Consider the following 45812-nt stretch of genomic DNA (forward strand, 5'->3'; position numbering starts at 1 on the left):
CCTCTTTATTTGTCATCAGGCCTTTAGAAGTGGAAACAACTGCCAGCCCTTTACCGCGAAGCACAAAAGGCATATCCTTACACCGGGAATAAACCCTTAATCCGGGCTTTGACCTGCGCTGTATCCCGGTCAAGACGGGCTTCTTGGGCGCGTAGTATTTAAGGTATACCCTCAGGCGCTTGCGGCTTCCCTCTTGTTCCAACGGCTTTATCTCTGCTATATAATGCTCCCTTTTCAATATCTCCAGGATCGACTGAGTCATCCTGGAAAAAGGCACATCAACGCTCTCTTTGAATACCATTGAGGCGTTCTTCAATTTAACTAACGTATCTGCTATCGGATCGGTTATTGACATTTTTAGGTTCCTCTTACCAGCTTGCCTTTTTCACGCCCGGTATCAAACCCCTCCAGGCCAATTCGCGGAAACAGATCCTGCAGAGCTGAAATCTCCTCAGGTAACCCCTTGACCTTCCGCAGATAGGGCAGCGATTATGTTGCCTTGTGCTGAATTTCGGCTTCCTCTTCCAACGTTCTATCTGTGATTCTTTCGCCATTTAGTTTTACTCCGATTTAAAAGGCATCCCGAAATGCTTTAATAATTCGCGCGACTCCTCTTTGGAGCCGCCTTCTATCACAAACGTTATATCCATACCCTGGACCCTGGAGATCTTATCGTAGTTGATCTCGGGAAATATCGCCTGTTCAGATAACCCCAAGGTAAAATTCCCGTCTTTATCAAAGGCGCCCGGGTTGACCCCTCTGAAATCCTTTATCCTCGGTATGGCGAAACTTATCAGGCGGTCCATGAATTCATACATGATCCTGCGCCTCAATGTAACCTTGCAGCCCACAGGCGCGTTCTTCTTGAGCTTGAAATTGGAGATGGCCGTCCTGGCGCGCCTTAAAAGGGGCTTTTGGCCGGTTATAAGCGCCAGCTCCTCCACCGCCTTATCCATTATCTTGATGTCGGTAAGCGCCTCTCCCACGCCCATATTCACCACTATCTTCTTAAGGCGCGGCACCTGCATAGGGTTCTTGTAGCCGAAGCGCTTCATCATCTGCGGGATGACCTCTTCCTTATATCTTACCTGCAGCCGTGCCGGCTGTGACTTCTGGTCCATTTTCTATAATGTCTCCTTGCAATTCTTGCAGACGCGCGCCTTTGTCCCGTCTTTAAGCACGGTAAAACCTACCCTCGTCGCCTTATGGCAGCGGCCGCATACCAGCATGATATTAGAGATGTTTATGGGAGAATCTACCGACACTATACCTGCCTGCTGGCCTTCTTTTACCCGGCGCATATGCTTTTTTACAACGTTGATACCTTCAACCAGCGCCTTGCCTTCCGCGAGGTATAACTGCAACACCTTGCCGGTCTTACCCCTGTCTCTGCCGGAAAGCACTTTTACTGTGTCGTTTTTCTTTATCTTCAACATATTAAATTACCTCCGGCGCCAGCGAGATGATCTTAGTAAAATTCTTGTCCCTTAATTCTCTCGCCACCGGGCCGAACACTCTGGTGCCCCTGGGATTAAGCTGATTATCTATGAATACCACCGCGTTCCTGTCAAACCTTAATATGGAGCCGTCCTCGCGCCTTATGGGCGCCCTGGTGCGCACGACGACCGCCCTTGCCTTTTCGCCCTTCTTGATTATCGCCTCGGGCTGCGACTCCTTTATATTGACCATTATGATATCGCCGACATTCGCGAAGGGCTTCCCCTTGCATCCGATAACGCCTATGCAGGAGGCCTTTCTGGCTCCGGTATTATCCGCCACATCTAATATTGACCTGAGTTGTATCATTATGCCGCCTTTTTCAATATTTTAACCAGCCGGAAATGTTTTTCCTTTGATATGGGCCTGACTGCTTCTATCTCCACCCAGTCGCCCGCGTTAGCGCTGTTCTTTTCAACGTGCACTTTGAATTTTATCGCCCTCTTCATGACCTTGCCGTATAGAGCGTGCCTCGTAAGCGTGACGCAGCGGACGATCGCGGTCTTATTCATCTTGCGCGAGAGCACCACGCCTCTCGTGCGCTTTCTTCCCTGTGCTTTTACCTTTGCGGCTATGTCTGTATTCTCTGTACTCATTTACGCCTTTCCCTTAGAATAGTTTCTATCCTGGCAATGTCTTTTTTATACAGTGAAAAATTATGCGGCTTATCCACCCTGCCTGAAAATTTCTCAAAATTAAGCTTAAACAGATCTCCCTGAAGAGAGATCTTCTTCTGCTCTAATTCCGCGTCGCTCAGGTTCTTCAACTCCGCTATCTTCATTTATGCTCCCTTGCCACGAATTTCGTCCTGAAAGGCAGCTTATATGCCGCCAACCGGCATGCCTCTATAGCCAACGGCGCGGGAATGCCTCCCAATTCAAAGATTATATTGCCACGCTTGACTATCGCCACCCATTTATCAAGTTCACCCTTGCCCTTGCCCATCCTGGTTTCCGCCGGCTTCTTGGTTGTGGACTTGTGAGGAAAAACGCGCAGCCACAGCCTTCCGCCGCGCCTCAACTGCCTGGTCAGAAGGACCCTTATGGCCTCTATCTGCGTATTGGTAAGCCAAGCGTTCCCCAACGCCTTAAGCCCGTATTCTCCAAAAGCCAGGTTTGCGCCTCTGGTGGCTACGCCCCTTCTTTTGCCGCGATGGAACTTCCTATACTTTACTCTCTTGGGCATTAGAGCCATCTTCAGAGCCCTCCCGTGCTGCTTTCGGTTTGCCGATAATGTCGCCCATATAGACCCATGCCTTCACACCGATAGCCCCGTAGGTGGTGCGCGCTTCGGCAAAACCATAATCTATATCCGCCCTCAATGTCTGCAAGGGTATCTTGCCCTGCCTGTAGGTCTCCCGCCGGGACATCTCTGCCCCGCCGAGCCGGCCTGACGTCGCTATCTTTATGCCTTTGGCGCCTGAATTCATTGCCTGCTCAATAGCGCGTTTCATCGCCCTTCTGAAGGCGATGCGCTTTTCAAGCTGAAGCGCCACATTCTCCGCTACTAACTGGGCATTGACAGCGGGGTTCTTTACCTCTTCTATGTCTATCAAAAGCTCCCTGCCTACCATACCCGACAGGTCCTGCCTCAGGCGCTCTATGTCCGCCCCATGCCTGCCTATGATGATCCCCGGCCTGGCGCTATGGATCCTGACGCGTATCTTTTCGGTAAGCCGCTCAATGATTATGTGCGATACGGCGGCCTGTTTGAATTTATCCTTTATGAACTTGCGTATTTTCTCGTCCTCGAGGATGAATTTGGCGAAATTCTGCCGCGGCGCGTACCACCTGCTGTGCCAATTCTTTATGATGCCTATTCTCAGTAAAAACGGATGAACCTTCTGTCCCATATTTGCGCTCTCAGGTTTTTAGATCCAACTCTATGGTTATATGAGATGTCCTCTTGCGTATCCTGGTCGCCCTGCCGAACGCCGCGGCCCTGAACCTTTTCCACATAGGGCCGTTTTCGCAGACCGCCTTGGAGACGTAAAGCTGCCTGGGCTCTATGCCTTTGGCCTTCGCCGAGGCAACGGCGGAATTAACAACCTTTGTTATCTGTGTCTTCGGCCTCTTATCCACGAAACTAAGGATAGTCAACGCCTCTGCCACATCCTTGCCCCTGATCAAGCCAAGCACCTGCCGCACTTTATTAGGGGTGAGTTTTATAAATTTCGCCTTCGCGTTTACTAACATATATTTAAATTAGGTTTTGTCCGCCGCCTTCTTCGCCTTTACTCCACCGTGCTTCTTAAATATCCTGGAGGGGGCGAATTCTCCCAACTTGTGCCCCACCATATTTTCGGTCACAAATACCGGTATATGCTTGCGGCCGTCATGGACCAGGAAAGTCAACCCCACAAATTCCGGTATGATCGTGGAACGCCTTGACCAGGTCTTGACCGGCTGCCTCTGGCCTGTCTTCTGCAGACGTTCTACTTTCCTCATAAGGCTCTCTTCTACATAAGCTCCCTTGCTGACTGAACGCGGCATAGTATTTATTATCTCCTTCTCTTAACTATGTACATATCCGAATACTTGCGCTTCTTGCGGGTCTTGTAACCCTTGGTCGGCATACCCCACGGGCTGACCGGATGAGGGTTGCCCTGGCCTGATTTACCCTCTCCTCCGCCGTGCGGATGGTCTACCGGATTCATAGCCAGCCCCCTTATATTAGGAAGCCTGCCCAGCCATCTGTTGCGCCCTGCCTTGCCTTTAACAATGCCCTCATGCTCAATGTTGCTCACCTGGCCTATGGTAGCGCAACAGTCAATGCCGATCAGGCGCACCTCGCCGGAAGCAAGCCGTATATGGGCGAAATCGCCTTCTTTTGCCGTGATCTGGGCGGATGATCCGGCGCTGCGGATTATCTGAGCGCCCGAACCCTTGACCAGCTCAACGTTATGGATCATTGTCCCCAAAGGTATGACCCTGATAGGCAGGGTGTTGCCTGGTTTTATCTCGGTATCAGGATTATTAGAGCTCACGATCACATCGCCGGGCTTAAGGCCGGCGGGAGCTATTATATACCTTTTATCTTTATCCTGATATTCAAGCAAGGCGATCCTCGCCGACCTGTTAGGGTCGTACTCTATCGCCAGCACCTTAGCGGGCATGTCTTTCTTATCCCTCTTAAAATCAATGATCCTTAAACGCCGCTTATGCCCGCCGCCCCTGAACCTGACCGTTATACGGCCGTAGCAATTTCTGCCGCCCTTCTTCTTCAAAGGCAGAAGCAGCGACTTCTCCGGCGTTTTCTTGGTTATCTCTTCAAAAGTATAACCGGTTATATATCTTCTGCTGGGTGTGGTCGGGTTATATTTTTTTATTCCCATAGCGTTCCTTTATTGAGAGAAATCTATCTTATCGCCTTTTTTAAGCGTGACTATCGCCTTTTTTATTTCGGGGGTCCGCCCTACCTGATAACGCACGGTCTTCGCCTTTCCGATAGACGTATAAGTATTGATCTTGTTTACCTTTACCTTATATATATCCTCTATGGCCTTCCTTATCGCGACCTTGCCGGCATTCTTATCCACGATAAAAAGATACTTGCCGGCCGGCTCCTCCAAAGTGGATTTCTCGGTACGTATTATAGTCCTTATGCAATTACGCTCCGGCTTCATCGCAACCTCTTTAGCAGTTCCTTGAACGAACCGCTGCTGGTAAGCACCTTTTTGCAATTCATTATATCGTAAGCGTTGACATCGCTGACCCTGCGTATATTTATCCCGCTTATGTTGGCGGCGGCGCGCGCGTTGTCCTTATCCGCGGCTGATATGATAAACAGCGCCTTGCCCTCAACCTTAAGTTTCTTTAAAAGTTTGAAGAAATCCCCGGTCTTCTGAGACGGCAGCTTTATCTCATCTACCAGCACCAGGCCGTTATCGTTTAATTTTCCGTTAAGAGAAGACCTGAGCGCCAGTAATTTTACCTGTTTTGGCGTGTCCAGCGCGAAATCCCTCGGGTGCGGGCCGAAGATGATCCCGCCGCCGCGCCATAAAGGCGAACGTATGGAGCCGACCCGCGCCCTGCCGGTCCCCTTCTGCCGCCACGGTTTCTTGCCGCCGCCGGAAACCTCGCCTCTTGTCCTGGTAGAGGCAAGTCCGCGCCTTTTGCCCGCCAGATACCCTACCGCGGCCCGATGCAGCGCGGAACTATTCACGCTGCCGTCAAAGATCTTAGCGTCAAGCTTGATCTTCTCTACTTCTTTGCCGTTTATGTCTAGAACCGGAACTGTAAACATGGAGCCCCTTAATTTAGCGATTATTTCTTAGCTGGTTTCTTCGGCCCTTTTTGCTCATCTTTCTTTGTCTGGATCGCGGCGGCTGCTACTGACAGCTTCTTACGTAACGAATTTTTTATCATCACATATCCGCCGTTTGAACCGGGGATAGCGCCTTTAACCATCAGGAGATTATTTTCAACGTCAACCCCTACTACTTTGAGATTCTGAACAGTAACGCGCGCGCAACCCATATGGCCGGGCATATGATGGCCTTTCCATACTCTGCCGGGGGTTGTACTTGAACCGATAGAGCCCACTCTTCTATGCGAGGTTGAACCGTGGGTCATAGGGGTTCCCGACCAATTCCATCTCTTCATACCGCCCTGAAACCCCTTGCCTTTGGAGATACCGATTACATCAACATAGTCGCCGTCTTTAAAAATATCCGTCTTGAGCTCCTCGCCGACCTTATATTCTGTCGCCGCGTCCTTCACTACTTCTCTTATAAACTTCCTCGGAGCGGTGTTGATTTTCTTAAACACGGCCAGCTGCGGCTTTTTGACATGCTTTTCTTTAACAACGTCAAAACCCAACTGGACCTTCTTATCTCCGACCTTCAGGACCACGCAGGGCCCTGCCTCAACCGCCGTAACAGAGACCATCTTTCCCTGCGTGTCGAAGATATGAGTGCAGCCGATTTTCTTTCCCAACAATCCGCTCATTATCTTATCTCAACGTATACGCCCGCGGCCAGGTTCAGCTTACGCAAAGCATCTATTGTCTTCGCGGTCGGCTCCAGAAGCTCAAGCAGGCGCTTATGGGTGCAAAGAGAGAACTGCTCGCGGGACTTCTTATCGATCGTCGGCGATCTCAGGACGGTATATACCTCTTTCCTGGTAGGAAGCGGTATAGGCCCTGACACCTGCGCGCCGGTCCTCTTTGCCGTCTCCACTATCTCCTTGACCGCCTGGTCAAGGAGACGGTGGTCGTATGCTTTCAATTTTATCCGTATTTTCTGCATGTATAATTTTAAGCGACAACCTCGCTTACCACACCCGCGCCTACGGTATGCCCGCCTTCGCGTATGGCAAAACGCGACTCTTTCTCCATGGCTACGGGAGAGATCAACTCAACTTCCAGGTTAACGTTATCTCCGGGCATGACCATTTCCACGCCCTGAGGCAGGGTAACATTACCGGTAACGTCCGTTGTCCTGAAGTAGAACTGCGGCCTGTAACCGGTAAAGAAAGGAGTGTGCCTTCCGCCTTCCTCTTTTGCCAGCACGTAAACCTGCGCTTTGAACTTTTTATGCGGCGTGATCGAACCGGGAGCCGCCAGAACCATGCCTCTCTGCATCTGCTTCTTGTCTACGCCTCTTAATAGAAGCCCGACGTTGTCTCCTGCCTGGCCTTCATCAAGAAGTTTACGGAACATTTCAATGCCTGTAACTACGGTCTTTGAAATTTCCTGATTGATACCCACGATATCAACGGTATCATTTAACTTGATCTTGCCTCTCTCGATCCTGCCTGTACCGACCGTGCCTCTGCCTTCTATTGAGAAGACATCTTCGATGGCCATAAGGAACGGCTTGTCCAGATCGCGTTTAGGGTCAGGGATAAAGTCATCTACCGCCTTCATCAACTCAAGTATTGCCTGGCCTCCCGGGCTGTTAGGATCGCCGGCCGCTTCCATTGCCTGAAGCGCGCTTCCCTTGATGATCGGAGTTTTGTCTCCGGGGAAGTTGTATTTGGTCAGCAGGTCCCTTACTTCCATCTCTACCAGCTCGATCAACTCTTTATCGGAAACCATGTCAACCTTGTTCAAGAAAACCACTATTGCCGGCACGTTCACCTGGCGCGCCAGAAGTATATGCTCTCTGGTCTGAGGCATCGGACCGTCAGCTGCCGAGACCACCAGTATGGCTCCGTCCATCTGCGCGGCGCCGGTGATCATGTTCTTTATATAGTCGGCATGGCCGGGGCAGTCAATATGGGCGTAATGCCTCTTGTCGGTCTGGTATTCCACGTGAGATATGTTGATGGTAACGCCTCTTTCCTTCTCTTCGGGCGCGTTATCAATAGAGTCAAAACTGCGCGCCTCGGCAAGCCCCTTCTTGTTCAAAACGAGGGTTATCGCCGACGTCAAAGTTGTCTTGCCATGGTCAACATGCCCTATTGTCCCTATGTTCACGTGCGGTTTAGTCCTTAAGAATTTCTCTTTAGCCATTTAACACCTCCTGATTTTCCCTCATTTCTTGGCTCTGTGAGCCGAATACGGTGAATTGGTCATTATATTCTGAGCTATATGTGAAGGCACCTCCGCGTAATAAGAGGGCTCCATTGTATAACTGGCACGCCCCTGAGTAAGAGAGCGTAATACCATAGCGTAATTGAACACCTCTGATAACGGAACATTCACGTGGATATGGCGAATGTTGCCTTTCTGCACAATGTTGATGATCTTGGCGCGCCGCGAATTCAGGTCCCCGATGACCATGCCCATATATTCTTCAGGGCATATGACATCCATATCCATTACCGGCTCAAGCAGCTTGCAGGCGGCCCGCCTTAAACCCTCAACCAGGGCGATAGAAGCAGCCATCTGAAAAGCGATCTCGGAAGAATCAACCTCATGGTATGAGCCGTCTGTCAGGGTCACGGCCACATCGGTCACCGGATATCCGGCCAATATGCCGTTCTTGGCGGCGATCTCAATGCCGTCCTCAACAGACGATATGAACTCCCTGGGTATCGCGCCGCCCTTGATCTTATCTTCAAAGGTAACGCCTGAACCCGGCGTTTCCTGAGGGGCGATATCTATGACCACATGCCCGTACTGGCCGCGGCCTCCGCTCTGTTGGATGAATTTGCCTACTACCCTGGTCACCGGTTTGCTCACGGTCTCTTTATAGGCCACCTGGGGATTGCCGACGCGGGTATCAACGGTAAATTCCCTCTTAAGCCGGTCCACGATAATATCAAGGTGAAGCTGGCCCATACCCGAGATGATCGTCTGGCCGGTCTCATTATTATAGGTAACCCTGAAAGAAGGGTCCTCATCCATAAGCTTTCTCAAAGACATGCCTAATTTATCCTGGTCGGCCTTTGAAGCCGGCTCTATTGCCTGCGAGATGACCGGCTCGGGGAATTTCATTGCTTCAAGTAATATGGGGGATTTCTCATCGCACAGGGTATCTCCGGTCTTCGTCTCTCTCAATCCGACTACCGCCACTATATCTCCGGCATACACCTTATCTATGATCTCCTGCCTGTTGGCGTGCATCCTCACGATCTTGGCGACCTTTTCCTTTTCACGAAGATTCATATTATATATATAGGTACCGCTCTCAAGCGAGCCGGAATAGATCCTCACATAATTAAGCTTGCCCACATACGGGTCGGTGGCGATCTTAAAGCACAGCGCGCAAAACGGCGCGTTATCATCCACGGCCCTCTCTTCGTATTCTCCGCTCTTCGGCTCCAGGCCTTTTATTGCCGGGATGTCTTTAGGCGAAGGCAGGTAATCGCATACGCCGTCAAGCAGCGGCTGGATGCCCCTGTTGCGAAGCGAAGTGCCGCAGAATACGGGGACAAATTTATTGGCGATAACGCCCCTTCTTATCCCCGCCCTGACCTCTTCCTTGCTGATCTCTTTGCCCTCGATGAATTTATGCATAAGCTCATCATCCGCCTCTGCCGTCTTCTCCACCAGCTTCTCATAATGTTTCTTACATTCGTCTGATTTCTCGGCAGGCACATCCACATACTCAAATTCGCTGCCCGTCTCATTCTTGTAAACAAGCATCTTATCTTTCAACAGATCAATGATGCCGGAAAATTCCTCGCCCTTAAAATAAGGGACCTGGACCGCCGCCGCGCTTGCTCCCAATCGGGTGTGCATCTGTTCTATGCAGCCGAAAAAATCCGCCCCCACCCTGTCCATCTTATTTATAAACGCGATCCTGGGCACATGATACCTGTCTGCCTGGCGCCAGACCGTCTCTGACTGCGGCTCAACCCCGCCCTGCGCGCAGAAAACCACGACCGCTCCGTCTAATACTTTAAGCGAACGCTCCACTTCAACGGTAAAATCCACGTGCCCGGGAGTATCGATTATATTGATCCTGCAATCGCGCCAGCTTACGGCGGTGCAGGCGGCGGTTATGGTAATGCCGCGTTCCTGCTCCTGGACCATCCAGTCCATAGTGGCGGTGCCGTCATCTACCTGGCCGATCTTATAAGTTATACCTGTAAAAAACAGCACGCGCTCCGTGGTAGTGGTCTTACCCGCGTCTATGTGGGCGACTATGCCTATATTCCTTATTTTTTCTAAAGCGACCTGTCTCATATATCTTCTCTCAAAACTACCATCTGAAATGCGCGAAGGCCTTATTCGCCTCAGCCATCTTATGTGTATCGTCCCGTTTCTTTATGGCGCCGCCCTCACCTTTATAAGCGGCGATGAGCTCATCCGCCAGCTTCTCCGTCATTGACTTGCCTTTGCGCTGCCTTGCCAGATTCCTTATCCAGCGCAGCGCCATGGTGATACCGCGCTCCTGTTTTACCTCGATGGGGATCTGATAGGTCGCGCCCCCTACGCGGCGCGGCTTGACCTCAAGGCGCGGCCTGACATTATCTATGATCTTATGGAAGAACTTCAGGGCATCGGGCTCGTTGACCTTCTCCCTGACCGTATCAAAGGCGCCGTAAACTATATCCTCGGCGACGCTCCTCTTGCCGTCAAGCATCACCATGTTTATAAAACGCGCTACTACCTTGCTCTTGTATTTGGCGTCCGCTAAAATATCTCTTTTTTCCGCTGCGTGTCTTCTCATATTTTATTTTCTCTCTACTCGCTACTTTATTTAGGCGCCTTCGCGCCGTATTTTGAGCGCGACTTCTTGCGATTGGCAACCCCTGCCGTGTCCAGCGTGCCTCTGACGATGTGGTACCTTACACCTGGCAGGTCCTTTACCCTGCCGCCCCTGACCAGGACTATTGAGTGCTCCTGAAGATTATGGCCTTCTCCGGGAATATAAGAGGTCACCTCTATCCCGGTGGTCAGGCGCACGCGCGCTATCTTTCTCAGGGCTGAGTTCGGCTTCTTAGGGGTCATTGTCCTCACCTGAATGCAGACGCCCCTGCGCTGCGGGCACTTCTTTAAAGCTGGTGATTTCGTCTTTTGCTTCTTGGCGGTCCTGCCCATCCTTATCAATTGCTCTATAGTCGGCATTATTCTTCCTTACCCTCTCCCTTATCCTCTTTTTTGCCCTTGATCTCCGCCTTTAATAATTCTATCTCCTGGTGCTCCTTGAAGCCGGTGCCTGCCGGTATAAGATGGCCCACGATAACGTTCTCTTTCAGGCCGAACAGTTCATCGCTCTTGCCGCTGGCAGCGGCATCGGTAAGCACGCGCGTGGTCTCCTGGAAACTGGCGGCGGAAATAAAACTTTCGGTAGTAAGAGACGCCTTCGTTATGCCTAATAATAACGGCGTGGCTGAAGCGGGCTTGCTCCCCTTCTTCACCAGTTTGATGTTCTCATCGCGGAAAACCCATTTGTCAACCTGCTGCCCGGGCAGAAAATCGCTGTCGCCGGAATCCTCTATCCTCACCTTCTTTAACATCTGCCTGATTATTATTTCTATGTGTTTGTCGTTTATGTGCACGCCCTGCAGCCGGTATACTTCCTGTATTTCATTGACCAGATATTCCTGCAGCACCTTATCCCCGCAGACGCGCAATATATCCTGAAGCACCACCGGCCCATCGGTAAGCTGCTGGCCGGCAGCCACCTTATCGCCCTTGTATACGTCGGGATGCTTGCCGTGCGGCAGTATATATTCCTTCTGCATTCCCGTGGGGCTCCTGACTATGATGACCCTCTGGCTCTTTTTGGTCTCGCCGAATTCAACAAAACCGTCGATTTCGGCGATTATAGCCGGGTCCTTGGGCCGCCTGGCCTCAAAAAGTTCGGCGACACGGGGAAGGCCTCCGGTAATATCCCTGGTCTTGCCTACGACACGGGGTATCTTAGCAAGCAATTCCCCCGCCTTCATCTTATCCCCATCCTTGACAAGTATATGCGCCTCGATCGGAAGAGGGTATATGCCCAACACTTCCTTCTTGCTGTCCATTATGATGATCTGTGGATTGTAATCCTGCTTGTGCTCTACGACGACCCTCTCCACGACCTTGGTCGCGGGATTAAGCTCGTCTATCACGGTAACGCCTTCTTTCAAGTCCTCAAATTTAACCGTGCCTTCAACCTCGCTCAAAATAGGATATGTATAAGGGTCCCATCTGAAAAACAGGTCGCCCTTGTTGATATTTTTTCCGTCGGCAAACTTAAGGAAGGCGCCCTGCGGCACCGGATACCTCTCCAGCTCCCTGCCCTGCGCGTCATTTATGCTCACCTGGCCGTTCCTGTTCAATACGACCTGTTCCTTGTCTTTCTCTACCGATTTTATGTTATGATAACGTACTATGCCGTCGTTCTTTGCCTTCATTGAGGACTGCTCCACGATACGGCTGGCAGTCCCTCCGATGTGGAAGGTCCTCATTGTAAGCTGGGTCCCCGGCTCGCCTATGCTCTGCGCGGCGACTATGCCTACCGCCTCTCCCGTATCAACCAGCCGGCCCGAAGCCAGGTTCCTGCCGTAGCACTTCTTGCACAAACCGCGGCCGGTCTCACAGGTCAAAACGCTCCTTATGCGTATCTTCTCTATGCCTAAACGCTCGATCATATCGGCCTTCTCTTCGGTGATCTCAGAGCCCGCTTCAACGATGACCTCGTCGGTAATAATATCCACTATATTGTCAAGCGCGACGCGGCCGATTATCCTGTCCTTCAAACTGACAACTATTTCATCGCCCTCTACTATCGCGGCAACCGTGATGCCGTTCAAGGTGCCGCAGTCATCCTCAATAACGATAACCTCCTGCGCCACATCCACCAGCCTTCTGGTAAGGTAGCCGGCGTCAGCGGTCTTAAGCGCGGTATCGGCCAAACCCTTTCGCGCGCCGTGCGTGGAAATAAAATATTCCAGCACGGTCAGCCCCTCTTTGAAATTAGCCGTAATAGGGCTCTCTATGATCTCTCCCGACGGCTTAGCCATTAATCCTCTCATGCCTGCCAACTGCCTCACCTGCAGGCGTGAGCCGCGCGCGCCGGAATCCGCCATAAGGAATATCGGGTTGAACGACTCCATACCCTTGAACAGAAAATCGGCGACCTTATCCGTGGCGTGCGTCCAGATATCTATTGCCTTGTTATACCTCTCCCTGTCGGTGATCACGCCCTTTCTGTACTGTTCCTCTACCTTGGTAACCTCTGCCTTTGAGTCCTTTAACACGGCTTCTTTCTCAGGCGGTATGCGCAGATCGTCTATGCCTATGGATATCCCTCCTAATGTCGCGTACTCAAAGCCGCATTCCTTCAAGTCATCAAGCAGTTTTACGGTCCTGCTGTGCCCGAACCTTTTATAGCAGGCGGCAACCACATCGCCGATATTGCGCTTATTCATTTCGTAATTGACGAAACCATATCCTTCGGGCAGGTATTCATTGAACAGCACTCTGCCTACGGTGGTATCTATTATCTTGACGCCTTCCTGCAAAGCGGATGTATCGAGGTCAAAGATGTTATTTACCCTTAGTTTTATTATGGCATGCAGCTCTATAACGTCGTCATTGTAGGCGACGATCGCCTCTTCGCCGCAGGAGAAGAGCATGCCTTCTCCCTTTGCTTTTGGTTTTGGTTTTGTAAGATAGCAGCTGCCTAAGACGATGTCCTGGGTCGGGCTTACTATCGGCCGGCCGTCCGCGGGAGAGAATACATTATTAGTGGAAAGCATAAGTATGTTGGCCTCAACCTGGGCCTCAAGAGACAACGGCACATGTACCGCCATCTGGTCTCCGTCAAAATCAGCGTTGAACGCCGTGCATACCAGAGGATGTATCTTTATTGACTTGCCTTCTATGAGCAGCGGCTGGAATGCCTGAATGCTCAACCGATGCAGGGTGGGAGCGCGGTTCAACATGACCGGATGGTCCCTGATGACTTCATCAAGTATGTCCCAGACCTCGATCTTGGCGCGTTCAACCATGCGCCTGGCGCCCCTTATAGTGTGGACAAAACCTTTTTCGCGCAGTTTCTTTATAATGAACGGCTCAAAAAGTTCCAGCGCCATTTGTTTCGGCAGGCCGCACTGGTTGAGCTTCAATTCAGGCCCTACGACTATAACGGAACGGCCGGAATAGTCAACGCGCTTTCCTAAAAGGTTCTGGCGGAAACGCCCCTGTTTGCCCTTAAGCATATCGGAGAGCGATTTCAACGGCCGGTTATTCGCCCCCAGCACCGGCCTGCCGTGCCTGCCGTTATCAAGCAGGGCATCCACCGCCTCCTGCAGCATACGTTTTTCATTCCTGATGATTATTTCCGGAGCGTTCAGTTCTTTAAGTTTCTTCAGGCGATTATTCCTGTTTATTACTCTCCTATACAGGTCATTGAGGTCGGAAGTGGCAAACCTGCCGCCGTCCAGGGGGACCAAAGGCCTGAGGTCCGGCGGTATGACCGGCAGTATCTCCAATACCATCCAATCCGGCTTGTTGCCTGAATTATTAAAGTCCTCGATGATCCTCAGCAGTTTAAGGTTCTTTCTGGAGCCGGTTGAGTCCTTGGACTTATCCATGTCCTTTCGCAGTTTCTTACAAAGGGCGCCCAGGTCCACATCTTTAAGCATGGCGGATATCGCCTCTGCCCCGATCTTCGCCTTGAAATTGGAGCCGTACTTCTCCACCGCCTCCTGATACTGCTCCTCTGAAAGCAGTTCATATTTCTTGAACGGCGTCTCAGCCGGGTCAAGCACAACGTACTCCTCGTAATATATGACCTTCTCCAGGTCCCTGAGGGATATGCCGAGGATCGCCGACATCCTGGAAGGCACCGCCTTAAAAAACCAGATATGCGTGACAGGGGCGGCCAATTCTATATGCCCCATTCTTTCCCGGCGCACAGATGACCTGTCTACGGTGACCGAACACCTGTCGCAGGTAATGCCCTTGAACTTGATGCCTTTATATTTTCCGCAGTTGCACTCCCAGTCCCTTACCGGCCCGAATATCTTCTCGCAGAAAAGCCCGTCTTTTTCCGGCTTGAGAGACCTGTAATTGATGGTCTCCGCCTTCTTTACTTCGCCCTTAGACCAGGACTTTATGGTCTGCGCGGAAGCCATCCTTATGGATATGGAGCCAAACGGCGGCGCGAATTCCTTCATCATTGTTTACCCTTCTCTGTCTTAACATCAAGGCAGAGCCCCTGTAGTTCTTTTAAGAGCACATTGAACGATTCAGGCGTGCCCGTATGGAAGGCCTGTTCGCCCTTGACGATCGCCTCATAGATCTTCGTCCTGCCGTTTACGTCGTCGCTTTTGACCGTAAGCATTTCCTGAAGCGTAAAGGCCGCGCCGTAGGCCTCAAGGGCCCAGACCTCCATCTCTCCGAACCTCTGGCCGCCGAACTGCGCCTTGCCTCCCAGCGGCTGTTGAGTGACCAGAGAATACGGCCCTATAGAACGCGCGTGCATCTTCTCGTCAACAAGGTGGATCAGTTTCATCATATAAATATATCCCACGGTCACCTTCTGGTTGAACGGCATGCCCGTGAAACCATCGTAGAGCGTGATCTTTCCTTCTTCGGGAAGCCCCGCTTTGGCAAGTAGTTCCTTTATCTGCCCTTCCTTTACCCCGTCGAATACCGGAGAGGCAGCTTCAAACCCCAGCATTCTCGCGGCCCATCCTAAATGCGTCTCTAATATCTGGCCGACGTTCATACGCGAGGGTACGCCCAGCGGGTTAAGCACTATCTCAACAGGCGTTCCGTCGGGCAGAAAGGGCATATCCGCTTCGGGCAATATGCGCGCCACAACGCCTTTATTTCCGTGGCGTCCGGCGAGCTTGTCCCCCTCGGCGACCTTCCTCTTATTGGCAACGTAAACAACGACCCTCTTTAATACGCCGGCGGGCAGTTCATCGCCGCGCCTGACGCGCTCTATTTCCTGCTCCTGCTCCACTAAAAGGTTCTTTATCTGTTCGTCATATGAAGAGGCGGCTACCTTGGCCTCTTCATTTTCATCAAGGTCATGCTTAAATACCTTTTTAACATCTACGCCCAGGATCCTGGCAAGGCGCTTTTCCTTTTCCGCCTCAAGCACCTCTATTTCCTGCTTGTAGTAATTTTTTATCTCCCGTATCTTCGCCAGTTCCGCGGACTTCTCCGCCTTTGACTTTCTGCCGCGGTCTTTCCTGCTGAAGACATGCACGCCGACCACAACGCCTTCAACTCCCGGCGGGGCCACCAAAGAAGTATCCCTGACGTCTCCGGCCTTCTCGCCGAATATGGCCCTTAAAAGCCGTTCTTCCGCGGAGAGCTCCGACTCTGTCTTGGGCGTGACCTTGCCTACAAGTATGCTGCCTGCCCCGACCTCCGCCCCTATGCGTATAATGCCGCCCTCATCAAGGTCTTTCAGCGCCTCTTCTCCCACGTTGGGGATATCGCGGGTAATGTCTTCATTTCCCAGCCTCGTTTCCGTCGCCTCGGTCTCAAACTCTTCTATATGAATACTGGTAAAGGCGTCTTCCTTCACCAGCTTCTCGCTGATAAGTATGGCGTCTTCAAAATTGTAGCCGCGCCATGGCATAAAGGCGACCAGCAGATTACGGCCCAGGGCCAGTTCGCCTTTCCTGGTGGCCATACCGTCGGCGATCACCTCTCCGGCCTCAACGCTCTGCCCCGGCTGCACAATAGGCCTTTGATTCAGGCAGGTATCGGCGTTAGACCTTGTAAATTTATTCAGCGCGTATTTCTTCTTACCTATAGTTATAGATGAAGAATCCACCTCCGTTACCTTGCCGGAGGCCTCCGCGATGACCAGGGCGCCTGAATCAGCCGCGACCTTGCCTTCCATTCCCGTGCCTACCAGCGGCGGCTCGGTTATCATAAGCGGCACTGCCTGCCTCTGCATGTTGGCGCCCATCAGCGCGCGGTTGGCGTCGTCGTGCTCAAGGAAAGGCACCAGGGAAGCGGCCACGGAAACAAGCTGTTTAGGAGAAACATCCATATATTGCACGTCCTTCGCGGGCACCTTGGGAAAATCCCCTCGGTGGCGGCAGGACACTTCCTTATCCACAAAATTACCGTCCGGATCAAGCGGGCAGTTTGCCTGCGCTATGACCATCTGTTCCTCTATATCCGCCGTCAAATAATCTATTTTTTTGGTTACCCTGCCCCCTTCAACCTTTCTATACGGGGTCTCTAATAATCCGTATTCATTAACCCTGGCGTAACAGCTCAAAGAGGCGATCAGGCCTATATTCGGGCCTTCAGGCGTCTCAATGGGGCATATCCTTCCGTAATGCGAAGAGTGGATATCCCTGACTTCAAAACCCGCGCGCTCTCTGGAAAGCCCGCCCGGGCCCAGGGCGCTCAAGCGTCTTTTATGGGTGATTTCCGCCAGAGGGTTTACCTGGTCCATAAACTGGGAAAGCTGGCTCCTGGCAAAGAAATCCTTGATCTGATTTGAAAATAATTTGGAATTTATAAGATGGTGGACGCTCAAGTTCTCCGTATCTCCCAATACGGTAAACCTCTCGCGTATGGAACGCTCGACCCGCGCCAGCCCTATCCTTATCTGGTTCTGGATAAGCTCGCCTACGGTCTTGATCCTGCGGTTGCCTAAATGGTCTATATCGTCTATGCGGCCCTGGCCCTTGTTGAGGTTGATAAGGTACTTGATCACGCTTATCACGGTATCCACATCAAGCACGCGCTTATCCAGGGGCAGGTCCATATTCAATTTTCTGTTAAGTATGAACCTTCCGACCTTCTTCAGGTCGTAGCGCTTCTGGTCAAAAAACAGCCGGAAGAACAGCGTCTCGGCTGCCTCAAGGGTAAGCGGCTCTGTAGGGCGCATCTTCCTGTAGAAATCCAGCACCGCCTCTTCCTTGGTCTTGGTGTAATCTTTAGCGAGGGTAGCGGTGATCTCCGCGTGCTCCTCTCCAAACGCCTTTATTATATCGTCGTTGCCAGACAGGCCCATGATCCTCAATATCTGGGTTACCGGGAAATTCCTTCTTCTGTCAACGTAGGCGAGTATTATGCCGGCGAGGTCGTATTTTATTTCAAGCCAGGCGCCCCTGTAGGGGATTATCCTGCCGTAATAAATGCTCTTGCCTGAAGGATGCGCCTCTTCTTCAAAAGAAATACCGGGAGAACGCTGCAGCTGGCTTACCACCACGCGCTCATCGCCGTTTATAATGAAGGTGCCGTACCTGGTCATAAGAGGTATCTCTCCGAAGTATGCCTCCTGCTCCTTGACCTCCGTAAGCATGATCAGGCGGAATTTCACTTTAAGAGGAGAGGCGTATGTCATGCTCCTGCGCTTGCACTCTGCCTCGTCGTATTTCGGCTTGCCCAGAGAATATCCGATGAACTCAAGGCGTATCTTCCTGTCAAAGCTCTCTATGGGAAAGACCTCTTTGAACGCCTCCTGGAGCCCGTCATCCTCTCTCGCGTCAGGGCCGACCCCCTCCTGCAGAAAACTCTTGTAGGCATCGGTCTGCAGCTGAAGAAGGTTCGGCAGCTCGTATATCTCTTTTAATCTGGCGAAATTTTTTCTTTTCATTCTACCCGCTTAACTGCTTACTTAAGTTCTACCGTTGCTCCTGCCGCGGTCAATTTCTTCTTTATCTCTTCCGCTTCCTGCTTAGGCACGCCGTCCTTAACCGGCTTCGGCGCTGAATCTACCAGGTCCTTTGCCTCTTTCAGGCCCAGGCTGGTGACCGCCCTGACTTCTTTGATAACGGCGATCTTATTGGCGCCCGCGGACGTGATCACGACCGTAAAGCTTGTCTTCTCCTCGGCGGCTTCCGCTCCGGCCGCGCCTGCCTGAGGCGCGGCGCCGGCAGCCATCATGGGCATTGCCGCGGACACGCCGAATTTCTCTTCAAGCGCCTTTACAAATTCCGAAAGTTCAAGGACAGACATCGTCTCAATGGACTTTATCAGGTCCCCTATCTTGCCTTCTACCTTAACCTCTGTTTTTCCTTCTGCCATCTTATTTTCCTCCTATTTTCCTTTATTTTCTTTTATGCGGTTCAAGGCAACTACCATTTTGGTCATCATCTGCTTCAACGCGCGCACAGAAGACGTGATCGGGCTCTTCAAGCCGGTAACGAGCATTACGTATAAAACTTCTCTCGGGGGCAGGCTTGCCAGCGCGCTTATATCTTTGCTCTCCAGCACCGCCTCCTCCATAACGCCTCCGTGGAGAAGCAGTTTATCGTTATCTTTGGAAAATTGTTTTAACACCTTTGAGACGCCTGTAGGGTCTGTCAGGCTGAAGACGAACCCGCACGGCCCCTGCACAAATTTAGTAAGCCCGGATAATTTCCTGTCTTTTAGCACTCTTGAAACCAGGGAATTCTTCGGGACAAAAAGCTCGGCCCCGGCCAGCCTTAATTTGTTCCTTAACGCGTTCAGGTCGTTGCTCTTGATGCCGGAGTAGCCGATAATGAACATACTGGAGGCCTTGCCCATCCTGTCCTTTAATTCCCTCTCGCTGGACTCTCTGTATAATGTCCCTATTTTTTTCATGCCTGATTTCTCATTCCCCACACGTAAGTGTGGGGTATACTATAGCGTAAGCCTTAATCCCGGGTTCATCGATGCCGATATAAAAGCGCTCTTTATAAACGTGCCCTTTACTGTAGCCGGCTTGGAAGAAACTATCGCGTCTATCACCTTGAAAGCGTTATCATATAGCTTATTCTCGTCAAAAGATATCTTACCCACGCTCAGATGTATACCGGACTGTTTATCCACCCGGTATTCCACCTTGCCTTTTTTCAACTCTGAAATGGCCTTAGTTACATCGTTGGTAACTGTGCCTGTCTTGGGGCTGGGCATAAGCCCGCGCGGCCCTAATATCTTGCCCAGCTTACTTAATTCTTTCATCATCTCCGGGGTGGCTATGGCGCAGTCAAATTCAACTTTTCCCGCGGCAACCTTTTCGATCAGGTCTTCCGCTCCCACGATATCCGCGCCCGCCTCTTTCGCCTGTTTCTCCGCCTCGCCCTTAGCGAAAACGGCGACCCGCACTTTCTTGCCTGTGCCGTGAGGCAGTATGACCGTGCCCCTGACCATCTGTTCCGGTTTCTTCGGGTCAACGTTAAGATAGAAACTCAGGTCTACCGAACCGTCGAACTTAAGCGGAGGCATTGACTTGATCAGGGCGACCGCCTCATTAAGCTTATAGCCCTTTTCTCTGTCAACGGCCTTTTCGGACTCTTTATATCTCTTGCTGCGTTTTTGCATTTCTAACCTTCTACGGATATGCCCATACTGCGCGCCGTGCCCATGATGATCTTCTTCGCCTCTTCAATATCCGAGGTATTCAGGTCCACGACCTTTTGTTTCGCTATCTCCTCCACCTGCTTCATCGTCACGGTGCCTATCTTCTCCTTGCCTGCCTGGCCCGACGCCTTGGCAAGATTCGCCGCTTTCTTAAGAAGTATGGAAGAGGGAGGGCTCTTTATTATAAAGGTAAATGATTTATCTTCGTAAACGCTTATGACCACCGGCAGGATAAGCCCCTCCCTGCCTTTGGTCTGTTCGTTAAATGTCTTGCAGAACTGCATTATGTTGACGCCGTGCTGGCCCAGCGCCGGCCCAACAGGCGGAGCGGGGTTAGCCGCTCCCGCGGGGACGTGTAATTTGATCTGTGTCTTTATCTTCTTTGCCATTATATCTTCTCTACCTGCCAGTATTCCAATTCAACAGGGGTTGCCCTGCCGAATATCATCACGTTGACCTTGAGCTTGCCCTTATCGGGGTGGACCTCGTCTATCGTTCCGTTGAAATTCACGAACGGCCCGTCTGTCACCCTGACCTGCTCGCCTTTCTCAAAAACGATCTTGGGGCTCGGTTTTACCTGCGTGTCCTGCGAGCGCTTCAGGATACCCTCTACCTCTGCCTCGGGCAGGGCCGAGGGTTTCTTGCCCAGGCCGATAAAGCCGGTGACTCCCGGGGTCGTCTTGAACAAAAAATACGTATCGTCGTTGAGTTCCATCTCAACAAGTATGTAACCGGGAAAAAATTTACGCTCTGATATCCTGCGCTTTCCGCTTCTTATCTCGGAGACCTTCTCAGTAGGTATAAGTATCTGGCTCACAAGTTCAGACATCCCCGCGCCGGCTATCCTGCCCTCCAGGCTCGCCTTGACCTTATCTTCCGTGCCCGTCTGCGTATGCACAACATACCATTTCTTCATCTGATCACCAGGCTTAAGAATTTGGAAAGGAGCAGATCTATTATTCCTATATAAAATGCCAGCATAAACGTGCTGGTTATGACTACGGCTGTGGCGCCCATTAATTCCCGCCTGCTTGACCAGGACACCTTTGACAGTTCCTGTTTTACTTCAATAATAAATTTCTTTGTTTTAGCTATCATCTATTCGGTTCAAACCCCTCGTATCGGCATACAGGCCAGGAGGGATTCGAACCCCCAACCAACGGTTTTGGAGACCGCCGCTCTGCCAATTAGAGCTACTGGCCTAAATGGAACACCCGCGGGCAAGCCAGTGCTACCTAGAATAGATCCTTGACATTGTAATGCAATGTCAAGGATCATCCCCCTGATTAATTGTAGACCTTGCCCATATAGTGACATCCCCCGAAGCAATTTCTTCTTGGTATTCTTCAATATATTCATAAGCAAGGTTGGTTGCGCAGGGGGATGACAGAAGATAAAAAAACTCCCCCTCTTCCTTATTTTCACAAACAAAAGGTTAAAAAAGTGGATTATTTTATTGTATTATAAAAATTCTATTTTATTTCTTTATGCGCCGTGTATCTCCGGCAAGACCTGCAGAACTTATTCAACTGCAATCTATCCGCGTGCAATTTCTTATTCTTGGTGGTTGTGTAGTTCTTCCGTCGGCAATCGCCGCATTCCAAGGTAATTATCTCGCGCATTTTATTTCCTTCAAAACTTAAGCCCCCGATCGGAATTGAACCGATGACCCCGTCCTTACCAAGGACGTGCTCTGCCGACTGAGCTACGAGGGCAGAGTTTACAACAGAGAAGCAATTATATGAAATTAAAGGGGTTTTGTCAAGGTTTTTTTGTGATTTTTGCAATAAATCAACCTGAGGCCCTTGAGGACTAGATCCTTATCTACGATATCTATAACTGAAGTATGTGGAGAAACCAGGCCTATTCCGCCTCCTGTGCCTATGACCCTGCAGGCAGAGCCTGATCTTTGCTTTATTTTCTTTATAAGAGTATCCGTCATTCCGGAAAGGCCGAAGATCACTCCGCTTAATATGCTTTCTTTCGTATCTCTGCCTATAAGCGCCTTCGGCTTTGACGGCTTGACCTCAGGCAGAAGCGCGGTCATCTTGTGCAGGGCGGAAAGCGATATCTCTATGCCCGGCGCGATCGCGCCTCCCAGGTATGAGCCGCTTTTAGATACGGCATCAATAGTAACTGCCGTGCCGAAGTCAACGATGATAACCGGCGCGCCGTAGATCTCTGACGCCGCGTAAGCCCCTACGAGGCGGTCCTGGCCGACCTGCGCCGGGTTTTTGTATAAGTTCTTAATAGGCACGCGTATATCCCTGCCTGCGATAAAGATCCTCGCGCCGGGAAATAAACGCCTCAACGCCCGGCTGACAATTATGGTAGTCGCGGGCACTACGCTACAAATAACTATGGCCTCCGGAACAACGCTTCTAAACCCCCGCTTTATGGCGCGGGAATACGACGCGCCGCTGCCGGAAGCGGCAAAGCGCATCCGCCTCTTCAGCTTACCACCGGCAAATATACCTATATTAATATTAGTGTTGCCTATGTCTATCGTCAGTAGCAATTTTTAACTCCTTAATTTTATCGCGAAGCTGCGCCGCTTTCTCAAACTGCAGATTACGCGCGGCAAGCTCCATCTGGTACTGCAGCTCAGAAATGTATTCATAAAGGTCGTTCTGCTCCTCGGCCAATCCCGCTGAATCCAGCACCACTGACTCTGCCTTGCACAGATCCTCTATGCCGTCTTTTACCGCCTTCTTTACGGATGCCGGGGTTATCTTGTTGCTTTTATTGTATCGTATCTGCTTCTCTCTCCTGCGGTTGCTTTCATCTATCGCCTTGCGCATTGATTTTGTAACGCTGTCGGCGTACATTATCACCGTGCCGTTCAGGTTCCTGGCTGCCCTGCCTGATGTCTGTATCAGAGAAGTGGCTGACCTTAGGAACCCCTCCTTATCCGCGTCAAGTATCGCCACAAGCGATACCTCGGGCAGGTCCAGCCCCTCCCTTAAAAGATTTATGCCTACCAGGCAGTCAAATTTTTTCAGGCGCAGGTCCCTAAGTATCCTGCTGCGCTCTATGGTCTCTATTTCCGAATGAAGGTGCCTGACATTGATGCCTTTCTCCTGAAGGTACGATGCCAGGTCTTCGGCCATCCGCTTGGTCAAGGTAGTGACCAGCGTCCTTTCTTTACGCTCCGCGCGCGAGCGTATCTCCTTAATAAGGTCTTCTATCTGGCCTTCCGTAGGCCTTATTATTATCTGAGGATCGGGCAGGCCGGTCGGCCTGATTATCTGTTCTACCACGCGCGAGCCGCTTTTATTCAGTTCCTTCTCTGCCGGCGTAGCCGAAACAAATACTGTCTTTCCGGTTATGGCCTCAAACTCATCGTATTTCAAGGGCCGGTTATCCAGGCAGGAAGGCAGGCGGAAGCCGTATTCAACCAGCGTATCTTTGCGCGCCTTATCGCCTTCATACATCCCCGCTATCTGCGGGAGCGTTACGTGCGACTCATCAATGACGGTAATAAATCCCCGCGGAAAGTAATCTATGAGGCAATACGGCCTTGAGCCGGCAGGCCTGCCGCTCAGGTGCCGGGAATAATTTTCTATGCCGTGGCAATAGCCGATCTCCTTAAGCATCTCAAGGTCATACCTGGTGCGCGACTCCAGGCGCTGCGCCTCAAGCAGCTTGCCGCGGGACCTTAACTCCTCAAGCCGAAGGCGCAATTCTTCAAGTATGCCCTTCTCTGCCGCGGCAACGCTGTCCTCGCCTACTATAAAATGCTTGGCAGGGTAAACGGCGATGCTTGAAAGCCGGCTTATCGGCTTCGCGCTGACCGGCTCAAATTCCGTTATCCTGGCGGCAACATCCCCTTCAAACTCTATCCTTACCGCCTTATCCTTATATGCCGGGAACACCTCCACTACGTCTCCGCGCACCCTTATCCTGCCCCTGATAAATTCATAATCATTGCGTTCATATTGTATATCTATAAAACGAAGTATGAGCTCATCGCGGTTTATGCTCTGGCCTTCATCCACCACTACCAGGCTCTCCTTATAATCCCGCGGAGAGCCCAGATTATATATGCACGACACCGAGGCGACTATGATCACGTCCTGCCTTGACATAAGCGAACAGGTCGCGGAAAGCCGCAGCCGGTCCAGCCGGTCGTTTATTGAAGAATCCTTCTCTATATAGGTATCCGTGGCAGGCACGTATGCCTCCGGTTGATAATAATCGTAATAACTGACGAAATACTCTACGGCATTATCCGGGAACAGCTCCTTAAACTCGCTGTATAACTGCGCTGCCAGCGTCTTGTTATGCGATATCACCAGCGCCGGCTTGTTTATATTGTTTATTACCTGCGCTAAAGTAAAGGTCTTGCCGGAACCGGTTACGCCCAGGAGCGTGTGAAACCGCTCTTCGCCCCGCAATGCCAGCGTAAGCTCCTTTATGGCCTTTGGCTGGTCGCCGCGCGGCTTTAGCTTTGTCTTTATCTTGAAGGTATTCACCGAATTGTTACGATTAAATAATGTCCAGGGAAACGTCAAGGTGCTCTACGCCGCAGGTAAGTTTGCTGCTGGATATAAAATCCACGCCTAAGGACGCGGCCTTCCTGACCTTGCCTAAGCCGATGCCGCCTGACACCTCAAGCAGCACCCTTTTATTCTTTGCCAGGGCGACCGCCTTCTTGAGTTCGCTGAATCCCATATTATCCAGCATTATAATATCGCAGCCGGAATCAAGCGCGGCCCTGAATTCAGGTAAACTCTGCGCCTCAACCTCTATCTTCATCCCGGGCGGGACTCTCTTCCTGATCCTCCCGACCAGATCCCTCAAACCGCGCTTATCGCCTAATGCCCTGATATGATTCTCTTTAAGCAGGACCATATCCGACAGATTGAACCTGTGGTTCCTGCCGCCGCCGGTACGCACGGCATACTTCTCCAGCACCCTCAAGTTAGGAGAGGTCTTTCTCGTATCAAGTATCCTGGTCTTAAACGGCCTGGCCTGGCGCACGAACCGGCCGGCTTGCGAGGCAATGCCTGAAAGACGGGAGATGAAATTCAGGGCGACCCGTTCCGCGGACAATATATTCCGCGCCCTGCCTGATATCTCCGCGATGATATCGCCCTTTTTCACAGGCATACCGTCCTTGCGCCTCTTTTTAAACACTACAGCCCTGTCCAGCATACGAAAGGCCAGCCCTGCCAGGTCAAGGCCGCACACTATGCCTGCCTGATTGGCCTTGATCACCGCCCTTACCTTTATATTATAGGGTATGCTAAGGCGGGAGGTAACATCTGACCGCGCGCCATCCTCTTTAAGCGCCTGCCTGACTATCCCGGCAACCGCCCTTGAAATCTTCATATAGACAATTCCTTTAAGATCTTGCTGATCTTCTTCCGCGTATCAAGCAGATCCTCAAGACGGGCCTTTTCTTTCTCAATGACCTCTTTCGGCGCCTTCTTGAGGAATTCCTTATTCTTGAGGCGGCCCTGCTTATTTTTTATCTCTGCCTCAACCGAGGAAAGCCGCGAGGAGAGCCGCTGGCGTTCCTTAGCCGCGTCTATTGAGCCCGCCAACAGGACATAAATACGCGCCTTGCCGACTATGTCGCTGATCGCCGCCCCTGCCGGCTTAAAGCTGTCTTTGATCTCAAATGACTGCAATCTCGCCAGCCCGGATATATATTTAGCCGAATCACTCAAAAGAGACCTTATACCCCTGTCTTCCGACACTGCCACGGCAGAAAGCCGCTGCTCAGCATCTATATTCATCTCCGACCTTATATTCCTTATAGAAGTTATTAATGAAAATAACAGTTTAAAGTCCGCCTCAATGCCGTGATCGATAAGGTCTTTCTGTATATGGGGCATACTCTGAGCAATTATCGGCCCTGCTTTCTGGTGCAGGATATGCCATATCTCTTCAGTTATGAAAGGCATAAATGGATGCATCATACGCAGCGACTTCTCCAGCACCTTATACATCACGATCTGCGTGTTTCTTTCGCTTATAGTCAGCTTGGCCATCTCCAGATACCAGTCGCAGAACTCATGCCAGAAGAATTCGTAAATGATATTGGCTGCTTCATTGAACCTGTATGAATCCAGCGCCTTATGACATGACTTGAGATTAGAATACAGCCGGCTCAAGATCCATTTTTCCGGCGGGTGTAATGCCTCCTTCTTGTAAACCTGGCATAGATCCGTATCTACCACGCTCTTGTCTATATTCATCATCACAAAGCGCGAGGCGTTCCATATCTTATTGGCAAAGTTCCTTCCGGACTCAAATTTGTCTTTTGATAAAAATACGTCCTGGCCCATAGAGGTGAGTGAGATCAGGCTGAACCTGAGCGCGTCCGCGCCGAAAGCGTCTATGATCTCCAGAGGGTCTATTATGTTGCCCAGCGATTTTGACATCTTCTTGCCGGTTGAGTCCCGGACTGTCCCGTGTATGTAGACGTCACTGAAGGGCTTCTCTCCCATAAATTCATATCCGGACATGATCATACGCGCCACCCAGAAGAAGATTATCTCCGATGCCGTAACCAGGACAGATGTGGGATAAAAATACTTTAAGTCCTCTTCGTTGTCAAAAGTGGCAAACGGCCAGAGCCAGGAAGAAAACCAGGTATCAAGAACATCTTCATCCTGATAAATATCCGCTCCACCGCAGACAGGGCATTTATCAGGTTTAATCTTAGAAACAATTATGCCGTCATTTTGTTTGGGATTTTTAGTTTTGGATTTTGGATTTGTTTCGGATTTCGGATTTCGGATTTCGGATTTCCGCATCCCCTGACAGTTTTTACAATAATATACGGGGATGCGGTGCCCCCACCAGATCTGGCGCGATATGCACCAGTCACGGATATTCTCCATCCAATTAAGGTAGACCTTAGTCCATCTTTTGGGGTAGAATTTGATCTCGCCTTTTTTAACGGCCGCGATCGCCGGTTTTGCCAGCGGCTTCATCTTCACAAACCACTGCCGCGATAAATAGGGCTCAACTATGGTGTGGCAGCGGTAACAATGGCCTACGGCGTGCTTATGCGGCTCTATCTTTTCCAGGAGTTTGCGCTCCCGCAGATCCTCTATGATCGCCTCCCTCGCCTCAAACCTGTCCATATCGCGGTATTCGCCTGCCGCTTCGTTCATCTTTCCGTCGGGACGCATAACATTTATAAACTCAAGTTTATGCCGCGCGCCGATCTCATAGTCATTAGGGTCGTGGGCAGGCGTCACCTTGACCGCGCCTGTGCCGAATTTGATATCCACCGCCTTGTCCGCGATCACCTTTATTTCCCTCTCCACAAGCGGCAAGATCAGGCCCTTACCTATATATTGCTTGTATCTTTTATCTTTGGGATTTACTGCTACAGCCGTATCCCCCAGCATTGTCTCGGGCCGCGTTGTGGCCACAACCACAAACTCTTTGGAATCATTAAGCGGGTATTTTATGTAATACAGCAGCCCGTCCATATCATGGTGAGGCGCCTCCTCGTCGGAAAGGGCGGTTGAACAGCGGGGGCACCAGTTGATTATATATTGCCCCCTGTATATGAGCCCCTTTTCGTAAAGCGAGATGAACGCCTTGGTAACGGCGCCGCTGTATGCCTCATCCATCGTAAAGCGCGTGCGCTCCCAGTCACAGGAACAGCCCAGCCGCTTTAACTGACGTATTATTGTCGAGCCGTATTCTTCGCGCCACCTCCATACCTCTTCCAGGAATTTATCCCTGCCTAATTCCTGGCGCCGCCTTCCTTCTTTCGCGATCTTCTTCTCCACGACATTCTGCGTGGCAATGCCCGCGTGGTCTGTCCCGGGCATCCAAAGCGACTCCTCGCCGCGCATTCTGTGATACCTGATCAGGATATCCTGGATCGTATTATTGAGGGCGTGGCCCATATGCAGGATGCCGGTAACGTTGGGAGGTGGTATGACTATGCTGAAGGGCTTCTTATCGGGATCGCGCCTTGCCGCGAAACATCCCTTCTCTTCCCAAAACCTGTACCACTTTTCTTCTACGTCTTTGGGGTCGTAACGGGTGGGAATTTCATTCATTAACTTTATCCTTCAATAATTTATACTCTACGCTATCTACCAGGGCCTGCCATGACGCCTCAATAATGTTTTCGGAGACGCCGATGGTGCTCCAGGAATCTTCTTCATCCTGCGATTGTATGAGCACGCGCACCTTGGCAGCCGTCCCGACCTTCTCGTCCAGAACGCGCACCTTAAAATCTGAAAGGCGCATCTTTGAAAGCGCCGGATAAAAATCCTTAAGCGCCTTGCGCAGGGCGTTGTCAAGGGCGTTAACAGGGCCGTCGCCTTCCGCGGCGGTATGCTCCTTCGCTCCGTTCACATTTAATTTGATTATCGCTTCTGAAGTGATCTTTTTATCCGATTTTTTTTCTACCACAACGCGGAAACCTTCCAGCGTGAAAAATTCCTTATATTTCTTCAGCGCCTTTTTCATCAGCAGCTCAAAGGAGGCCTCGGCCGCCTCAAAGTGATAGCCCTTATTCTCCAGCTCCTGCACCAGCTTCAGTATCTTTTTGGTCTGCGGGTCTTCCTTGCTTAGATCCAGCTCCAGTCCTTTGGCGCGCAATAAAATGCCGGTCCTGCCTCCCAGCTCAGACACCAGGATCCTGCGATGGTTGCCTACCAACGACGGATCTATATGTTCATAACTCTTAGGGTTCTTCATCACGGCGTTTATATGCATGCCTCCTTTATGCGCGAAGGCGGATGAGCCGACAAATGGCTGGTCGTTTTTCTGGCGCATATTGCTGATCTCGCTGACAAAATGCGAGACCTTTGCCAGATCTTTCAGTTTCTCATCGCTGATACAATCAATGCCCAGCTTGATCTTCAGATTGGCGATGATCGGGACCAGATCCGCGTTGCCGCAGCGCTCCCCGATCCCGTTGATAGTCCCCTGAACCATATCCGCCCCCGCTTCCACGGCAGCGATGGAGTTGGCGATCGCCAGGCCGCAGTCATTGTGACAGTGGATCCCAAGCAGCGGTTTGATCCTGGGCCGCAATTCCTTGATCACCCGCGAAACTTCCGAAGTGATCGTCCCGCCGTTAGTATCGCATAACACGATCGCCTTTGCCCCTGCCTCGCAGGCAGTAAGCAGGCACTTCAAACTGTAATCCTTGTTGGAACGGCAGGCGTCAAAAAAGTGCTCCGCGTCGTAAAATACAGCCATCCCCTTTGACGACAGGAAACCCACCGTATCCCTTATGATCTCCAGGTTTTCCTCAAGGGTGATCTTCAATACATCTCCGATGTGCAGGTCCCAGGTCTTCCCGACGATAGCAACGTGTTTTACGCCGGAATCTACCAGAGACAGGATATTGGGGTCGTTTTGCGCCTTCGCGCCGGGCCTGCGGGTCATGCTGAAAGCGGTCAGGCGCGCTTTTTGCAGGGGCTCCTTTGACATTTTCAAAAAGAATTCCATATCCTTGGGGTTGGAACCGGGCCAGCCCCCTTCCACATAATGCGCGCCCAGCATATCCAGTTCGCGCGCGATCCTTATCTTGTCCGTCACCGAAAAGGAGATACCCTCTCCCTGCGCCCCGTCCCTTAATGTCGTATCGTAAATTTCAATCGCTTTCATATTATCACCTCAATACTACTTCTTATCCAGCCCGAAAGCAGAATGCAGCGCCTTTACCGCCTTGCGGCCGTACCTGCCGTTTATTATACAGGAGATACTGATCTCCGATGTGGTTATCATTTCAATATTTATCTTATTCTCCGCCAGCGTCTCAAACATCTTTGCCGCCACACCGCGATGGCTCTTCATGCCCACGCCTACTATGGACACCCTGGCGATCCGCGCGTCCTTCATCACGTCTCCGGCCCCTATCGAACCGGCGACCTTCTTCGTCAGCCGTATGCCCTTGTTCAGATCCACCTTCGGCACGGTAAAGGATATATCGGTCTGCCTGGTATGGCTTACGTTCTGGACTATCGTATCTATGTTGACGCCGCCGTTGGACAGCTCCTTGAATATCTGCGCGGCGACCCCCGGCCTGTCAGGCACGTTACAAATAGTGATCTTCGCCTCGCCCTTGTTTAATGTTATGCCGTTCACCACAACATCTTCCATTGACCTTACCTCCCTTAAAATAAATGTGCCTTTTTTTCTGTTGAATGACGACCTGACGTGTATTATCACGTTGAACTTCTTCGCCACCTCAATAGAGCGCGCCTGCATGACCTGCGCCCCCAAAGAGGCCATCTCCAGCATCTCGTCATAAGTTATCCTTTTGATCTTCCTGGCCCTGCGCTCTATATTCGGGTCTGTCGTGAACACGCCTTCCACATCGGTGTAGATCTCGCAGATAGCGGCGCCCAGCACCTTAGCCAGCGCCACCGCCGTAAGGTCGGAGCCGCCCCTGCCTAACGTAGTTATATCCTGATAAGGGGTCACCCCCTGGAATCCGGCGACTATTACGATCTTGCCCTGCTTTAGATGTTTTCTGATCTTGTGCGTGGCGATATTCACTATGCGCGCCTTTGTGTGGGTCGTATCCGTTATTATGCCGACCTGCGAACCGGTAAACGATATCGCCTCATAGCCCAATTTATGTATGGCCATTGCCAGAAGGGCTGAAGATATCTGCTCTCCCGTGGACAAAAGCATATCCATTTCCCTCTCTGAAGGGCCTTTATCTATTTCATGCGCCAACCCTATCAGCTCATCGGTCGTATCCCCAAGGGCGGAGACCACTACCACCACATCCATGCCCTTACTCTTATAATCGCAGGCCCTCTTTGCCACATTTTTTATCTTCTCAACCGTAGCAACGGAACTGCCCCCGAACTTCTGCACAATTATACGTTTCTTTCTAAGCATGCTGGACACGCCTCCGTTTCTTGATTAAATCCAAAAAGTCCTTAACTACGAAACCCGAAAGGCACAATAACACGACCGATATGATAAAAAGCGGGATCTCACGGCCCTTCGCGTTATTTACCGCCTGCAGTATAATCGCGAACTGCGTGGTCAACAATACAAAGACGGAGGGTATAAAAGTGACCATGAAGCCTTTCTTTCTCGCTATCAGCCATCCGCTTATGACCAAAAGCGCGAGCGCCGCCACCAACTGGTTTGCCGCGCCGAACGCGGGCCAAAGCATCATCCATTTTCCGCTCAAGGCAAGAATGAAGCCGGCCGCCGCTATGACGGCGGTAGATAAGAATCTATTCTTTAATCCGAATAATTCCTCAAACAGATACCTGGCTATGCGCGTGGCAGTATCAAGGGTGGTAAGGATAAAGGCGTTCAATACAGCCAGGCCGAAAAAACTGCCGTATTTTCCCAATATGGGAGCGGTGACCACACCGAAACCCCTGCCGAAAATGCCTATGGGCCCTAATTGTTTAAGGGCGGAACCTGAATCGCCGCGCATACAGGAAGAGGCGACCACGATCACCGCCATTATGGCAAGTATGCCCTCTACGACCATGCCGCCGTAACTTATCCTTTTTGCCAGCGATTCGTTCGGCAGCTGTTTTGACGTGGTGCCGCTTGATATCAGGGAATGAAAGCCTGATACCGCCCCGCAGGCAACCGTGACAAAAAGCGCGGGCCAGAGCATTCCGTAGCCGCTGGACCATGTATTGTAAAGCGGTATGTTCATATTGGGCCTGGTAATAAATATGCCGGCGTATCCGAAGATAAGGCCCGCGAGAAGAAGGAAACCGCTAAGATAATCCCGCGGCTGAAGCAGTATGTGTACAGGCAAAATAGAAGCGAAGAACACATATATAAAAAGCGCTGTCAGCCATATGACGACAGCGTTGTTTTGTATGGTCACCGGGAAATTATAACCGGTATAGATCAAGACGCAAAGGGCGGCCAGGCCCAGGATAGTCGCCAAAACAAAGTTGGCCCTTAATCTATAGATCGCGAAACCCAGCGCCATAGCCAGCGGTATCAAACCCAAAGACGGTATAACGATACCGGGCTCGTCTATAAATGTCTTAGCGCTCAAATAGGCAAATACCGACACGACCAGTATCAATGCCAGCAGCACAAACCAGGAGAACATGATCCTGGCGCGCGGCGATATCGCCTTGCTGGCAACATCCGCTATAGAGCTGCCCCCTTCCCTGACCGAAACCAGGAGCGACCCGAAATCATGTATACCGCCGACAAAAACCGTCCCCACTATGATCCAGATGGCAGCGGGCAGCCATCCCCATACAAGCGTGGCAATAACCGGGCCGACTATCGGGCCGGCGCCGGCAATGGAAGAAAAGTGATGGCCGAACAAGACAAACCAGTTCTTCGCGGGGACATAATCTATGCCGTCGTATTTGGCAACCGATGGAGGCGCGTGTTTATGGTCCACGCCGATCCTGTCCTCAAAACGCTTCGCGTAGAACCTGTAGCCCCACGAGAAAACCGCCAGCGCGACTACGACCAGGGCGACCGAATCCATTGACGCTAAACCCCCTTCAAAAAAAACGGCAGTAATTCGTGACCGTTCTCAAAAATAAGAGCGCTGTTCTCTGCCGACTTCTCGGAAAACCCCAGGGCGCCTTCGCCTATGATATCCTTGCCGAAGATAACGAAACATACAGGGTCATTCGTGTGCGTCCTGAGGGAGATCGGAGTGGCATGGTCGGGTAAAACAAGTATGCGCATATCCTTCTGCTTTTCAAACATTTCAAGAAGGGCGCCCACTATGGACTTGTCAAACCTCTCAATGGCAAGCATCTTCTCCCTCAAGTCCGCGTTATGGCCCGCCTCATCGGGGGCCTCAACGTGCAAAAATACAAGGTCGCTCTTTTGCAAAGAAGAACAGGCCGCCCTCGCTTTACCTTCGTAATTCGTGTCATAATAGCCGGTCGCGCCCTCAACATTTATAACGGACAACCCCAGTATCCTCCCCAGCCCCTTTATAAGGTCTACCGCCGATATTATGGAGCCGCTTATGCCAAACCTCTCCTTGAACGAAGGCATGGCGGGCTTCTTGCCCTGTCCCCAAAGCCAGATCATATTGGCGGGGTTCTCTTTCAGGTCTATCCTTACGCTGTTTATCTCGTGTTCTGAAAGGACGCGGCGCGAGTCGTTCATCAACTTTATCAAAAAATCGGCGCCGCTGCCTTTAGGGAAATTCCTGGATATCTTCTTGCCCATTATATCGTGCGGGGCAACTGCCGAAACCTCAGACATGCCCTCGGCAGCGCTGCCGCTTACCACCATAAGATGCCTGTAGCTGACGCCGGGATAAAATCGCACCTCCGAGGAACCGAGCGCCTTATCTATGGCCTTTATCAATATAGCCGCTTCCTTGGAACCTATGTGCCCGGCGCTGTAATCAACGAGCGCGTCGTCTCCGGCAGTAATAAGATTGCACCTGAAGGCGACCTCTCCTTCTTTAAGCTTCACTCCGAGGTTAGCTGCTTCAAGCGGCCCCCTGCCCGTATAATACACCTTGGGGTCATAACCGAGTATGGAGATATTGGCTACATCTGAAGCCGGAGACATATCTTTGGGGATAGTGCTGACGCGGCCTATCCTGCCGTGTTTGGCGAGAAAATCCATATTGGGCGTCCTGGCGACTTCCAGAGGCGTCCTGTTATCCAGCTCCTTAAGAGGATAATCCGCCATACCATCCGCGACCAATACCGCGTATTTCATTCGCGCACCTGCTCTATCGCTCTAAATAAGATCTTCGCCACTCCCTCTCTCCTATTGACTGTATATATCTTCTCGCCGCTTATAATAAACGCGGTGTACCTGAGCCCCCGGAACATATTTGCCACAACCATATCCGCGGAACATCTTTCCATCGCCGCCCTTGCCCGCTTTACAAGTTCCCGGCTGCTGACTCCCGCCTCGAGTTTGAATATCACCAAAAGCGCGCCTTTCGCCTTCTTCCTTATAATATCCGACAGTTTTTCCGCCGGTTCCAATTTAAGCGCCATCCTCCTGCCGGAAGGTATCTTACCCTTTATGGCGCCGGCGACCTTAAAATCAGAAACAGCGGCAAGATGTATTATTATATCAAATCTTTTGACGCTTAATTGCCTGTTAAGTATTTTCTTTAATTCGTCAAAAAAACGGAAACGCAGCAGCTTTATGCCGTTCCTGGTCTTGATATCGCCTACAGGGCCAAGCATTAAGGTAACTGAAGCGCCTCTCCTGTCTGCCTCTTCGGCCAATGATATTCCGGTACGGCCGCTGGAAACATTACTGATGACGCGTATGCTGTCAATCGGCACCCATGTGGGGCCCGCTGTAATCAATATCCTCTTATTTTTCAAATCTCTTTTAACACCGCTGATACTGTCGCCTTCACGACCTTCGGTTTCTTTATTGTCTTGATCGCCCGGTCAGGGTCCTTTAAGCCGTGCCCGGTAAGGATGCAGACGAGCCTGGTCTTCCCGCCTTTATTACGCCTGTCCGCCTTAAAGTAGCCCTTATCAATAAGCTTGATCAGGCCCGCGATCGACGCGGCTGATGCCGGCTCCGCGAAAACGCCTTCCGAAGAAGCCAGCATCTTATAAGCGGAGATGATCTCGTCATCAGACACCATATCTATCAATCCGCCTGATTCATCCCTGGCATTGACCGCGCCCTGCCAGCTGGCGGGATTGCCTATGCGGATAGCGGTGGCAATGGTCTCGGGTTTATCGATCTTTTTATTCCTGACTATCGGAGCCGCGCCCTCCGCCTGAAAACCCAGCATCTTCGGCAAAGAGCTGATAACTCCCTTTTCCTTATATTCTTTATAGCCCTTCCAATACGCCGTAATATTGCCGGCGTTGCCGACAGGCATAACCTGATAATCAGGCGCCCCCTGCAGGCTGTCGCAGATCTCAAAGGCGGCGGTCTTCTGCCCTTCTATTCTATAAGGATTAAGCGAGTTTACCAGAGTAAAGCTCCGGCTGGAACTTATTTCCCTGACGATGTTCAATGCGTCGTCAAAATTGCCGCTGACCGCGATCACCCTGGCATTATGGATCAACGCCTGCGCGAGTTTGCCCAAAGCAATAGCGCCTTTCGGCAGGACCACAACGCACCGCATATTGGCCCTGGCAGCGTATGCCGCGGCAGAGGCAGAGGTGTTGCCGGTTGAGGCGCAGATGACCGCTTTAGCCGACGCCTCTTTTGCCTTTGACACGGCGACGGTCATGCCCCTGTCCTTAAATGAGCCGGTGGGATTAAGGCCTTCAAATTTAAGATACACCTCAAAGCCATCGCCGGCCATGTTGCTCAAAACAGGCGAGAAGATCAAGGGCGTATTGCCTTCGTTCAGAGTCACGCAGGGGGTTGAATCATTTACTGGAAGATACTTCCTATACCTGTCTATCACGCCTTTGTAGATCATAACTCTTCTATCCTTATCGCCACAAGGCCGCCTCTTGCCTGAGGCAGTTTGTTTATCTTCTCGGAAGCCATCCTCATATCCTTCTCTCTGGCCTCATGAGTGATCATCACAATAGGCACAAATTCAGCGCGCCTTCTTTCCTTCTGGCTGACCGAGGCGATGCTTATATTGTGCCTGCCTAAAACTCCTGATATGGTAGCCAGCACCCCCGGCTTATCCAGGACCATTACGCGGATATAATAGCGGGATTCTATCTCATCTATCTTTTTGATGGAAACGATCCCCCTGTCGGGGATCACATTAATACTGGAGCGGAACATCCCCGCCTTTATATCCTTGCTCAGATCCACCAGGTCGCTTACCACCGCGGACGCCGCCGAAAGCTGCCCGGCGCCCGGGCCATGAAAAAGCAGATTGCCCACGAGATCGCAGGACAGGTATATGGCATTATCCACGCCGCTTATTGAAGCAAGCGGATGCTCCCTGGGGATAAGAGTAGGATGCACCCTCACCTCAAGCTGGCTGCCCTGTTTTTTCGCGATCGCCAGCAGCTTGATCTCAAGGTCCATATCTTTGGCGTATTCTATATCGGCGCTGGAGATCTTTGAGATACCTTCAATGAATACCTCTCCCAAAGAGATAAACCTGCCGAACGCCAGATACGCCAGAAGCACAAGCTTGTGCGCCGAATCAACGCCGTTTATGTCCAGGGACGGGTCCTTTTCCGCGTACCCTTTTTTCTTCGCCTCTTTTAACGCCTCGGCAAAGCTTATGCGCTCCTGGCTCATACGGGAAAGTATGTAATTTGATGTGCCGTTGACTATGCCGTAAACGCTGTTAAACCTGTTCGCCACCAATCCTTCTCTGATGGACTTGATCACAGGCACGCCGGCGCACACCGACGCTTCAAAATAGATGCTCTTATCCTTTGCCTTTGCCAGAGCGAATAATTCCGCGCCGCAGTCGGATAATAACGCCTTATTCGCGGTAACTACGTATTTACCGCTCTTAAGGGAATCCCTGATAAGGTCTTTCGCGGGGTTAATGCCGCCGATAAGCTCAACGACTATATCTATCTGAGGGTCGGAAATGATGTCTTCGGCCCTGCGGGTAATCATTTCCCGGGGCAGATTCAAAGAGTTGAACGCGCCTGCCTCTTTATCGCAGGCCCTCTTCAGGAATATCTCTACCCCGAGCTTCTCCCTGAGCATCGCCTTCCTCTCTTTAAGGATCCTTATGACCCCTTTACCCACGGTGCCGGCTCCTATGAGCCCTACATTTATACGCTTCATGTGTTATCCCCCTATGTGTTTTCCCTCTTCAAATAATGATCCACGGTCTGCGTAAGCGTCTTCAGGTGCCTGTCGTCTATCTGCAGGAACTGCAGCCGCGTATCATATATCAAATCTTTTATTAATTCTCTGGACTCCAGGACCTTTGCCGTTATGCTTATAGAGTCGGGATCAAAGGGAAGCCGGATCTGCAAGGCAAGAAATGTGCCGGTATCGAACGGCCTGTTGGTAGTAAGCAGCATCCCGCCTAAACTTAAATTTTTGGTCTGTGACGTATCCACGTTATCAATATCTTCAAGGATACGGTAAGAAACTATGAACCTCGCCGCCACACGGGGCTGGCGCCTTCTTTCCTGTCCGCCGTAAGACATATCCGCACCTCCAGATATTCTTATGTTTACGAGTTAAAGTCGGGAAGGGCGGATTCGAACCGCCGACCCCCTGAACCCCATTCAGGTGCTCTAGCCAAACTGAGCCACTTCCCGTTCTTCTCTATATTTATCTTCGGAAGAACGGTACCGCCCTGTAATACCAATCGGCGGTACCTAGAAACTTATTCTCCTTTCTTAGACCGCGTCATAAGCTCATACACGGCCTGCCTGGGGCTCTTATTCCTGTAAATAACTTTATAGATCTCCGCGGCTATCGGCATTTCCACCGCGTATTTTTTTGATAATTGAAAAACCGACTTGGCAGTAGGGACCCCTTCGGCGACCATCTTCAATCTGTTTATGATCTCGGGCAATTTTCTGCCTTTGCCTATCTGCTCGCCCACTGAACGGTTCCTGCTAAACGGGCTTATGCAGGTAGTGACAAGGTCGCCCAGCCCGCTTATGCCGCTGAAGGTCTTCTCTTTCGCCCCCATAGCCGCGCCCAGGCGCTTCATTTCAACCAGGCCGCGGGATACGATCGCGGCCTTGGTGTTGGTGCCGAATCCCAGGCCGTCGGATATACCGCAGGCAATGGCTATGATGTTCTTAACGCTGCCGCCCAGCTCAACGCCTGCCAGGTCGTTATTGGTATAGACGCGGAACTTCTCCGTGCTGAATACATCCTGCAGAAAGGTATTCATCTTCCTGTCCGCGGAAGCCACAACCACGGTCGTAGGCATACCCTCCGCGACTTCGCGCGCGATCGTCGGCCCGGACAGCGCGGCGATCCTGATATTGCCCAGGACGTCCCTCGCCACCTCTGTCATCCTCATCAAGGTGCGGTTCTCTATGCCTTTTGTCACGCTTACGAATACGGCGCCGCGGCCGCAGCAGCCCTTCAGCTTCTTAAGCACGCCTCTTAAATACTGGGAAGGAACGGCAAGGATGATTATATCCTTACCCGCTGCCGCGTCCTTGATATCGGAGGTTATCAATATATCCGCTGGGATGCTTATGCCGGGAAGGAACTTCCAATTCACCCTCTCGGAATCAAGGACAGACACATAATCCCTGAACGCGCCCCACAAACTCACCTTATGGCCCTTCTTAGACAAAAGGACCGCCAGTGTAGTGCCCCAGCCGCCGTCTCCTAACACCGCGATGTTCAGCATATATAGTTCCTGCTCAGGTCCTTTTCTTCCCTGGTAATGAATTTTATACCGACTTCAAAATCGCCTTTCTTCCTGGGGAGCACGCGCACGACCTTTCCTATCACGCCCTTTTGATAAATAAAACACCTTCTCTCCAGGTCGGAACAGAAATGCAGCGTGCCCCTGTCAAAATTCAGCCATAATATGCTGTTGATCTTTACCTCGCTGTTTACGACGCAAAGCAGCCCTGTCTGGCTTACGTTGGAGGTGTACCCTTCAAGCAGTTTAGAGATCGTTTCCTTGCGGCATATCTTATATTGCAGCGGCGCGCTGAAATCAATGCGCTCAAACTCTCTCCTGTCTTCGCCCTTATAGTTTAACTTCATTTTTCTTTGTCCTCATCTTGGCAAGTTCCCAGCTGTATTCGTAGAGGTGAAGCCCTTTGCTCGCGGCGATGATCTCGCCGTCCTCAACCCCTATCTCTTCGGCCATATACTGCTTCACAAGCTGCAGCCCGCCCAGGTTTGAAGGAAACCCGCCCCAGAGGTCCCAGGAGCGGAAGTATAAAATGAAATGCAGCTTTCCGTAGCGTACGCGCGTATCTATGATCCTCAGGCAGGGCGGGTCAACAAGCTTTATGTCGGAAGGCATGCCTATCTCCATAGTCGCCTGATTCGTGCCGTGCCCGTCCCTTTTATACATATTGATCACTTCCTCTATCTGATTTACCCCCAGAGGCATCTCCTTAAACATCTCTTTGCCGTCCGTGTCGTGCCTTATTTTGACCTTGGGGTCCACCAGCCGCTCGCCGTAAGTATAGTCCTCCGTATTGGTCTTCTCTCCGGTAAGCAAATAGGAAAGATACCCCTGCACGTAATCCATATCCGTCGGCGCGGGTATGCTCATGCCTTCAGGGATGACCGGTATGATCTGGTGGGACGGCTTCCTGACGCGCACGGTCGCGAAATCAAACTCAAGCCGCCTCTGGTCCTTGTAACTGCCGCGCGTGATCGTATATACATGCCCTTTTTCCAGTATGGCCGACAGGCACTGGAACCAGGCATCGTCCAGGTCAAACGCCTCAATATGTACCGGTTTTAAGAATTGTTCTTCCATATGCCATACCCTTTCTAAAATAAAATACGTCTGGAGCGGGTGAACGGAATCGAACCGTCATATATAGCTTGGAAGGCTATTGTTCTACCATTGAACTACACCCGCGTAGATTAACGCAAGTTATTATTTTACCATAGATTATTGAGAAAACAAACCAGAAAAATTGCTTCTGATCGCCTCTATTCTTTTCAGCACTGGCGGGTGGCTGTAGTCCAGGAATACCTTGAGCGGATGAGGGGTAAGATTAGAGAGATTGTCAACCGTTAACTTTTTCAATGCCGTTATCATATCCTGCGGCCTCTTATATGTCCTGGCCGCGAACTCATCTGCCTGATATTCGTAGCGCCTGGAGAGAAAATTACCCAAAACCGAAAACAGCAGATTAATGGGAGTGTAGAGAAACCCGAAAAAGAACAGGCCGGCGTAAACCGATATATCCCGCATCCTGAAGGCGGAAAATAACCCCTCGTTACCTATGAAGAAAGACATTATGAGAAACATAAGGCCCGTGGTCGCGACGGACAAGCCCATAATTTTGAATATGTGCCTGTTTTTATAATGGCCTATCTCATGCGCCAGGATAGATACCAGTTCATCTACGGTGTGCCTCTGGATAAGGTTGTCAAACAGGGCTATCCTGCGGTATTTGCCGAAACCGGTAAAGAAGGCGTTTGATTTGCTGGAACGCCTTGAGGCGTCCATCTTAAAAATGCCTTTTAACTGAAAATCCTGCGATCGGGCGTAGCCCTCTATCGCCCTCTTAAGCTCGCCGTCTTCAAGGGGTATGAATTTATTGAAAAGCGGCATAATCACAACCGGGCCGATGAATACCAGGAACAGCTGGAGCAGCGAAACACCTATCCAACAGTAAACCCAGGCGCCCTTACCCGCCGCCGCGAACAGCCACATAACGAAGGAAAAAACCGCGCCGCCTATGACCGCGCCTAAAAGTAAGCCCTTGATTATATCAAGTATGAACGTCTTGGCCGTAGTCCTGTTAAAGCCGAATTTGCCCTCAATAACAAAAGTGCTGTATGCGGCAAAGGGAATATTGAATATTTGAAAGCCCAGCATCAGGATACCGGCAAAGATCAGTCCGCTAAGGATGTAGCCGCTTGAGACGCTTCTTGCGAACTGATCAACATAGTTGAACCCGCCTATGAGTATAAAGGTTATAATAACGGCGGTAAAGAAGGTGCCTTTGATCAACCTGAATTTCGTGGTCTCCTTCAGGTATTCCTGCGACTTCCTGTATTTCTCCGCGTCATAGGACCCTTCAAATTCCTTAGGCAGAACCGGCGAGGCATGCCTGAGGTTCAGCGTCTCCACCCCCAGCCCCAGCAGGTATTCGCCGATAAGAATTACTAAAATTACAATTAGATAGATACTCATTAAGATTGACATTCCCCACACGTAAGTGTGGGGTAACATTCCGCCTCAAGGCAGCGGGGCCTGCCGCCGAGATAATCAGAGCAATGCACCCCTCGCCCACAATACAACTACCCACTTTCCTATTCAATTCAGAAACAGTTTCTTACCTCTACCTGAAACAGTTTCCTACTATGCCCCTACTACAGCAATGACGTGAGGAATTCTACGCTAAAGCCCGGATCGCCCAGACGATAAATCGTATGAGAAGCAAGGAGAGATAAACAAATCCTATCTTGACCAATAAATTCTGCGACCAGAAGCGGGCGTAGGCATCCGAGAGTTTTATCTGTATATTATTCACGAGTTCCGCTTTTTCTAAGGCAGCGCTGATATTCGCGCTCCTGGCAAACTCCTCTATCCGCCTGCGGATAAGCTTTGATGAAGGATGATGGACCTCCTGGAGGAATTTCAGGAATGCCTTGCGGTTAGACACGTTGGAATAACCTATCTCAGGATAAACTTCTATAATATGGGCTGCCCTATTGGCAAACCTTACCTTATATTTCGGATAAACTATAGGTATGTCTCCGGGAGAGATAGAAGCAAAGGCATACCATATCACGATCATACCTGTCAGGATGAGCGCTTCTCTCGCTATGATCCTTTTGGCCGCCTTATCCATACTCTTATTATATCACTTACTGAAAAACCTGACAGCATCTATCAACTTCTCATTATTGGATCCATTGATTATCTTCCTGTACAGCTCCTCGCTTTTTTTGCGGTAACCAAGCAGGTGGTAGCCCCTGGCCTTCAGCATCTCAAACTCATAGGGGTCTTTAATGTCCGGCCTGATCTGCTCAAAATATCTATTCTGGATTATGTTTATTATCGGCCTGAGCATTCCTAAGGGAACCCAGCTCAAGAAATCTAACCTGTTGCCCTTTACGTTCAATCGATATATGGGGACGTTAGAATAAATATCCCTGAATTCCGGATCCGACCAACAACTCTCGCCGGAGCCTATCGCATCCTTAAGCAGCGGGTCGTTCAAAATGATACCCGGGTCTTCCCTGATATCGCTCTGACTGGCTAACTTGCCGTCTTTGGTAACGAGGCCGAGGCCATAGAGAAGATCTACCAATACCCATCTTTTATCCGGCGCCAGGACCTCGGCTACGGTATGCGGCGATTCTCCGGACTTCTTCAGAAGATATACAAGGCGGGACGTTATCCCTATGCCGCGCGCCAGCCTCATAAACACCAGGGAACGGGTATCGCAAAATCCCGTGCCGTAAAGCAGGTCGCCGATCTCCACGGAATCTAAAATGCGACGGTCTTTATAGACGGAATAAAGATTACCGTGCACAAACTTTCTGAGCGCGATGATCTTATCGTCGAAACCCGCGGCATTCTGAGTAACGCCGCGCGCGATATAATAACACATTACCTTGTTGTACCGCTTTTCGGTTATACGCCGGGAAAAAAGCCCGTACACAGCAAGCGACAACAAGGCCGCTATCAACGCTATGATCAGGATTATCGCTGATTTTCTCTTCATAAAACAAAGGACGGTTAAACCGTCCGTAGTTGTTTAAGGATAAATGAGAAGAAAATGGGCAGGGAGGGATTTGAACCCCCGAAGCACGAGTGCAACAGATTTACAGTCTGTCCCCTTTGGCCACTTGGGTACCTGCCCGAACCTTTTTAAGCTGGCGAAGGGAATCGAACCCCCGACCCGCTGTTTACAAAACAGCTGCTCTACCGACTGAGCTACGCCAGCGATGAATTTATTCTCCCTTTAGAATTATATATCCCCTGCTTGTCTGGACTAAGGCATTGCCCTTAATACGCGCGGTGATCTTTTCGTATTCGGAAAGAGTATCTATCTGCTGCCTGTTTATGGATATGATCACATCGCCAGGCATTATCCCCGAATCATCAGCGGGGCTTCGCGGCTTGACATCCACGACAACCAACCCCCTGTCCTGCTCCAGGCGGAACCTGCGGGCGATCTCCGGAGTAATTTCCTGAACCGTCAGGCCGCGCCATTGCCCTGCCTCTTCCGGAGCGGTTTTAAGCATTTCTTCCACATCATCGGGACGCTCCCCTATTTCTACCTGTAAAACGCTCGCTTTGCCGTCCCGTAATACTCCTATTTTCACCTTCGCGCCCACCTCTTCCCTGCCGACGATTTTAAGCAGTTCTCTTACACTGTCCACCCGCATACCGTCTATACTCTCTACGACATCCCCCGCCTTAATGCCTCCTTTTTCGGCAGGACTGCCCTTAAGGACATTGGCAACCAGCACTCCCTTACTCTCTTTTAAGTTGAAATGCTCGGCCAGGTCTTTATTCAGATCCTGCACCGTAACCCCCAGCCAGCCGTAAAGCACCTTCTTACCTTCTATTAACCTTCCTACGATCTGCTTTGCCGTGGCAGAAGGTATGGCAAAACCGATACCCTGATAGCCGCCCGTAACCGAGAATATCGCCACATTTATGCCGATGATCTCCCCTTTCAGGTTTACCAGCGGCCCTCCGGAATTACCCGGGTTGATCGCCGCGTCGGTCTGGATCAGGTCATTATAATCTCTGTCGCGCCTGCCTGTGCGCGGAAGCGAACGGTGCAAGGCGCTGATCACTCCCACGGTCACTGTCGGCTCCGGGCTGTGAAGGGCGTAACCGTAAGGATTGCCTATGGCTACCGCCCACTGGCCTATCCTGACCTCATCTGAATCTCCCAGTTCCGCGAAAGGCAGGTTTGAGGCGTTGATCTTTATCACCGCGAGGTCGGACCTGGGGTCTGTGCCCTTGACCTCGCCCTTAAACTCCCTGCCGTCGGAAAGGGTCACGGTTATTTTGTCCGCGTCCGCGACGACGTGTTCGTTCGTAAGCACATAACCTTCGGCGTCAATGATCACACCCGAACCCAATCCCTGCTTCTTAAATTCCCGCTCAGGCATCTGCCCGAAGAAATCTTCAAAAAACTTGTTGAATGAATCATCCCCTTCAAAAGGAGAGCCGAAATAATAACCGCGCCCCCCTATCTTTTCCGTCTGCTCGGTGCCTATGGAAACCACGGCCGGGCCAACCTCTGCCGCCACCTTCTCTATGGCGGTTTCCATGCTGTTTATGTCCGTGCTGAACGCTCCCGCGCCCGCGGTCTGGGCGTCGCTTACAGCGCTCAAACGCAAACGGGTGGAAATGACTATGCCGACCACCATGCCTATCGCTATACCAAAGACAAGAAAATACCTGTTTCTCTTCTGCATCTTATACCCCCTGCTATATCTTTATCGCCTCCCTGACCTTTTTCTCTATCTCCTGCATGATCTTTGGATTTTCCGCCAGGAATTGTTTGGCGCCTTCTTTTCCCTGCCCAAGCTTGGACTGCCCATAATTATACCAGGCGCCTGACTTCTGCACTAACCCGGCCGCCTCCGCGCTGTCAATGACGCTGGATATCTTTGATATGCCGGAATCATACATGATCTCAAATTCCGCCTCGCGAAAAGGCGGGGCGACCTTATTTTTGACCACGCGCGCCTTCACCCGGTTGCCCGTTATCCTTTCTCCCTCTTTTATTACCTCTTTTCTCCTCAGGTCGATCCTCACAGAGGCATAGAATTTAAGCGCCCTGCCGCCGGGTGTCGTCTCCGGGTTGCCGAACATGATACCTATCTTCTCGCGGATCTGGTTGATGAATATGACGCAGGTCTTTGATTTGCTTATCGCGGCCACCAGTTTCCTTAACGCCTGAGACATAAGCCGCGCCTGCAAGCCGACATGGGACTGGCCCATCTCTCCTTCAAGCTCTACGCGTGGGGTGAGCGCGGCAACCGAATCGATCACGATCACATCAACCGCGTTGGAGCGCACCAGCGTCTCGGCGATCTCCAGCGCCTGTTCTCCCGTATCCGGCTGCGAAATGAGCATATCCTTCAGGTTCACTCCGATCTTCTCAGCATAGATGGAATCAAAGGCGTGCTCCGCGTCGATAAACGCGGCGACCCCTCCCTTTTGCTGCGCCTGATGTATGATGCTCAGGGTCAAAGTCGTCTTACCCGACGACTCAGGGCCGAATATCTCAATGACCCTGCCTCTGGGCACGCCTCCCACGCCTAACGCGACATCTAAAGACAACGCGCCGGTAGGAATGGAGTCCACGCACACCTTAACGTCCGAGCCCAGCTTCATTATAGAGCCTTTGCCGAACTGCTTTTCGATCTGCGCCAGCGCCAGCTCCAGCGCCTTCTGGCGGTCGGACGCGTCAGCGCCTTTTGCCGGAATCTTTTTATCGTGAGTCATATGTTCCCCCCTTTACCTTTATATAATTTATGGTCTTATGTGCTGGTTAGAGAGATGATTATAACGCACAAAAAAAGCCATGTCAAAGCAAAAAAGACCCGCTATCCAATTAAGAATAGCGGGTCTGATTTTAAGCCGGCAACGACCTACTCTCCCGTACCAGTATTAGTATAGTACCATCGGCCCTGAAGGGCTTAACTGCCGTGTTCGGAATGGGAACGGGTGTTTCCCCTTCGGCAATGTCGCCAGCAAAATACAATGACAATTTTATATTACCAGACGTAGAGCAAACTACTCTATAACCGAGCTTAACCGATATTAAGAAAGTCAAGCCGATTGGCTGATTAGTACGCATTAGCTGAAACCCTTACGGGTCTTACACTTTGCGCCTATCAAGGTCGTAGTCTACGACCTGCCTTCAGGGGGATTGCTCCCCCAGGGATACTTATTCTTGAGGCATGCTTGGCGCTTATATGCCTTCAGCGCTTATCACTTACGGACATAGCTACCCAGCTTCTGCCCTTGGCAGGACAACTGGAACACCAGAGGTCCGCTTTTCTCGGTCCTCTCGTACTAGAGAAAACCCCTCTGCAAGTATCCTCGCGCCCACATCAGATAGAGACCGAACTGTCTCACGACGTTCTGAACCCAGCTCGCGTACCCTTTTAACCGGCGAACAGCCGGACCCTTGGGACCTTATACAGCCCCAGGATAGGATGAGCCGACATCG

General features: G+C 51.1%; 49 protein-coding genes, 6 tRNA genes and 2 rRNA genes (1 of these 57 only partly in view). All 57 read right to left on the reverse strand.

All coding sequences use genetic code 11. The features are described from left to right. Positions 1-355, reverse strand: partial view of a 30S ribosomal protein S8 gene (gene rpsH, locus PHR44_06085; protein MDD4910232.1) — the 5' portion only. Its footprint begins 47 nt before the window's first position; only the first 355 of its 402 coding nucleotides appear in the window; it begins with the start codon at positions 353-355; its stop codon lies beyond the left edge, outside the window. Between the two features lie 13 nt (positions 356-368). Then, complete coding sequence (locus PHR44_06090) at positions 369-554, reverse strand: type Z 30S ribosomal protein S14 (protein MDD4910233.1); 186 nt, start codon at positions 552-554, stop codon at positions 369-371. Positions 555-560: 6 nt separating this feature from the next. Further along, positions 561-1121 carry a 50S ribosomal protein L5 gene (gene rplE, locus PHR44_06095; protein MDD4910234.1) on the reverse strand — a complete coding sequence of 187 codons (561 nt, stop codon included), beginning with the start codon at positions 1119-1121 and terminating at the stop codon, positions 561-563. Between the two features lie 3 nt (positions 1122-1124). After that, complete coding sequence (gene rplX / locus PHR44_06100) at positions 1125-1436, reverse strand: 50S ribosomal protein L24 (protein ID MDD4910235.1); 312 nt, start codon at positions 1434-1436, stop codon at positions 1125-1127. A gap of 1 nt (position 1437) precedes the next feature. Next, a complete protein-coding gene (gene rplN, locus PHR44_06105) occupies positions 1438-1806 on the reverse strand; it encodes a 50S ribosomal protein L14 (protein MDD4910236.1) in 369 nt (122 codons plus the stop codon). Then, positions 1806-2093, reverse strand: coding sequence for a 30S ribosomal protein S17 (gene rpsQ / locus PHR44_06110; GenBank protein MDD4910237.1), 288 nt, complete (start codon positions 2091-2093; stop codon positions 1806-1808). Before rpsQ ends, rplN begins: the two co-directional genes overlap by 1 nt. After that, positions 2090-2278, reverse strand: coding sequence for a 50S ribosomal protein L29 (gene rpmC, locus PHR44_06115; GenBank protein ID MDD4910238.1), 189 nt, complete (start codon positions 2276-2278; stop codon positions 2090-2092). The genes rpsQ and rpmC overlap by 4 nt, the downstream gene beginning before the upstream one ends. Beyond that, entirely contained in the window at positions 2275-2691 is a 417-nt protein-coding gene (gene rplP, locus PHR44_06120; GenBank protein ID MDD4910239.1) for a 50S ribosomal protein L16, read from the reverse strand. The genes rpmC and rplP overlap by 4 nt, the downstream gene beginning before the upstream one ends. Then, positions 2660-3349, reverse strand: a complete 690-nt coding sequence (gene rpsC / locus PHR44_06125) for a 30S ribosomal protein S3 (GenBank protein MDD4910240.1) — start codon at positions 3347-3349, stop codon at positions 2660-2662. Before rpsC ends, rplP begins: the two co-directional genes overlap by 32 nt. 10 nt (positions 3350-3359) lie before the next feature. Continuing rightward, complete coding sequence (gene rplV, locus PHR44_06130; protein ID MDD4910241.1) at positions 3360-3692, reverse strand: 50S ribosomal protein L22; 333 nt, start codon at positions 3690-3692, stop codon at positions 3360-3362. Between the two features lie 9 nt (positions 3693-3701). Beyond that, positions 3702-3989 (reverse strand): 30S ribosomal protein S19, encoded by a 288-nt coding sequence (rpsS, locus tag PHR44_06135; protein MDD4910242.1) that lies wholly within the window; start codon positions 3987-3989, stop codon positions 3702-3704. An 8-nt stretch (positions 3990-3997) separates the two neighbouring features. Then, positions 3998-4831, reverse strand: a complete 834-nt coding sequence (rplB, locus tag PHR44_06140; protein MDD4910243.1) for a 50S ribosomal protein L2 — start codon at positions 4829-4831, stop codon at positions 3998-4000. Between the two features lie 9 nt (positions 4832-4840). Beyond that, positions 4841-5122, reverse strand: a complete 282-nt coding sequence (gene rplW, locus PHR44_06145) for a 50S ribosomal protein L23 (GenBank protein ID MDD4910244.1) — start codon at positions 5120-5122, stop codon at positions 4841-4843. Beyond that, complete coding sequence (gene rplD, locus PHR44_06150; GenBank protein MDD4910245.1) at positions 5119-5742, reverse strand: 50S ribosomal protein L4; 624 nt, start codon at positions 5740-5742, stop codon at positions 5119-5121. The genes rplW and rplD overlap by 4 nt, the downstream gene beginning before the upstream one ends. 20 nt (positions 5743-5762) lie before the next feature. After that, on the reverse strand, positions 5763-6446 hold the full coding sequence (gene rplC / locus PHR44_06155) for a 50S ribosomal protein L3 (GenBank protein ID MDD4910246.1): 684 nt from the start codon (positions 6444-6446) through the stop codon (positions 5763-5765). Continuing rightward, positions 6446-6745, reverse strand: coding sequence for a 30S ribosomal protein S10 (gene rpsJ, locus PHR44_06160; protein ID MDD4910247.1), 300 nt, complete (start codon positions 6743-6745; stop codon positions 6446-6448). The genes rplC and rpsJ overlap by 1 nt, the downstream gene beginning before the upstream one ends. Before the next feature lie 8 nt (positions 6746-6753). After that, the gene (gene tuf, locus PHR44_06165; GenBank protein ID MDD4910248.1) at positions 6754-7953 is read right to left on the reverse strand and encodes an elongation factor Tu; all 1200 of its coding nucleotides are present in this window, start codon (positions 7951-7953) and stop codon (positions 6754-6756) included. Between the two features lie 21 nt (positions 7954-7974). Further along, entirely contained in the window at positions 7975-10074 is a 2100-nt protein-coding gene (gene fusA, locus PHR44_06170) for an elongation factor G (GenBank protein ID MDD4910249.1), read from the reverse strand. A gap of 16 nt (positions 10075-10090) precedes the next feature. Continuing rightward, a complete protein-coding gene (rpsG, locus tag PHR44_06175; protein ID MDD4910250.1) occupies positions 10091-10561 on the reverse strand; it encodes a 30S ribosomal protein S7 in 471 nt (156 codons plus the stop codon). 26 nt (positions 10562-10587) lie between these two features. Continuing rightward, entirely contained in the window at positions 10588-10959 is a 372-nt protein-coding gene (rpsL, locus tag PHR44_06180; GenBank protein ID MDD4910251.1) for a 30S ribosomal protein S12, read from the reverse strand. Beyond that, positions 10959-15005, reverse strand: coding sequence for a DNA-directed RNA polymerase subunit beta' (rpoC, locus tag PHR44_06185; GenBank protein MDD4910252.1), 4047 nt, complete (start codon positions 15003-15005; stop codon positions 10959-10961). Before rpoC ends, rpsL begins: the two co-directional genes overlap by 1 nt. After that, positions 15002-18406 carry a DNA-directed RNA polymerase subunit beta gene (gene rpoB, locus PHR44_06190; GenBank protein MDD4910253.1) on the reverse strand — a complete coding sequence of 1135 codons (3405 nt, stop codon included), beginning with the start codon at positions 18404-18406 and terminating at the stop codon, positions 15002-15004. Before rpoB ends, rpoC begins: the two co-directional genes overlap by 4 nt. A 17-nt stretch (positions 18407-18423) precedes the next feature. Beyond that, entirely contained in the window at positions 18424-18837 is a 414-nt protein-coding gene (rplL, locus tag PHR44_06195) for a 50S ribosomal protein L7/L12 (protein MDD4910254.1), read from the reverse strand. Positions 18838-18849: 12 nt separating this feature from the next. Further along, the gene (gene rplJ, locus PHR44_06200; GenBank protein ID MDD4910255.1) at positions 18850-19377 is read right to left on the reverse strand and encodes a 50S ribosomal protein L10; all 528 of its coding nucleotides are present in this window, start codon (positions 19375-19377) and stop codon (positions 18850-18852) included. Between the two features lie 39 nt (positions 19378-19416). Further along, positions 19417-20097: a 50S ribosomal protein L1 gene (gene rplA / locus PHR44_06205; GenBank protein ID MDD4910256.1), complete on the reverse strand. Its 681-nt coding sequence runs from the start codon at positions 20095-20097 to the stop codon at positions 19417-19419. A gap of 2 nt (positions 20098-20099) precedes the next feature. Next, entirely contained in the window at positions 20100-20525 is a 426-nt protein-coding gene (gene rplK, locus PHR44_06210; protein MDD4910257.1) for a 50S ribosomal protein L11, read from the reverse strand. Beyond that, the gene (nusG, locus tag PHR44_06215; GenBank protein MDD4910258.1) at positions 20525-21052 is read right to left on the reverse strand and encodes a transcription termination/antitermination protein NusG; all 528 of its coding nucleotides are present in this window, start codon (positions 21050-21052) and stop codon (positions 20525-20527) included. Before nusG ends, rplK begins: the two co-directional genes overlap by 1 nt. Then, positions 21049-21234, reverse strand: a complete 186-nt coding sequence (gene secE, locus PHR44_06220; protein MDD4910259.1) for a preprotein translocase subunit SecE — start codon at positions 21232-21234, stop codon at positions 21049-21051. Before secE ends, nusG begins: the two co-directional genes overlap by 4 nt. A 31-nt stretch (positions 21235-21265) precedes the next feature. Further along, positions 21266-21339: transfer RNA gene (locus PHR44_06225), tRNA-Trp, on the reverse strand. Positions 21340-21608: 269 nt separating this feature from the next. Beyond that, the gene (rpmG, locus tag PHR44_06230) at positions 21609-21758 is read right to left on the reverse strand and encodes a 50S ribosomal protein L33 (GenBank protein MDD4910260.1); all 150 of its coding nucleotides are present in this window, start codon (positions 21756-21758) and stop codon (positions 21609-21611) included. A 20-nt stretch (positions 21759-21778) separates the two neighbouring features. Continuing rightward, positions 21779-21851, reverse strand: a tRNA-Thr gene (locus PHR44_06235). A 32-nt stretch (positions 21852-21883) separates the two neighbouring features. After that, positions 21884-22654 carry a type III pantothenate kinase gene (locus tag PHR44_06240; protein ID MDD4910261.1) on the reverse strand — a complete coding sequence of 257 codons (771 nt, stop codon included), beginning with the start codon at positions 22652-22654 and terminating at the stop codon, positions 21884-21886. Next, positions 22623-24611, reverse strand: coding sequence for an excinuclease ABC subunit UvrB (gene uvrB / locus PHR44_06245; protein MDD4910262.1), 1989 nt, complete (start codon positions 24609-24611; stop codon positions 22623-22625). The genes PHR44_06240 and uvrB overlap by 32 nt, the downstream gene beginning before the upstream one ends. Positions 24612-24624: 13 nt before the next feature. Then, the gene (gene nadC / locus PHR44_06250) at positions 24625-25470 is read right to left on the reverse strand and encodes a carboxylating nicotinate-nucleotide diphosphorylase (GenBank protein MDD4910263.1); all 846 of its coding nucleotides are present in this window, start codon (positions 25468-25470) and stop codon (positions 24625-24627) included. Beyond that, a complete protein-coding gene (locus PHR44_06255) occupies positions 25467-28172 on the reverse strand; it encodes a valine--tRNA ligase (GenBank protein MDD4910264.1) in 2706 nt (901 codons plus the stop codon). The genes nadC and PHR44_06255 overlap by 4 nt, the downstream gene beginning before the upstream one ends. After that, positions 28165-29736, reverse strand: coding sequence for a citramalate synthase (gene cimA, locus PHR44_06260; protein MDD4910265.1), 1572 nt, complete (start codon positions 29734-29736; stop codon positions 28165-28167). Before cimA ends, PHR44_06255 begins: the two co-directional genes overlap by 8 nt. A 15-nt stretch (positions 29737-29751) precedes the next feature. After that, positions 29752-30981 carry an aspartate kinase gene (locus PHR44_06265; GenBank protein MDD4910266.1) on the reverse strand — a complete coding sequence of 410 codons (1230 nt, stop codon included), beginning with the start codon at positions 30979-30981 and terminating at the stop codon, positions 29752-29754. Further along, positions 30974-32572: a carbon starvation protein A gene (locus PHR44_06270; protein ID MDD4910267.1), complete on the reverse strand. Its 1599-nt coding sequence runs from the start codon at positions 32570-32572 to the stop codon at positions 30974-30976. The genes PHR44_06265 and PHR44_06270 overlap by 8 nt, the downstream gene beginning before the upstream one ends. 5 nt (positions 32573-32577) lie before the next feature. After that, complete coding sequence (locus PHR44_06275; protein ID MDD4910268.1) at positions 32578-33777, reverse strand: cofactor-independent phosphoglycerate mutase; 1200 nt, start codon at positions 33775-33777, stop codon at positions 32578-32580. Further along, positions 33774-34403 carry a phosphopantothenoylcysteine decarboxylase gene (locus PHR44_06280; GenBank protein ID MDD4910269.1) on the reverse strand — a complete coding sequence of 210 codons (630 nt, stop codon included), beginning with the start codon at positions 34401-34403 and terminating at the stop codon, positions 33774-33776. The genes PHR44_06275 and PHR44_06280 overlap by 4 nt, the downstream gene beginning before the upstream one ends. Continuing rightward, positions 34400-35470: a threonine synthase gene (thrC, locus tag PHR44_06285; GenBank protein ID MDD4910270.1), complete on the reverse strand. Its 1071-nt coding sequence runs from the start codon at positions 35468-35470 to the stop codon at positions 34400-34402. Before thrC ends, PHR44_06280 begins: the two co-directional genes overlap by 4 nt. Beyond that, entirely contained in the window at positions 35467-36762 is a 1296-nt protein-coding gene (locus PHR44_06290; protein MDD4910271.1) for a homoserine dehydrogenase, read from the reverse strand. Before PHR44_06290 ends, thrC begins: the two co-directional genes overlap by 4 nt. An 11-nt stretch (positions 36763-36773) precedes the next feature. Beyond that, on the reverse strand, positions 36774-37133 hold the full coding sequence (locus tag PHR44_06295; GenBank protein ID MDD4910272.1) for a PilZ domain-containing protein: 360 nt from the start codon (positions 37131-37133) through the stop codon (positions 36774-36776). Between the two features lie 39 nt (positions 37134-37172). Then, positions 37173-37247: transfer RNA gene (locus tag PHR44_06300), tRNA-Pro, on the reverse strand. Between the two features lie 68 nt (positions 37248-37315). After that, a complete protein-coding gene (locus tag PHR44_06305) occupies positions 37316-38305 on the reverse strand; it encodes an NAD(P)-dependent glycerol-3-phosphate dehydrogenase (protein ID MDD4910273.1) in 990 nt (329 codons plus the stop codon). Further along, complete coding sequence (locus PHR44_06310) at positions 38299-38670, reverse strand: PilZ domain-containing protein (protein ID MDD4910274.1); 372 nt, start codon at positions 38668-38670, stop codon at positions 38299-38301. Before PHR44_06310 ends, PHR44_06305 begins: the two co-directional genes overlap by 7 nt. Beyond that, positions 38654-39400 carry a thymidylate synthase gene (locus PHR44_06315; GenBank protein MDD4910275.1) on the reverse strand — a complete coding sequence of 249 codons (747 nt, stop codon included), beginning with the start codon at positions 39398-39400 and terminating at the stop codon, positions 38654-38656. Before PHR44_06315 ends, PHR44_06310 begins: the two co-directional genes overlap by 17 nt. A 31-nt stretch (positions 39401-39431) precedes the next feature. Then, positions 39432-39505, reverse strand: a tRNA-Gly gene (locus PHR44_06320). 33 nt (positions 39506-39538) lie between these two features. Beyond that, positions 39539-40792 carry a M48 family metallopeptidase gene (locus tag PHR44_06325; GenBank protein MDD4910276.1) on the reverse strand — a complete coding sequence of 418 codons (1254 nt, stop codon included), beginning with the start codon at positions 40790-40792 and terminating at the stop codon, positions 39539-39541. 202 nt (positions 40793-40994) lie between these two features. Next, a complete protein-coding gene (locus PHR44_06330) occupies positions 40995-41453 on the reverse strand; it encodes a hypothetical protein (protein MDD4910277.1) in 459 nt (152 codons plus the stop codon). A 12-nt stretch (positions 41454-41465) separates the two neighbouring features. Then, the gene (locus tag PHR44_06335; GenBank protein MDD4910278.1) at positions 41466-42332 is read right to left on the reverse strand and encodes a transglutaminase family protein; all 867 of its coding nucleotides are present in this window, start codon (positions 42330-42332) and stop codon (positions 41466-41468) included. A 55-nt stretch (positions 42333-42387) separates the two neighbouring features. Continuing rightward, positions 42388-42470 (reverse strand) — tRNA-Tyr (locus PHR44_06340). 11 nt (positions 42471-42481) lie between these two features. Beyond that, positions 42482-42554 (reverse strand) — tRNA-Thr (locus PHR44_06345). A gap of 7 nt (positions 42555-42561) precedes the next feature. Then, complete coding sequence (locus PHR44_06350; GenBank protein ID MDD4910279.1) at positions 42562-44046, reverse strand: Do family serine endopeptidase; 1485 nt, start codon at positions 44044-44046, stop codon at positions 42562-42564. Positions 44047-44059: 13 nt separating this feature from the next. Next, positions 44060-45082 (reverse strand): recombinase RecA, encoded by a 1023-nt coding sequence (gene recA, locus PHR44_06355; GenBank protein MDD4910280.1) that lies wholly within the window; start codon positions 45080-45082, stop codon positions 44060-44062. Positions 45083-45215: 133 nt separating this feature from the next. Beyond that, positions 45216-45332: ribosomal RNA gene (rrf, locus tag PHR44_06360) — 5S ribosomal RNA — on the reverse strand. Positions 45333-45405: 73 nt separating this feature from the next. After that, positions 45406-45812 (reverse strand): 23S ribosomal RNA (locus PHR44_06365); the annotation flags it as partial.

Source organism: Candidatus Omnitrophota bacterium, from assembly GCA_028707125.1.
Classification (GTDB): Bacteria; Omnitrophota; Gorgyraeia; order Gygaellales; family JAQTUX01; genus JAQTUX01.

Excerpts from the sequence above, each read along its gene's own strand:
- PHR44_06090 (MDD4910233.1), bottom strand. The coding sequence starts at position 554 with ATGGCGAAAGAATCACAGATAGAACGTTGGAAGAGGAAGCCGAAATTC.
- rplE (MDD4910234.1), bottom strand. The coding sequence starts at position 1,121 with ATGGACCAGAAGTCACAGCCGGCACGGCTGCAGGTAAGATATAAGGAA.
- rplX (MDD4910235.1), bottom strand. The coding sequence starts at position 1,436 with ATGTTGAAGATAAAGAAAAACGACACAGTAAAAGTGCTTTCCGGCAGA.
- rplN (MDD4910236.1), bottom strand. The coding sequence starts at position 1,806 with ATGATACAACTCAGGTCAATATTAGATGTGGCGGATAATACCGGAGCC.
- rpsQ (MDD4910237.1), bottom strand. The coding sequence starts at position 2,093 with ATGAGTACAGAGAATACAGACATAGCCGCAAAGGTAAAAGCACAGGGA.
- rpmC (MDD4910238.1), bottom strand. The coding sequence starts at position 2,278 with ATGAAGATAGCGGAGTTGAAGAACCTGAGCGACGCGGAATTAGAGCAG.
- rplP (MDD4910239.1), bottom strand. The coding sequence starts at position 2,691 with ATGGCTCTAATGCCCAAGAGAGTAAAGTATAGGAAGTTCCATCGCGGC.
- rpsC (MDD4910240.1), bottom strand. The coding sequence starts at position 3,349 with ATGGGACAGAAGGTTCATCCGTTTTTACTGAGAATAGGCATCATAAAG.
- rplV (MDD4910241.1), bottom strand. The coding sequence starts at position 3,692 with ATGTTAGTAAACGCGAAGGCGAAATTTATAAAACTCACCCCTAATAAA.
- rpsS (MDD4910242.1), bottom strand. The coding sequence starts at position 3,989 with ATGCCGCGTTCAGTCAGCAAGGGAGCTTATGTAGAAGAGAGCCTTATG.
- rplB (MDD4910243.1), bottom strand. The coding sequence starts at position 4,831 with ATGGGAATAAAAAAATATAACCCGACCACACCCAGCAGAAGATATATA.
- rplW (MDD4910244.1), bottom strand. The coding sequence starts at position 5,122 with ATGAAGCCGGAGCGTAATTGCATAAGGACTATAATACGTACCGAGAAA.
- rplD (MDD4910245.1), bottom strand. The coding sequence starts at position 5,742 with ATGTTTACAGTTCCGGTTCTAGACATAAACGGCAAAGAAGTAGAGAAG.
- rplC (MDD4910246.1), bottom strand. The coding sequence starts at position 6,446 with ATGAGCGGATTGTTGGGAAAGAAAATCGGCTGCACTCATATCTTCGAC.
- rpsJ (MDD4910247.1), bottom strand. The coding sequence starts at position 6,745 with ATGCAGAAAATACGGATAAAATTGAAAGCATACGACCACCGTCTCCTT.
- tuf (MDD4910248.1), bottom strand. The coding sequence starts at position 7,953 with ATGGCTAAAGAGAAATTCTTAAGGACTAAACCGCACGTGAACATAGGG.
- fusA (MDD4910249.1), bottom strand. The coding sequence starts at position 10,074 with ATGAGACAGGTCGCTTTAGAAAAAATAAGGAATATAGGCATAGTCGCC.
- rpsG (MDD4910250.1), bottom strand. The coding sequence starts at position 10,561 with ATGAGAAGACACGCAGCGGAAAAAAGAGATATTTTAGCGGACGCCAAA.
- rpsL (MDD4910251.1), bottom strand. The coding sequence starts at position 10,959 with ATGCCGACTATAGAGCAATTGATAAGGATGGGCAGGACCGCCAAGAAG.
- rpoC (MDD4910252.1), bottom strand. The coding sequence starts at position 15,005 with ATGATGAAGGAATTCGCGCCGCCGTTTGGCTCCATATCCATAAGGATG.
- rpoB (MDD4910253.1), bottom strand. The coding sequence starts at position 18,406 with ATGAAAAGAAAAAATTTCGCCAGATTAAAAGAGATATACGAGCTGCCG.
- rplL (MDD4910254.1), bottom strand. The coding sequence starts at position 18,837 with ATGGCAGAAGGAAAAACAGAGGTTAAGGTAGAAGGCAAGATAGGGGAC.
- rplJ (MDD4910255.1), bottom strand. The coding sequence starts at position 19,377 with ATGAAAAAAATAGGGACATTATACAGAGAGTCCAGCGAGAGGGAATTA.
- rplA (MDD4910256.1), bottom strand. The coding sequence starts at position 20,097 with ATGCAAAAACGCAGCAAGAGATATAAAGAGTCCGAAAAGGCCGTTGAC.
- rplK (MDD4910257.1), bottom strand. The coding sequence starts at position 20,525 with ATGGCAAAGAAGATAAAGACACAGATCAAATTACACGTCCCCGCGGGA.
- nusG (MDD4910258.1), bottom strand. The coding sequence starts at position 21,052 with ATGAAGAAATGGTATGTTGTGCATACGCAGACGGGCACGGAAGATAAG.
- secE (MDD4910259.1), bottom strand. The coding sequence starts at position 21,234 with ATGATAGCTAAAACAAAGAAATTTATTATTGAAGTAAAACAGGAACTG.
- rpmG (MDD4910260.1), bottom strand. The coding sequence starts at position 21,758 with ATGCGCGAGATAATTACCTTGGAATGCGGCGATTGCCGACGGAAGAAC.
- nadC (MDD4910263.1), bottom strand. The coding sequence starts at position 25,470 with ATGAAGATTTCAAGGGCGGTTGCCGGGATAGTCAGGCAGGCGCTTAAA.
- PHR44_06255 (MDD4910264.1), bottom strand. The coding sequence starts at position 28,172 with ATGAATGAAATTCCCACCCGTTACGACCCCAAAGACGTAGAAGAAAAG.
- cimA (MDD4910265.1), bottom strand. The coding sequence starts at position 29,736 with ATGAAAGCGATTGAAATTTACGATACGACATTAAGGGACGGGGCGCAG.
- PHR44_06265 (MDD4910266.1), bottom strand. The coding sequence starts at position 30,981 with ATGCTTAGAAAGAAACGTATAATTGTGCAGAAGTTCGGGGGCAGTTCC.
- PHR44_06270 (MDD4910267.1), bottom strand. The coding sequence starts at position 32,572 with ATGGATTCGGTCGCCCTGGTCGTAGTCGCGCTGGCGGTTTTCTCGTGG.
- PHR44_06275 (MDD4910268.1), bottom strand. The coding sequence starts at position 33,777 with ATGAAATACGCGGTATTGGTCGCGGATGGTATGGCGGATTATCCTCTT.
- thrC (MDD4910270.1), bottom strand. The coding sequence starts at position 35,470 with ATGATCTACAAAGGCGTGATAGACAGGTATAGGAAGTATCTTCCAGTA.
- PHR44_06290 (MDD4910271.1), bottom strand. The coding sequence starts at position 36,762 with ATGAAGCGTATAAATGTAGGGCTCATAGGAGCCGGCACCGTGGGTAAA.
- PHR44_06295 (MDD4910272.1), bottom strand. The coding sequence starts at position 37,133 with ATGTCTTACGGCGGACAGGAAAGAAGGCGCCAGCCCCGTGTGGCGGCG.
- PHR44_06305 (MDD4910273.1), bottom strand. The coding sequence starts at position 38,305 with ATGCTGAACATCGCGGTGTTAGGAGACGGCGGCTGGGGCACTACACTG.
- PHR44_06310 (MDD4910274.1), bottom strand. The coding sequence starts at position 38,670 with ATGAAGTTAAACTATAAGGGCGAAGACAGGAGAGAGTTTGAGCGCATT.
- PHR44_06315 (MDD4910275.1), bottom strand. The coding sequence starts at position 39,400 with ATGGAAGAACAATTCTTAAAACCGGTACATATTGAGGCGTTTGACCTG.
- PHR44_06325 (MDD4910276.1), bottom strand. The coding sequence starts at position 40,792 with ATGAGTATCTATCTAATTGTAATTTTAGTAATTCTTATCGGCGAATAC.
- PHR44_06330 (MDD4910277.1), bottom strand. The coding sequence starts at position 41,453 with ATGGATAAGGCGGCCAAAAGGATCATAGCGAGAGAAGCGCTCATCCTG.
- PHR44_06335 (MDD4910278.1), bottom strand. The coding sequence starts at position 42,332 with ATGAAGAGAAAATCAGCGATAATCCTGATCATAGCGTTGATAGCGGCC.
- PHR44_06350 (MDD4910279.1), bottom strand. The coding sequence starts at position 44,046 with ATGCAGAAGAGAAACAGGTATTTTCTTGTCTTTGGTATAGCGATAGGC.
- recA (MDD4910280.1), bottom strand. The coding sequence starts at position 45,082 with ATGACTCACGATAAAAAGATTCCGGCAAAAGGCGCTGACGCGTCCGAC.